61 protein-coding genes (2 of these 61 running past the window's edge) are annotated in these 57,671 nt (G+C 32.9%); 38 read left to right on the top strand and 23 right to left on the bottom strand.

Going from position 1 to position 57,671, the window contains the following annotated elements; translation table 11 throughout:
- The 3 genes from purH to AC2TDS_RS09170 form a co-directional block, all read right to left on the bottom strand.
- On the bottom strand, positions 1-391 hold the 5' portion of the coding sequence (gene purH / locus AC2TDS_RS09180) for a bifunctional phosphoribosylaminoimidazolecarboxamide formyltransferase/IMP cyclohydrolase (protein ID WP_484738791.1). 1,136 nt of this gene lie to the left of the window's left edge; 391 of the gene's 1,527 nt are visible here — the first part of the coding sequence; its start codon is at positions 389-391; its stop codon lies beyond the left edge, outside the window.
- A 150-nt stretch (positions 392-541) separates the two neighbouring features.
- Positions 542-667, bottom strand: coding sequence for a hypothetical protein (locus AC2TDS_RS09175; protein WP_484738790.1), 126 nt, complete (start codon positions 665-667; stop codon positions 542-544).
- A gap of 94 nt (positions 668-761) precedes the next feature.
- Complete coding sequence (locus AC2TDS_RS09170; protein WP_484738789.1) at positions 762-1,217, bottom strand: XrtF-associated fRMsr-like GAF protein; 456 nt, start codon at positions 1,215-1,217, stop codon at positions 762-764.
- 61 nt (positions 1,218-1,278) lie between these two features.
- On the opposite strand from AC2TDS_RS09170, the gene AC2TDS_RS09165 reads away from it, so the two are divergent.
- From AC2TDS_RS09165 to AC2TDS_RS09150, 4 genes are all read left to right on the top strand, one after another.
- The gene (locus AC2TDS_RS09165; protein ID WP_484738788.1) at positions 1,279-1,404 is read left to right on the top strand and encodes a hypothetical protein; all 126 of its coding nucleotides are present in this window, start codon (positions 1,279-1,281) and stop codon (positions 1,402-1,404) included.
- 74 nt (positions 1,405-1,478) lie between these two features.
- The gene (locus tag AC2TDS_RS09160) at positions 1,479-1,895 is read left to right on the top strand and encodes an HYC_CC_PP family protein (protein ID WP_484738787.1); all 417 of its coding nucleotides are present in this window, start codon (positions 1,479-1,481) and stop codon (positions 1,893-1,895) included.
- Between the two features lie 65 nt (positions 1,896-1,960).
- Positions 1,961-4,207 (top strand): TonB-dependent receptor, encoded by a 2,247-nt coding sequence (locus AC2TDS_RS09155; RefSeq protein ID WP_484738786.1) that lies wholly within the window; start codon positions 1,961-1,963, stop codon positions 4,205-4,207.
- A 2-nt stretch (positions 4,208-4,209) separates the two neighbouring features.
- Complete coding sequence (locus AC2TDS_RS09150; RefSeq protein WP_484738785.1) at positions 4,210-4,572, top strand: heavy-metal-associated domain-containing protein; 363 nt, start codon at positions 4,210-4,212, stop codon at positions 4,570-4,572.
- A gap of 32 nt (positions 4,573-4,604) precedes the next feature.
- Here AC2TDS_RS09150 and AC2TDS_RS09145 read toward each other — a convergent pair whose 3' ends face one another.
- From AC2TDS_RS09145 to AC2TDS_RS09115, 7 genes are read right to left on the bottom strand one after another with little or no spacing between them, the layout of a single operon-like run.
- Positions 4,605-5,447 (bottom strand): pseudouridine synthase, encoded by an 843-nt coding sequence (locus AC2TDS_RS09145; RefSeq protein WP_484738784.1) that lies wholly within the window; start codon positions 5,445-5,447, stop codon positions 4,605-4,607.
- 47 nt (positions 5,448-5,494) lie between these two features.
- Entirely contained in the window at positions 5,495-6,412 is a 918-nt protein-coding gene (locus AC2TDS_RS09140) for a geranylgeranylglycerol-phosphate geranylgeranyltransferase (RefSeq protein ID WP_484738783.1), read from the bottom strand.
- A 14-nt stretch (positions 6,413-6,426) separates the two neighbouring features.
- The gene (locus AC2TDS_RS09135; RefSeq protein WP_484738782.1) at positions 6,427-7,353 is read right to left on the bottom strand and encodes a mevalonate kinase family protein; all 927 of its coding nucleotides are present in this window, start codon (positions 7,351-7,353) and stop codon (positions 6,427-6,429) included.
- Positions 7,354-7,394: 41 nt separating this feature from the next.
- Complete coding sequence (locus AC2TDS_RS09130; protein ID WP_484738781.1) at positions 7,395-7,889, bottom strand: toxin-antitoxin system YwqK family antitoxin; 495 nt, start codon at positions 7,887-7,889, stop codon at positions 7,395-7,397.
- Between the two features lie 19 nt (positions 7,890-7,908).
- Complete coding sequence (locus AC2TDS_RS09125) at positions 7,909-8,988, bottom strand: diphosphomevalonate decarboxylase (protein ID WP_484738930.1); 1,080 nt, start codon at positions 8,986-8,988, stop codon at positions 7,909-7,911.
- A 34-nt stretch (positions 8,989-9,022) separates the two neighbouring features.
- Positions 9,023-9,742: a LytR/AlgR family response regulator transcription factor gene (locus AC2TDS_RS09120; RefSeq protein WP_484738780.1), complete on the bottom strand. Its 720-nt coding sequence runs from the start codon at positions 9,740-9,742 to the stop codon at positions 9,023-9,025.
- Positions 9,726-10,763: a sensor histidine kinase gene (locus tag AC2TDS_RS09115; protein WP_484738779.1), complete on the bottom strand. Its 1,038-nt coding sequence runs from the start codon at positions 10,761-10,763 to the stop codon at positions 9,726-9,728. Before AC2TDS_RS09115 ends, AC2TDS_RS09120 begins: the two co-directional genes overlap by 17 nt.
- 241 nt (positions 10,764-11,004) lie before the next feature.
- Here AC2TDS_RS09115 and AC2TDS_RS09110 point away from each other — a divergent pair, with 241 nt between their 5' ends.
- The 3 genes from AC2TDS_RS09110 to AC2TDS_RS09100 all read left to right on the top strand — a co-directional run bounded on the left by AC2TDS_RS09110 (position 11,005) and on the right by AC2TDS_RS09100 (position 12,363).
- The gene (locus AC2TDS_RS09110) at positions 11,005-11,361 is read left to right on the top strand and encodes a hypothetical protein (RefSeq protein WP_484738778.1); all 357 of its coding nucleotides are present in this window, start codon (positions 11,005-11,007) and stop codon (positions 11,359-11,361) included.
- Positions 11,362-11,517: 156 nt separating this feature from the next.
- Positions 11,518-12,120, top strand: coding sequence for a thiamine diphosphokinase (locus AC2TDS_RS09105; protein ID WP_484738777.1), 603 nt, complete (start codon positions 11,518-11,520; stop codon positions 12,118-12,120).
- Between the two features lie 6 nt (positions 12,121-12,126).
- Entirely contained in the window at positions 12,127-12,363 is a 237-nt protein-coding gene (locus AC2TDS_RS09100; protein ID WP_484738776.1) for a hypothetical protein, read from the top strand.
- On the opposite strand, the gene AC2TDS_RS09095 is transcribed toward AC2TDS_RS09100, so the two are convergent.
- The 3 genes from AC2TDS_RS09095 to AC2TDS_RS09085 all read right to left on the bottom strand — a co-directional run bounded on the left by AC2TDS_RS09095 (position 12,360) and on the right by AC2TDS_RS09085 (position 16,463).
- Positions 12,360-13,580 carry a BaiN/RdsA family NAD(P)/FAD-dependent oxidoreductase gene (locus AC2TDS_RS09095; protein WP_484738775.1) on the bottom strand — a complete coding sequence of 407 codons (1,221 nt, stop codon included), beginning with the start codon at positions 13,578-13,580 and terminating at the stop codon, positions 12,360-12,362. The genes AC2TDS_RS09100 and AC2TDS_RS09095 overlap by 4 nt on opposite strands.
- Positions 13,577-14,539, bottom strand: coding sequence for a GYDIA family GHMP kinase (locus AC2TDS_RS09090; protein ID WP_484738774.1), 963 nt, complete (start codon positions 14,537-14,539; stop codon positions 13,577-13,579). The genes AC2TDS_RS09095 and AC2TDS_RS09090 overlap by 4 nt, the downstream gene beginning before the upstream one ends.
- Positions 14,540-14,729: 190 nt before the next feature.
- Entirely contained in the window at positions 14,730-16,463 is a 1,734-nt protein-coding gene (locus tag AC2TDS_RS09085; RefSeq protein WP_484738773.1) for a hydroxymethylglutaryl-CoA reductase, read from the bottom strand.
- A 145-nt stretch (positions 16,464-16,608) separates the two neighbouring features.
- On the opposite strand from AC2TDS_RS09085, the gene AC2TDS_RS09080 reads away from it, so the two are divergent.
- From AC2TDS_RS09080 to AC2TDS_RS09065, 4 genes are all read left to right on the top strand, one after another.
- The gene (locus AC2TDS_RS09080; protein ID WP_484738772.1) at positions 16,609-18,756 is read left to right on the top strand and encodes a S9 family peptidase; all 2,148 of its coding nucleotides are present in this window, start codon (positions 16,609-16,611) and stop codon (positions 18,754-18,756) included.
- A 13-nt stretch (positions 18,757-18,769) separates the two neighbouring features.
- Complete coding sequence (locus tag AC2TDS_RS09075; protein ID WP_484738771.1) at positions 18,770-20,161, top strand: peptide MFS transporter; 1,392 nt, start codon at positions 18,770-18,772, stop codon at positions 20,159-20,161.
- A gap of 75 nt (positions 20,162-20,236) precedes the next feature.
- A complete protein-coding gene (locus AC2TDS_RS09070; RefSeq protein WP_484738770.1) occupies positions 20,237-22,009 on the top strand; it encodes a peptide MFS transporter in 1,773 nt (590 codons plus the stop codon).
- 96 nt (positions 22,010-22,105) lie between these two features.
- Positions 22,106-22,624 carry a thioredoxin family protein gene (locus AC2TDS_RS09065; protein WP_484738769.1) on the top strand — a complete coding sequence of 173 codons (519 nt, stop codon included), beginning with the start codon at positions 22,106-22,108 and terminating at the stop codon, positions 22,622-22,624.
- Between the two features lie 6 nt (positions 22,625-22,630).
- On the opposite strand, the gene AC2TDS_RS09060 is transcribed toward AC2TDS_RS09065, so the two are convergent.
- The 3 genes from AC2TDS_RS09060 to AC2TDS_RS09050 form a co-directional block, all read right to left on the bottom strand.
- Positions 22,631-24,655, bottom strand: a complete 2,025-nt coding sequence (locus tag AC2TDS_RS09060) for a ComEC/Rec2 family competence protein (protein WP_484738768.1) — start codon at positions 24,653-24,655, stop codon at positions 22,631-22,633.
- 259 nt (positions 24,656-24,914) lie between these two features.
- On the bottom strand, positions 24,915-25,607 hold the full coding sequence (locus AC2TDS_RS09055) for a response regulator transcription factor (RefSeq protein WP_484738767.1): 693 nt from the start codon (positions 25,605-25,607) through the stop codon (positions 24,915-24,917).
- 4 nt (positions 25,608-25,611) lie between these two features.
- A complete protein-coding gene (locus AC2TDS_RS09050) occupies positions 25,612-26,868 on the bottom strand; it encodes a sensor histidine kinase (RefSeq protein ID WP_484738766.1) in 1,257 nt (418 codons plus the stop codon).
- 161 nt (positions 26,869-27,029) lie between these two features.
- Here AC2TDS_RS09050 and AC2TDS_RS09045 point away from each other — a divergent pair, with 161 nt between their 5' ends.
- Together AC2TDS_RS09045 and AC2TDS_RS09040 are read left to right on the top strand one after the other, a co-directional pair.
- Positions 27,030-28,163 carry a ligand-binding sensor domain-containing protein gene (locus AC2TDS_RS09045; RefSeq protein WP_484738765.1) on the top strand — a complete coding sequence of 378 codons (1,134 nt, stop codon included), beginning with the start codon at positions 27,030-27,032 and terminating at the stop codon, positions 28,161-28,163.
- Positions 28,164-28,248: 85 nt separating this feature from the next.
- A complete protein-coding gene (locus AC2TDS_RS09040) occupies positions 28,249-29,064 on the top strand; it encodes an energy transducer TonB (RefSeq protein WP_484738764.1) in 816 nt (271 codons plus the stop codon).
- A gap of 351 nt (positions 29,065-29,415) precedes the next feature.
- Here AC2TDS_RS09040 and AC2TDS_RS09035 read toward each other — a convergent pair whose 3' ends face one another.
- Positions 29,416-29,874, bottom strand: coding sequence for an Lrp/AsnC family transcriptional regulator (locus AC2TDS_RS09035; protein WP_484738763.1), 459 nt, complete (start codon positions 29,872-29,874; stop codon positions 29,416-29,418).
- 163 nt (positions 29,875-30,037) lie between these two features.
- Between AC2TDS_RS09035 and AC2TDS_RS09030 the strand changes: the two genes are divergently transcribed.
- Positions 30,038-31,165 carry a histidine decarboxylase gene (locus tag AC2TDS_RS09030; protein WP_484738762.1) on the top strand — a complete coding sequence of 376 codons (1,128 nt, stop codon included), beginning with the start codon at positions 30,038-30,040 and terminating at the stop codon, positions 31,163-31,165.
- A gap of 37 nt (positions 31,166-31,202) precedes the next feature.
- On the opposite strand, the gene AC2TDS_RS09025 is transcribed toward AC2TDS_RS09030, so the two are convergent.
- From AC2TDS_RS09025 to AC2TDS_RS09000, 6 genes are all read right to left on the bottom strand, one after another.
- Complete coding sequence (locus AC2TDS_RS09025) at positions 31,203-31,796, bottom strand: hypothetical protein (RefSeq protein ID WP_484738761.1); 594 nt, start codon at positions 31,794-31,796, stop codon at positions 31,203-31,205.
- An 88-nt stretch (positions 31,797-31,884) separates the two neighbouring features.
- The gene (gene rplT, locus AC2TDS_RS09020) at positions 31,885-32,229 is read right to left on the bottom strand and encodes a 50S ribosomal protein L20 (RefSeq protein WP_484738760.1); all 345 of its coding nucleotides are present in this window, start codon (positions 32,227-32,229) and stop codon (positions 31,885-31,887) included.
- A gap of 94 nt (positions 32,230-32,323) precedes the next feature.
- Positions 32,324-32,521: a 50S ribosomal protein L35 gene (rpmI, locus tag AC2TDS_RS09015; RefSeq protein WP_028891165.1), complete on the bottom strand. Its 198-nt coding sequence runs from the start codon at positions 32,519-32,521 to the stop codon at positions 32,324-32,326.
- A 39-nt stretch (positions 32,522-32,560) separates the two neighbouring features.
- Positions 32,561-33,079 carry a translation initiation factor IF-3 gene (infC, locus tag AC2TDS_RS09010; protein WP_484738929.1) on the bottom strand — a complete coding sequence of 173 codons (519 nt, stop codon included), beginning with the start codon at positions 33,077-33,079 and terminating at the stop codon, positions 32,561-32,563.
- A 67-nt stretch (positions 33,080-33,146) separates the two neighbouring features.
- Complete coding sequence (thrS, locus tag AC2TDS_RS09005) at positions 33,147-35,096, bottom strand: threonine--tRNA ligase (protein WP_484738759.1); 1,950 nt, start codon at positions 35,094-35,096, stop codon at positions 33,147-33,149.
- 417 nt (positions 35,097-35,513) lie between these two features.
- Entirely contained in the window at positions 35,514-36,269 is a 756-nt protein-coding gene (locus AC2TDS_RS09000; protein ID WP_484738758.1) for a LytR/AlgR family response regulator transcription factor, read from the bottom strand.
- 564 nt (positions 36,270-36,833) lie between these two features.
- On the opposite strand from AC2TDS_RS09000, the gene AC2TDS_RS08995 reads away from it, so the two are divergent.
- From AC2TDS_RS08995 to AC2TDS_RS08880, 24 genes are all read left to right on the top strand, one after another.
- Complete coding sequence (locus AC2TDS_RS08995; RefSeq protein WP_484738757.1) at positions 36,834-37,400, top strand: hypothetical protein; 567 nt, start codon at positions 36,834-36,836, stop codon at positions 37,398-37,400.
- 21 nt (positions 37,401-37,421) lie between these two features.
- On the top strand, positions 37,422-37,886 hold the full coding sequence (locus AC2TDS_RS08990; protein WP_484738756.1) for a hypothetical protein: 465 nt from the start codon (positions 37,422-37,424) through the stop codon (positions 37,884-37,886).
- Between the two features lie 94 nt (positions 37,887-37,980).
- On the top strand, positions 37,981-38,217 hold the full coding sequence (locus tag AC2TDS_RS08985) for a hypothetical protein (protein ID WP_484738755.1): 237 nt from the start codon (positions 37,981-37,983) through the stop codon (positions 38,215-38,217).
- A 1-nt stretch (position 38,218) separates the two neighbouring features.
- Complete coding sequence (locus AC2TDS_RS08980) at positions 38,219-38,632, top strand: LytR/AlgR family response regulator transcription factor (RefSeq protein WP_484738754.1); 414 nt, start codon at positions 38,219-38,221, stop codon at positions 38,630-38,632.
- A 165-nt stretch (positions 38,633-38,797) separates the two neighbouring features.
- Positions 38,798-39,109: a hypothetical protein gene (locus tag AC2TDS_RS08975; RefSeq protein ID WP_484738753.1), complete on the top strand. Its 312-nt coding sequence runs from the start codon at positions 38,798-38,800 to the stop codon at positions 39,107-39,109.
- Between the two features lie 63 nt (positions 39,110-39,172).
- The gene (locus AC2TDS_RS08970) at positions 39,173-41,038 is read left to right on the top strand and encodes a hypothetical protein (RefSeq protein WP_484738752.1); all 1,866 of its coding nucleotides are present in this window, start codon (positions 39,173-39,175) and stop codon (positions 41,036-41,038) included.
- 339 nt (positions 41,039-41,377) lie between these two features.
- Positions 41,378-41,944, top strand: a complete 567-nt coding sequence (locus tag AC2TDS_RS08965; protein WP_484738751.1) for a DUF2589 domain-containing protein — start codon at positions 41,378-41,380, stop codon at positions 41,942-41,944.
- 70 nt (positions 41,945-42,014) lie between these two features.
- Complete coding sequence (locus AC2TDS_RS08960; protein WP_484738750.1) at positions 42,015-42,485, top strand: hypothetical protein; 471 nt, start codon at positions 42,015-42,017, stop codon at positions 42,483-42,485.
- A 1-nt stretch (position 42,486) separates the two neighbouring features.
- Positions 42,487-42,966 (top strand): hypothetical protein, encoded by a 480-nt coding sequence (locus AC2TDS_RS08955; protein WP_484738749.1) that lies wholly within the window; start codon positions 42,487-42,489, stop codon positions 42,964-42,966.
- A gap of 15 nt (positions 42,967-42,981) precedes the next feature.
- A complete protein-coding gene (locus AC2TDS_RS08950; protein ID WP_484738748.1) occupies positions 42,982-43,557 on the top strand; it encodes a DUF2589 domain-containing protein in 576 nt (191 codons plus the stop codon).
- A gap of 14 nt (positions 43,558-43,571) precedes the next feature.
- On the top strand, positions 43,572-44,042 hold the full coding sequence (locus AC2TDS_RS08945) for a DUF2589 domain-containing protein (protein ID WP_484738747.1): 471 nt from the start codon (positions 43,572-43,574) through the stop codon (positions 44,040-44,042).
- A gap of 2 nt (positions 44,043-44,044) precedes the next feature.
- Positions 44,045-44,587 carry a DUF2589 domain-containing protein gene (locus tag AC2TDS_RS08940; protein ID WP_484738746.1) on the top strand — a complete coding sequence of 181 codons (543 nt, stop codon included), beginning with the start codon at positions 44,045-44,047 and terminating at the stop codon, positions 44,585-44,587.
- A 10-nt stretch (positions 44,588-44,597) separates the two neighbouring features.
- The gene (locus AC2TDS_RS08935) at positions 44,598-45,014 is read left to right on the top strand and encodes a hypothetical protein (protein ID WP_484738745.1); all 417 of its coding nucleotides are present in this window, start codon (positions 44,598-44,600) and stop codon (positions 45,012-45,014) included.
- A gap of 25 nt (positions 45,015-45,039) precedes the next feature.
- The gene (locus AC2TDS_RS08930; protein ID WP_484738744.1) at positions 45,040-46,299 is read left to right on the top strand and encodes a patatin-like phospholipase family protein; all 1,260 of its coding nucleotides are present in this window, start codon (positions 45,040-45,042) and stop codon (positions 46,297-46,299) included.
- A gap of 10 nt (positions 46,300-46,309) precedes the next feature.
- Entirely contained in the window at positions 46,310-46,840 is a 531-nt protein-coding gene (locus AC2TDS_RS08925; protein ID WP_484738743.1) for a hypothetical protein, read from the top strand.
- 347 nt (positions 46,841-47,187) lie between these two features.
- On the top strand, positions 47,188-47,964 hold the full coding sequence (locus AC2TDS_RS08920; RefSeq protein ID WP_484738742.1) for a hypothetical protein: 777 nt from the start codon (positions 47,188-47,190) through the stop codon (positions 47,962-47,964).
- 118 nt (positions 47,965-48,082) lie between these two features.
- Positions 48,083-49,378 (top strand): glutamate decarboxylase, encoded by a 1,296-nt coding sequence (gene gad, locus AC2TDS_RS08915; protein ID WP_484738741.1) that lies wholly within the window; start codon positions 48,083-48,085, stop codon positions 49,376-49,378.
- Positions 49,375-50,421: a ligand-gated ion channel gene (locus AC2TDS_RS08910; RefSeq protein ID WP_484738740.1), complete on the top strand. Its 1,047-nt coding sequence runs from the start codon at positions 49,375-49,377 to the stop codon at positions 50,419-50,421. The genes gad and AC2TDS_RS08910 overlap by 4 nt, the downstream gene beginning before the upstream one ends.
- A 51-nt stretch (positions 50,422-50,472) precedes the next feature.
- The gene (locus tag AC2TDS_RS08905; protein WP_484738739.1) at positions 50,473-51,882 is read left to right on the top strand and encodes a hypothetical protein; all 1,410 of its coding nucleotides are present in this window, start codon (positions 50,473-50,475) and stop codon (positions 51,880-51,882) included.
- Positions 51,883-52,139: 257 nt separating this feature from the next.
- Entirely contained in the window at positions 52,140-53,273 is a 1,134-nt protein-coding gene (locus tag AC2TDS_RS08900) for an MFS transporter (RefSeq protein WP_484738738.1), read from the top strand.
- Between the two features lie 109 nt (positions 53,274-53,382).
- The gene (locus AC2TDS_RS08895; protein WP_484738737.1) at positions 53,383-54,408 is read left to right on the top strand and encodes a hypothetical protein; all 1,026 of its coding nucleotides are present in this window, start codon (positions 53,383-53,385) and stop codon (positions 54,406-54,408) included.
- A 16-nt stretch (positions 54,409-54,424) separates the two neighbouring features.
- Positions 54,425-54,769 carry a hypothetical protein gene (locus AC2TDS_RS08890; RefSeq protein WP_484738736.1) on the top strand — a complete coding sequence of 115 codons (345 nt, stop codon included), beginning with the start codon at positions 54,425-54,427 and terminating at the stop codon, positions 54,767-54,769.
- Between the two features lie 83 nt (positions 54,770-54,852).
- On the top strand, positions 54,853-56,373 hold the full coding sequence (locus AC2TDS_RS08885; RefSeq protein WP_484738735.1) for a hypothetical protein: 1,521 nt from the start codon (positions 54,853-54,855) through the stop codon (positions 56,371-56,373).
- 10 nt (positions 56,374-56,383) lie between these two features.
- Positions 56,384-57,671: the 5' portion of a hypothetical protein gene (locus tag AC2TDS_RS08880; RefSeq protein WP_484738734.1), read on the top strand. It continues 44 nt past the right edge of the window; only the first 1,288 of its 1,332 coding nucleotides appear in the window; it begins with the start codon at positions 56,384-56,386; the stop codon falls past the right edge of the window.

Here is a 57,671-nt window from a genome sequence, read left to right as displayed (position 1 = left end):
CACCGATATCAATCTTTTCAATAATATCCTGTTCAGAAGCTACTGAAGCTACTGTTTTCTCGAAAGGATACAGATCAACAATAACTAAATCTAACTGAGGAATTTGGTATTCTTCTATTTCGGCAACGTCTCCTTCGTGATCTTGTCTGTTTAAAATACCTCCAAATACTTTTGGATGCAATGTTTTTACTCTGCCCCCTAAGATTGAAGGGTATGAAGTTACCTCTTCAACAGGGGTAACATTGATTCCTAAATTTTTAATAAATTTTTCCGTGCCACCGGTAGAATAGATAGTTACCCCCAAATCATTGAGTTTATTTACAAGAGGTTCCAATCCGTCTTTGTGGAATACGGAAATTAATGCTGATTTAATAGTTTTTGTGTCGTTCATTTTGTTGTGTAGTTAAACCCGCAAAATTACTAAAAGCTAGAGGGTTTTACAATAAACGAAGTTAACTTTTTTAATTAATAAAAACGCTATTTAAAATATATTTTAAATAGCGTTTTGTAACAACATAAATTAAGAGATTGACATCATTCATTATTCTGCATTCTCCAGAAAATTTCTGAACCAATCTGTAAACCTCTCCATAAATGTTTGTTGCGATTTTGTTTGAGTATTACTGTCACTCAAAGCAGTGTAAGAGGGGAAATCTTTACTACTCATAATTCAAGGGGTTAAATTGTTAATAAAGTTGTTAATAAAAGTGTGATCAAATATAATGAAAAAAACTTTAATATCAAATTGTTATGGTGTTTTTCTACAGAAAACCGGCTACTTTTTCGCAAATAAATTCCAGTAGCGCTTCATCGTTCTTTGTAAATGGATTAATCGTGTGTGAGTCGATATCAATCTGACCAATATTTTCTCCGTTGACGAAAATTGGAATTACAATTTCCGATTTAACTTTCCAACCACATGAAATATAATTGTCTTGATTTGTTACGTCTTGAATCACAAGGTTTTGATTGCTTTCGGCAACTTGCCCGCAAATTCCTTTGCCAAATGGTATTATCGTATGCTCTGTTGGTTCTCCGTTAAATTGAGCAAGTTTTAACTCTTGTTTGTCTCCATTTTTAAAATAAAAGCCTACCCAATCATAATAGGATACTTTAGATGCTAAAAAATTACAAATTTGTTGTAATTTCTCTTCTTGCGCTATTTCTTTTTCAGAAATTTCAATTATTTTAGTTTTGAAAGCTTGTAAATCGTACATAATAAACTATATAAAAAAAGTTATACCAATTGTTGTTTGAATTTACTGTAAAAGAAAATGAGTGTTTTATTCTTTATATAAGATAGAAAAATCAATAATAGCAGTAGCTATGATTTCTTTTTATATTGAAATAGAAAGGGAAAAAGGACGTTTTATTACGGTAAATTCAAATGGTAAATGGTGTTAATTGAATAGGTAAAAATAATCTTAAGAATTGTTTTTGGAAAAGTATTTCTAGTTTTTTGTAGATTTGCATTATCAATGAAACCAATTTTTCATAAAATATCATCCTTAATTCTAGCGCTATTGCTGGTGTTTTCAACGACATCCTTTGCAATAGAGAAGCATTTTTGTGGGGACTTTTTGGTAGATGTGTCTTTTCTCGGCGATGCCGATTGCTGTGGAAGTGAAAAAAAAGATGCTTGTGGCGAACAGGTATCACTTGTAAAGGATAAATGTTGCAAAGACGAATTAGCGCACATAGAAGGGCAAGATGACCTAGGGAAAGTCACCAACGAAAAAATCACCTTTGATCAACACAAGAAACTTGTAGGCTGCGGATATTTGTATACATTCTTTTCTAAACAATTTGAAAAACGATCTAGTCCGCATAAATATTATCTACCACCTAAAATTATAACCGACATACTCATCTTATATGAGGTTCTTATCATATGATATAACAACTCTTTTTTTAGAAAGAAAAGTAAAGGGTTGTAAAATATTAAATGATACAGATTAACATGAAAAAACATTTTTTCAACATATATATGATGTTATATGTTGTGTTATCCTTCTCTCAGAATACTTTTGAGGGAATAATTAAAGATAAAAATAAGGTTGGTATTTATGGCGTTTCGGTCCATTGGCTGAATTCTGATGTAGGTACTGTAACAAATCAGAAGGGAAGGTTTAGTATTCCCTCTAAAGAACAATATAAAAAAATAGTTATTAGTTTTGTTGGTTACAAAACAGATACTTTAGTCGTAACTAGTTTACGACCAATTGAACATTTTTTAACCGAGGAAAATGTGTTAGAAGAAGTTGCTATTAAAGCAACCAAGAAAGCAACTCGTAAATCGTTTCTACAAGCACAGAATTTAGTCACCATAAATAGTGAGGAGTTGTTGAAAGCAGCCTGCTGTAATTTATCAGAAAGCTTTGAAACAAATCCATCAATAGATGTGAATTTTTCAGATGCTTTAACAGGAACAAAGCAGATTCAGATGCTAGGCTTAACAAGCCCTTATTTGTTAATAACGGAAGAGAATATACCTTCAATTAGGGGAGCTTCACAAGCTTATGGACTCACATTTATCCCTGGGACATGGGTAGAGAGTATTCAAATTACCAAAGGAGCAGGTAGTGTTGTTAACGGCTTTGAAAGTATTTCGGGTCAGATAAATACCGAGCTTGTAAAACCTTTTTCTGATAATAAATTGTTTGTCAATGCATACGGATCTTTAGGTGGGCGGCTTGAGTTGAATACACATTTTAACCAACAGGTTAGCACTAAATGGCAAACTGGACTCTACATTCACGGCGACTATACAGGGGAACGATTTGATCGAAATGAGGATGGTTTTCTTGATAATCCATTGACAAAACAAGTTAATGTAATGAACCGTTGGCAATATACTGATACAGAAAAGGGGTTGGTTAGTTTTATTAATTTGAGGTATTTAAATGATTCAAAACGCTTAGGTGAAATTGATTTTAATGAGAACGAAGATAAAGGAACAACACAGGCATGGGGAAGCAAGATATCCACTCGTCGTGCAGATATATCTACTAAAGTAGGGTACGTGTTTCCTGATTTACCTTTTCAGAGTTTTGGTTTTCAAATGGCCTATAGTCACCATAATCAAGACTCTTATTTTGGCTTGAGAGATTATGATATACAACATCAGAGTTTTTATAGTAGTTTTTTGTTTAGCTCTATTATAGGTGACACAAGACACAAGTTTAAAACAGGACTTAATTTTATGTATGACGCTTATAATGAATTGGTAGGTGAAGATTTATTTTTGTTAAATAGGTATGGAAGGAATGAAAAAGCGATAGGTGCATTTTTTGAATATGGTTTTGATAATTCTGATGATGTAAGTGTGACGGCAGGACTAAGGATAGATACTCACAATCTGTTTGGTGTGTTTTTAACCCCTAGATTGCATATAAGATATACCTCTTGGGAAAAAGGGGTGTTTAGGATATCGGCAGGACGAGGTAAAAGAAGTGCTAATATTTTTGCTGAAAACCAACAGTTATTCGCGTCATCAAGATCAATAAATATTGATAGTGGTGATGGAGATATTTATGGTTTGAATCCTGAGGTAGCATGGAATTACGGTGTTTCTTTTTTACAAGGATATAAGTTGTTTGGAAGAAAGGGTGATATAACAATGGATTTTTATCAAACAAGATTTAAAAATCAGGTTGTTGTCGATTGGGAAAACCCACGAGAAATTTCATTCTATAATTTATCGGGAAGAAGTATAGCAAGCAGTTTTCAAGTAGAATTGAATCAAAATATAGTGCCTTATTTTAATATTAGGTTAGCCTATAAAAGATACGATGTTACAACCGATTATAAAAAAGGTAACTTCGCAAAGCCGTTGCAGGCACAAAACCGTTTTTTTTCTAATGTGTCGTATGAAACAGTAGCCAATAGTAATGGCGCAAAATGGAAGTTTGATATGACATATAATTGGTTAGGTAAGCAACGCTTACCTAGTACAAGTGATAATCCGATTCAGTACCGATTGCCAGAATACGCTCAAAGTTATAGTTTGTTAAATGCACAGATAACCAAAGTGTTTTCAAATGTGTTTGAAATGTACGCAGGAGCAGAAAATATAACTAATTACAAACAAAAAAATCCTATAGTAGGAAATGATGATCCCTTCGGGGCAAACTTCGATTCAACCATCGTATATGCTCCTATTTTTGGGAGAAATTTTTATTCAGGTTTAAGATTTAAAATAGATTAATTATGAGAAAAAGTATAATAATATTACTAATATTAGTAGTGAGTTCAACAGTATCGGCTCAGAAAACAAAAAGAAATGCAAAAGCTGTTTTTAAAGTAGATGGGGTTTGTATGATGTGTAAAAAACGCATAGAAAAAGCAGCTTTAAGTGTAAAAGGAGTTAAGTATGCTGTGTGGAATGTAAGTACTCACGATTTGAATTTGATTTTTGATGAGCGTAAAGCGAATATAAAATCTATTAAGGAATGTGTGGCGAAAGTAGGACATGATACTAAAGAAATTAAGGCTACGGACGAAGCCTATAGTAATTTACATCCTTGCTGTAAGTATAGAGATGAGGAAATAAGATCTGATCACAAAAATTAAAAAAAAATCCCGAGTGACTACTCGGGATTTTTTTATTGTAACATCTGTAAGTTTGTGATTTCTAATTGGGTTAGTTCACGCCATCTACCACGAGGTAAGTTCTTTTTAGTTAATCCCGCAAAAACAACACGATCAAGCTTCATAACACTGTACCCTAGGTGTTCAAATATTTTACGAACGATACGGTTTCTACCAGAATGAATTTCAATACCAACTTCTGTTTTCTTTTCTCCTTCAACATAAGATACGGCATCAATGAAAACTTTTCTGCCTTCAATAATAACGTCTCCTCTTAATTTTTCTAGGTCAGACATGGTAAGCTTTTTGTCTAAAGACGCATGGTATAATTTACGAACGTTGTGTTTTGGGTGTGTAAGTTTTTTTGCTAATTCACCATCGTTAGTAAAAAGTAATAACCCTGTAGTGTTTCTGTCTAATCTACCTACTGGGTAAATACGCTCTTTGGTAGCATGTTGTACCAATTCCATAACGGTCTTTCTACCACGATCATCTTCCATGGTAGTAATATAGTTTTTCGGTTTGTTAAGTACAACATAACGTTTTTGCTCCATGGAAATAAGTGTCCCGTCAAAACGAACTTCATCGGTCGCTTGTACTTTGTAGCCCATTTCAGTTACTAATTGGCTATTCACAGTAACACTTCCGTGTTCAATATATGTGTCCGCTTCTCTACGTGAGCAAATACCTGAGTTTGAAATGTATTTGTTTAAACGGATACCTCCAGCGTCATCAGCCTTTTTTTGAGTTGGCTTTGCTGGTTTTGAGCTTTTAAAATCTTTTTTGAATGGTGTTTTTTTACGAGGATTGCTGCTATTCCCAGCTTGTCGTCCTCTCGACGAGTTTTTTGAATTCATAAAATAAAATAAAAAAATGTGCGCAAATGTACGTTAATTATTTGGTTTTAATCGAGTACGTGTACTACTTTGTCTAAAATTAAGGTCTTATCAATAAATAGCAGGCTAAATACACCTATTAGCAATAATATCTTTAAAATATTATGGAGTAACCTGTATTCATTTCTGTTCGTGGCTCTAAAGGCGTAAAATCCAACAAAAATTAAAATGAAAGTAGCAAAATAGAAATAGTACTTCATATAGGTAATGGCAGGATAATTGAATAGTATTGTTATAGGTATCAGTGTTAAAACCAATAAGAGCGTAATGGTTCTTTTGGTGTTTTTTTCGCCGTATTTTACCGGAAAAGTATTGTAATTATTAACGATGGCTCCTTTTATGTTTTCTAAATCCTTAATAATTTCACGAACCATAATAACAAAAAACAAAAAACAAGCATGTACAAAAATAACAGTTGAGAAGTTTTTGAAGTGGACGAAAATGACAAAGAAAGGTAATATGGTGAGTGTTGTAGCAGAGATAAGACCAATTAAAGGGTGTTTTTTTAGTTTATGTGAGTAAAACCAAATACTGAAAATATAAATGGCAAAAAAGAATGCGGCTCTCCAAGATACTAGCCAAGCAAAACCAACGCCTATGAAGTTAAGAAAGAAATATAAAGATAGTTTGGTTTCTTGTTTGACATAGGAGTCTAAACCAGCTTTAATAGGGCGGTTAATTCTATCAGCTTTTACATCGTAAAAATTATTAATGATATAACCCGCCGCCACTACGCATATTGAAGCTAGTACTAAATACAGCAGATGCGTATCAAAAATGACAGATTTTAGTGATTTTTTTTCTGAGAAAATAAAAATAGCAGCCAAATACTGCGCTGCTACTAATACAAGTATATTATATCCTCTTACTACTGATAAAAGGCTAAAAAATTTTAAAAAAAGTGTATTTGCTTTTTGGGAATTCATAGCAAAAACATTGTTTAAAAACGATACACTAACTCTAACTTATAATTTTTTAAGCTTTTTTTAGCTTTCTCGAAATCTTCGGCAAAGCCCAAAATATAGCCTCCCCCTCCAGAACCGCAAAGCTTCAGATAATAATCGTTCGTTTGAATTCCCTGTTCCCAAACTTTATGAAAGGCTTGGGGAATCATTGGTTTGAAATTGGTTAAAACAACTTTTGATAGTTTTTTTACATTGCCAAACAATGATTTAATATTTCCCTGCAAGAAATCTTCAATACATGCATCTGTATGGATTGAAAACTCTTCACTTAACATTTTTCTAAACCCTTCGTTTTTCATTTTTTTCATAAAAATGTTAACCATAGGTTCTGTTTCTCCAATTTGTTCAGAGTCTAACAAGAAAACAGCACCTCTTCCTTCTTTTTGTGAGGGGATTCCAGTTGCTTCTATATGTTCTTTCGAGTTGATTAAAATAGGTAAACTTAGATAAGAGTTTAAGGGGTCTAACCCAGAGCTTTTTCCATGAAAAAAAGATTCCATTAAAGAAAAAACTTGTTTTAAAACCAATAGTTTATCTCTTGTTAAGTTTTCTAAAACAGTAATTTTGTTATTAGCATACTTGTCATAAACTGAAGCAACTAGCGCACCAGAACTACCTACGCCATACCCTTGTGGTATTGAAGAATCGAAATACATTCCGTTATCAATATCGATTTTAAAGCTTTCAAAATCAAAAGAAACGATATCGTCGTTCAAATTCACTAAGTAAGTATAAAAATTAACTAAACTTTGATTTGATTTCTTCGCTTCTCCTGTTAAGTTTTTTGCTGATTTTAAAGCTCCTTTGTATGAATTAAAAGGAATAGCAAGCCCTTTGGAATCCTTAATAATTCCATATTCTCCGAAGAGTAAAATCTTTGCGTAAAATAAAGGTCCTTTCATAGATGACTATTTTCGGGGCAAAGATATTAGTTTACAATTTATTAGTGCGTGTTTTTGTAAAAAATTTTCCAAACACCTGCTTTTTGATTGTTTTCATATTTTCCTTTTTCTTTGATCTTCCCGTTTTTATAAAAGACTTTCCAAATACCTTCGCGTTGACCACTTTTATATTTTCCTTGTTCCTTTAGTTCTCCTGTTTCATAAAACACTTTACGAATTCCGTGAAGCTTTCCGTTTTTGTAATTGGCTTTATGCGAGGTCTTTCCGTTTTCGTGATAATAAATTACCAAGCCTTCAAATTCTTCTTCTCCAGGTTTGTTTATAGTACTAAACCCTTCCATTTGCACTTGTCCACTTTCAAAGTAGTCTACGATCCAATAACCATTTTTGATTTTTTTAGGTACTGGACGATAGTATTCGCCTTTTTCCTTCGTTGTTTCTTGCCAGTTGGCGTCAAACCACACGGTATCTTGGGCTGTTACTGATGTAGTAATACATCCAACAAGCATAATAATAAATAATGTTGAGATTTTCATATATATAAGGGAATTAATGTTATAGGGTTCGTGCACCTAAACCCGTATTATCACAAATATAACGATTTTTTTGGCAATACTTTAACATTTTAACTTTAATAAAGTGCTCAACTTCCTGTTTTTCAGATTTTGGATATAAAACATGAACGTTTGCACCGGCATCTAACGTAAAGCAGATATTACTATTTGTGGTGGCTCTGTATTCCCATATTTTATTAATAATTTCTAAGGTGTTTGGTTTCATCAAGATAAAGTAAGGCGAGCTTGCAAGCATCATCGCATGCAATGTAAGAGCTTCGCTTTCTACTAAATGTATAAACTCTTTTATGCTACCTTCTTGAAGTATGGTTGTTAATTTTTGAAGATTTTCGTTGGCTTGTTTAAAGCGTTGCTCAGCATAAGGGTGATCGAACATTAAATTATGACCTACGGTACTTGATACTTGTTTTTCTCCTCTGTCAACAAGTAAGATACAATCTTGATAATCGTGAAAAACTGGATGCACATCGTACGGGAATTTTACACCAAATAAGTCTGAACTTCCTTCGATAGAAGGATGTTCACCCCATACCACCAAGGGACCTTCGATACTTCTACTTGCGCTGCCTGACCCCAAACGTGCTAAGAAGGAAGCCTTGTGAGTGATGTGTTCGGTTGTTATCTCAGGGTTCAACTCTTTTTCCAGATTCATTACACACATGGCAATTGCACTCATACCGCTGGCAGACGATGCAATTCCACTACTGTGAGGAAATGAATTTTGAGAGCGAATCACCATTGCATATTCTAAAAGGTAAGGGCAATATTCTTGGATTCGTTCAAAAAACTTGGCTATTTTGGGTTTAAAATCGTCTTTCTTTTTTCCCTCAAAGTAAAGTTCAAAAGTAGCCTTGGGTACTCTCTCTGTTTTTTTGAACTCAATGGTTGTGATCGTGTGGCAATTATTTAACGTGAAGCTTATAGAGGCGTTTTTAGGAAGTTGCGGTTCACTTTTACCCCAATATTTAACCAATGCGATGTTACTAGGTGTTTGACAAGTGAAAGATGCTTTTTCTATAGTGTTTTGAGTTTCTTGAAAGATAAAATCAGCTGTATTCAATGTTATAGTTTTCGACAAAGATAAATGTTTACGGTTAAATAGAATTCAGTTTGTTTAACACTTCTTCTTTATAGCTTCTGCTTATTGGAATTGCATTTTTGTTTATTTCTATATATTCGTTGGTATACGAATTTATGCAAGGAATAGCAATGATATAAGAACGATGAATCCGTAAAAATTGCTCTTGAGGTAATTTGTTTTCTAGGTTACTTATGGTTTCTCGTGTAACTATAATCTTTTCCTTGGTGTGTATTTTTAGATAATCACTGAGGCTTTCTATGTATAAAATAGAGTCAAGGTCTATTTTGAGCATTTTTCGTTCAGATCTTACAAAAATAAAATCATTTTTTTGAGGATGGGAAAGTTGTTTTGGTTGCTCGTTTTTGACTTGAAAAGTATTGCTGTAAAATTTACTCACAGATTGTAGAAATCTCTCAAATGCAATCGGTTTCAATAAGTAATCAACGGCATGCAAATCAAACCCATCTATAGCATATTCACGATACGCTGTTGTAAAAATCACCTTGGTTCGTTTCGGAATTGACTTGGCGAGTGTTAGTCCAGAGATTTCTGGCATGTTGATATCGAGAAAAAGAAGTTCAATACTGTTATTCGTTACAACTTCAAGTGCTTCCATAGCATTTACACAATTTTTAACTAAGTGTAAATTGGGGATTTTTGCAACATAGCTAGCTAAAATCTCTCTTGCCATCGGTTCGTCATCAACAATGACGCATTTAATTGTTTGCTCCATGGTTAAAAGGTATTTTAAGTGTGGCTTCAAATAAATTACTGGCCAGTTTTGTTTGTAAGTGGAAGTTGTTTTTGTAAAGCATATGAAGCCTTTTTCTAATGTTTTCTAATCCAATTCCGTGATTAGACTGTGTTGTTTTTGTTGTTGTATTGCTAATGGTAAACAATAACATTGACTTTGTTGTTTCTACATGCATGTTAATCTCTAAAACACCGTTTATTTGATTTCCATGTTTAAATGCATTTTCTACAAAAGGCAGCAAAAGCATCGGCGCCATTTGTTGGTCATTTAAATAAATATTCTTGTTAAAAGTAATATTTAGATTCTTTTGAAACCTCATTTTTTCTAAGGAAATATAATTTTCAATATGTTGTATTTCATCAATAAGCAATACTGATGGCTTTTCTACTTGATATAAAATATAATCTAATAAATCCGATAATTTTAAAATCATATCAGGAGCTTCTTCTGCTTTCTTCAATGTAAAACCATATAAGGTATTTAAGGTGTTAAATAAAAAATGTGGGTGAATTTGCATTTTTAAAAATTTCAATTCTTGTTCTTTGAGTTGCAATTGAGTTTCAAGAAACTTGTTTTTTAAGTCTTCGGTTTTAAGTGTTGCTTTGTAATTGTGTAGTACTAGGCCTAACATAATTACAATAAACATAACGAAATAAACACCCAAAGCTATAAAGATGAAGCTTTTAGTTAATGGGGTTGGGCCATCTGGAATTAATCTTAAAGAGAATATTAATCCGTAAAGTATAGAGATTATGATGAAGAAAAAGGAAACAATCAAGGTATAAACGGAATATAGGATAAATTCCCATTGTTTTTTTTCAAGTAAATATTTTGGAATTAAGAAGAAAAAGAAAAAATAGCTCGACGCAATGGTGACAGGCATTAAATACTTTGAAAATGAATTTACATAAGCAATATTATCGCTACCATATCCTAAAAAATAGGTGTAAAAGAAGTAGACCCCAATCCAAAATAGCGTGTGAATTAGAATTCTTGTCAAAATTTTAACGAAGACTAATGGGTTTTTCATAAATATGCAATATTAACTTTTTTATCAATACGTCAAATTTTTTGCGATGAAATCCGGAATAAAACCTTGATATTACATTGATCGGTATTTTTACAGAAGTTTGAATTAAATTTGTCGTATGTCTATGTAATTCATTAAACGACCGCATTTTTTTAATAGTTGATGCAGTTAGGTATAGGTTTGGAGCCTAATAATTAAAAAAACTTAAAATATGAATTTGTTATTTACTAATGTATTATCTGATGGTGGACCAATGTTTATGTATCCAATATTATTACTATTAATTATTTGTTTAGGATTACTAGTTAAAGCATTTGTAAAGGGTGACACCAATGGTACAACTCAGAATGTTGTAGGTCATTTAAGCTTGTTCGCCTTGGTTTGGGGGTTTCTTGGATTTATGATTGGTATGATTGCAGGGTTAGACGCGATTTCAATTGCTAATGGAATTAGTCACAGCGTGCTTGCAGGAGGGTTGAAAATTGCTTTGTTAAGCCCGAGTTTTGGTATGGTGGTGTTTTTAGTTGCTAGATTAGGAATGATTGGGTTAACCTTAAAAAAGAACTGATTTTGATTCTTGAACAAACCAAGTTATGTATTACTGAAAAGCAAAAGGGGGGTCGTGGCCGATATTCTTGAATGCTAACTCGCGATATACTTCTTGTTTTCTGAGATGAAATGTAATATACCCATTCTTGTTATAGAAATGGGTATTTTTGTCATTATGAAAAAAAAGGTTTTTTTACTTTTAAATGGAGAACGTCCTGAGAAAGTTCCAGATACCACAGCATACGATCTTATTTGTGCTACAGATGGTGCTTATGCCTATTTACTTGACAATGAGATTACGCCAGATTTTATCAGTGGAGATTTTGATTCTGTAAAAAATATCCCCAAAAATATACCTGTGATTCACACGCCAGATCAGGATTATACTGATTTTGATAAAATGCTTGCTATTTTATATGAAAAAAACGGTACGGAGGTACATGTTTTTGGCGCAAGTGGTAAAGAACAAGACCATTTTTTAGGGAATTTGCATACCGCTTTGATATGGAAAGATAAGTTGAAGATTACTTTTGTTGACAATCATAGCACTTATTTTTTTGCAGATAAATCTACGAGTCTCGAGAATGTAAAAGACCGTATAATTTCGTTGGTTCCATTTCCAGAAACGAAGGGTATTACGACAAAAGGGTTACAATATCCATTATACCATGAAAGTTTAGGTTTTACAACTAGAATTGGCACGAGAAATAAAGCAATTGAAAATAATGTGTCAATTGATTTTGAATCGGGTGAATTGGTTATTTTTGTAAATCATTAATTCGATATGAGAAAAATAAAACTTATTTGGGATTTTAAAGGTCCAGATGGCTTAGAAACGGCAAAGCATCATTGTATACATTTAAAAGAGTTTGCGCAAATAGAGAACTTATCATACCATGCAGTTGATTATACAGTGTTGAATGATTTTCATACCATTGCGTTTATCACCGTTAATGAAACGGATATGAAAATTTTTAGAGATGCGCTAAAGCCTCATAGAGGTGTGTTGGCTGATGATTAAATGGTGCAAGTTTCGGCAATAGCATTTGCACAAATATAACCACCAGTCCACGCATTCTGAAAGTTGAATCCACCGGTAACAGCATCAATATTCAAAACCTCACCCACAAAAAAGAGGTTTTTGTGAAGCTTACTTTCAAATCGTTTAAAATTAATTTCTTTTAAATCAATACCTCCTGCAGTAACAAACTCTTCTTTGAAAGTGGTTCTGCCATTGGCATTGAATAGCCCTTGCGTTAACTGGTTTGAAAGGTTTTGTAGTTGCTTATTACTTAGGTCAGCCCAGTTTTGTTGGTTTTTGATTTCGGAAGCGATGACTAGCCGCTCCCATAAACGACGTGGAATTTCAGCAAAAGGAGATTTTAAAATCACTTGTTTTCTTGCTTGTTGTTTTTTGTGTTGTTGCAGTTTTTCGAGTGTGTTATCTGTAGCTTCACCTAGCCAATTTACCAGTACGTTATATTGATAGTTTTTGTCAGCCAAAACCCGTGCTCCGTAAGCTGATAATTTAAGAATAGCAGGCCCACTTAACCCCCAATGCGTAATTAATAAAGGACCAGAATCCGCCAATTTAGTTGTAGCGATTTGGACTTCCGCATTCGGAACAGAAACCCCACCTAAATCAACAATTCTCGGATCATTAATATTAAAGGTAAATAAAGAGGGAACTGGTGGAATAATGGTATGACCTAACGTAGTTGTTAACTCCCAGGCTTTTTTACTACTTCCTGCGGCAATTACTAAGAAATCTGCCTCAAATCGATTTTCTTTCGTTTGGATACTCCATAAGCCTCCTAGCTTAGAAACAGCGGTTACACCGTGGTTTTTTAATACTTTTATACCTAAATTTTCAATAGCCTCAGAAAAACAATCGATGATAGCTTGGGAAGTGTTAGCTTCAGGAAAAACTCGGTTGTCTTCTTCAATTTTTAAGGGTACGCCATGATTTTCAAACCATTCGAAAGTGTCACCTGTCATAAATTGATGAAAAGGGCCTAACAGTTCTTTTTCTCCTCTTGGGTAGAATTTTGTTAGTTCTTTAGGTTCAAAACAAGCATGAGTAACATTGCAACGCCCACCACCAGATATTTTTACTTTTTGTAGTACTTCTTTTCCTTTTTCAAGAATGGTGATGTCTAAATCTGGCTGTTGTTCTTTGGCATTAATGGCGGTAAAATACCCCGCGGCTCCGCCGCCTATAATAACTACTTTTTTCATAATACCATATCTGTATAAGACAAAATTGTTTTAAAACCTTTCTCCATAAAATACGTAGGAGTATCATTATTTCCAGTTGCTAAAACGAAGTCGCCCCCCCAGGCACCCAAGCTTTTTACCTCGCCAAAGTAATCTGGAAACAAGCGATTTTTTACCGGTTGTTGGTTTATAATAGCGCTAATAAGTAGTTCGTGCTCCACAATAATTTTATCAAGTTCCTTCTTAGAAGGTGCTTTTAAAAACGCATCTGTTAAATCAGAAATTTCAGCGATATGTGTTTTTGCCTCTTCTCTGTGTTGTTTGTATTGAGCAATGCCATCTCTACTGTTTTGTTTCTGGTTGAGGTGAACAAAATAGAGCTCATCGGCATAGTTAGGTGTAAATGGCACCTCTTTTACTGAAGGCTGATTGTTTTCTAAAGAATAGAGAATAGGAGTATGGTGTTTGGCACATGCGATGTCATAACCACTTCCAGAAAATGCATTCCACAATAATGTAAACGGATTCACTTGTGCCCAAGAAGCAATATTGTTAATGAGCGTAGAAGAACTGCCTAGGCCCCAGTTTTGTGGGAAAGATAAATTGGTTTTTACCACAAAACCATTCTCAGTATCTAAAAAACTAGGATTTAGTTTTTTGGCTTCTAGTAAAATAGTTTGTAAAGTTTCAGCAATAAATTCAGAACTACCTTCTTTGTCAGAATTAAAAGTAGCAGAGGTTAAACGTAGTTTTGGCAGGTCAAAACTAGCCTCAAACCAACACTCACCTGTATGAGTAAAGCTTCCCCAAATAAGCTGTGAATCGTTAATTGACTCGACAATTAAATCTTGTCCAAATTTTGTAGGAACAGCCAAACCTGTCGCTCCGTCAAGAATAACATACTCTCCGGTCAACAATAATTTTCCATTAGAGTAACTTCTGCGGCACTCAGTTGCTTTTTGTTTTTCCTGCTTTTTCATTATTGATGCTAATTCCTTACTTTGTGGATGCTGTGATGCATGTTTTTTTTATCCTATTTAACGTTGAAACTGATAGTATTTCCAGTATAAAACCGCTACCTGTGTATTCTAAAATGTGAGCATGATCTCTAGGCATAAATTTAATTTACAAAGGAAATAAAAATCGATGGATAATTGAGGGTAAACGAAATCATAGTAACCCGAACTGTTTAAAGTGATGTGTAAAATGTTTGACTTGAAATTTTTTCCAGTATTCGTAATCCAACTCACCAAAGAACGGATGTGTAACTATCCTGTTCGTGTCTTCTGAGAATACTTTTTCAAACAAGGTGATTTGAGTAATTAAATCTTCAATAGCTTCCTCAATGGAAGGAAACTTTACAGGAGTAGGTTCATCGGATAAAAAAGGGACTTTAAAGCCTATTTGTAACTCATTCTCTGTGTTTAAAAAAGGTTTTCTTCTGGCTGCTTTTTCATCTGAAACAGTAGTATCTATATTCCAGTTACCATTTGATATTTGAAGAACAGCACTTAAATGTTCAATCATTTGTTGCGAGTTCATTTTTCCAAATAAAGGCTTGGTGTTTACTTGAAGTTTAGATAGTTTGGCTTTTATGTCGTTTACATTTAAAAAATCAACCCAGTGTATGGTAGGTTTTCTTAGTTCGTTAAATGCGTCAACCACTGCGCTATGAGTAACTGTTGCTTTTTCAAACTTTTTAGCAATGATCTCTTTTTCTTTCTCGGTGGCACCTAACTGATTTAAAATATTCATTAAGTGCATTTTCATATGCCCATGCTGAATTCCTTTCGTTGTCAGTGCTCTTAATGCAGCAAAGTTTTGAGCCAGACCAGCGGTAGCCATAATTTCCATCAATTCAGGAGCAGAAGGTCTTTCCATCATGTCTAGTGATAATTTTGCCATTGGATGTAAGGCTGTTAATCCACCTACGGTTCCTACGGCTAATGGGATTTCTATCCAAAATTTAAACACACCATTTTTTACTTCGCAATGTGTTAGGCTTTTGTAGTGTCCGTCTTTTGACGCGTATGCGTGAGCTCCGGCTTCAATCGCTCTAAAATCATTCCCAGTGGCTAATACTACAGCATCAATACCATTCATAATCCCTTTATTATGAGTCACTGCTCTATAAGGTTCTATTTCAGCAATTTTTACCGCTTGTTCAAATCGTTTTGCGAATTTCTCAGGGTTTTCTTCTCCGAGTTCACTTACTTTACATGAAACTTCAGCTCTAACAAGGCATTCAGGAACATAGTTTGATAAAATACTCATGACAATATCAATATCATCACGTTTAAATTGACGTGCCATCGCTTCTAAGCAAGAGTTTATGAAATTAGCACCCATAGAGTCTTTGGTTTCAAAAGTAACGTGTATTTGATAATAATGATCTAATTGCGCTGTTTTGTCTACCAATGCTATTTCCAAAATTCCACCACCACGTTTTTCCATGTTTTTGGTTATGGAGGCAGTAGCTTGTTTTAATTTAGGTTTTTGTTCTTCGAAATAAGCGATAAGATCTTGCTTATCACCCTTATATATAAAATGAATTTGTCCGATTTTGTTGGTAGAAATAACCTTCGCATTGAATCCCCCACGAGTACTCCAGAATTTTGCCACTAGCGAAGCGGCTGCCACCACAGAGCTTTCTTCAACAACCATAGGTATTACATGTTCTTTGCCATTGATGATGAAGTTAGGAGCCACCCCATACGGCATATAAAAATTGGTAATGGTATTTTCTATAAAATCATCATGGAGTTGTTGCAAAGAATCATCTTCATTCCAATATTGTTTTATAGTATCTATAATTTCTTTTTGGCTGTTAAAAAAGTTTTTAGCTAACCAATTGATTTTTTCTTCCTTGGTAAACCTAGAAAATCCTGAAATAACTTTAGACATTATTTTACACTGTTTTTGATGGGGTCAAAGATAATTGAATCCTGTTAAAATCATCTTTTTTACAGATATTTCTAAGCTTTTTAAGTTAAAAATCGACGAATTTTCCGTAAACTTGGCAAACTTTTTATGTAAACAACAACTAAATATGAAAAAACTGTTACTATTTTTTATTGGGTTTTCGACCTTAGTGCAAGCTCAAAAAAAAGAGGTTTCTTTAGAAGATATATGGAGAAAAGGCACGTTTAGAGTAGATTATATGAATTCTCTAAACTCCATGAATGGAGATTACTATTCATTATTAAACAATAGAAATGGAAGCTCAACAGTAGATAAGTATAGCTATAAAACTTTGGAAAAAGTAGCGACCATTGTTGATAGTAAAGATTTAGATGAATTAAAGTACTTTCAATCGTATACGTTTAACAACGACGAAACTAAACTAATTTTAGGGACCAACTTTAAGCCCATATTTCGTCATTCTTTTTTAGGAACATTTTATGTATATGATATCCCAACGAAAACCTTATCGTTAATAGGCAAGGATATTCAAAGACCTACTTTTTCTCCAGACAGTAAAAAGGTGGCCTATGCAAAAGAGAATAATTTATTTGTAAAAGATTTTTCTGATAACAATACCGTGGTTCAAATTACCTCTGATGGGAAGAAAAATGAAGTAATAAACGGTATTACCGATTGGGTGTACGAAGAAGAATTTGCCTTTGTAAAAGCTTTTGAATGGAGTACGGATAGCAAGAATATAGCGTTTTTGCGTTTTGATGAAAGTGCGGTAAAAACATTTTCAATGGATGTATATGGAACAGAAAAGTACCCGAGTCAACACGTGTTTAAATACCCTAAAGCAGGAGAAGCTAATGCCAATGTTTCGTTACATATTTTCTCACTATCAACAAATAAAACTGCGAAAATAACGGTTGGAGAATATGAATATATACCGAGAATTAATTGGACGAAAGATGCTAATTTATTGGCTGTTCGTACTTTGAATCGCCATCAGAATGATTTGAAATTGTATTTTGTCAATGCATCAACTTTTGAAACCTCACTAATTCTGAATGAAACAGACAAGGCGTATGTTGATGTCAATGATGATTTAACTTTTTTAGATGATAATAGTTTTATCTGGACAAGTGAGAAAGATGGATATAATCATATTTACCATTATAACAACAAAGGACAGCTTATAAAACAAGTAACAAAAGGTAATTGGGAAGTGACTTCGTATTACGGATACAATCCTGAAAAGAAAACTATTTATTATCAGTCGGTTGAAAACGGATCTATAAACAGAGGTGTATACCGTATTTCTTTAGATGGAAAAGATAAGAAATTATTAAGTAACTCTTCAGGAACCAGTAATGCCTCATTTAGTAAAAACTTACACTATTTTATAAACACCTATTCAGATGCTGTAACGCCTCAGGTATACACATTAAGAAATGAAGACGGAAAAGTTATAAAAACCATTAAAGACAATGCGTCTTTAAAAGCGACAGTTGCACAATACAAGTTAAGTGAAAAAGAATTCTCTACGATAAAGATTAACGGGAATGATTTAAATATGTACCTGATAAAACCTTCAAACTTTGATGCTACTAAAAAATATCCTGTGCTCATGTATCAATACTCAGGGCCAGGTTCACAAAGTGTAGCAAATCGTTGGAATGGATCAAATGATTACTGGCATCAAATGCTTGCGCAAGAAGGATATATTGTTGTTTGTGTTGATGGCAGGGGAACAGGTTATAAAGGTCGTGATTTTAAAAAGGTTACCTATTTGAATTTAGTGAAGTATGAAACTGAAGATCAAATAGCAGTGGCAAAAGAATTGGCAAAACGCTCTTACGTAGATGGTGATAGAATTGGTATATGGGGATGGTCATTTGGAGGCCATATGAGTACAAACTGCTTGCTAAAAGGAAACGACGTTTTTAAAACGGCAATAGCCGTGGCTCCAGTAACTACATGGCGTTTTTATGATACAATATATACGGAACGTTTTTTACGTACACCAGAAGAAAACCCAGAAGGATATGACGATAATTCACCATTGAATTATCCAGAACTACTGAAAGGGAACTATTTGTTAGTTCATGGCACAGGTGATGATAATGTACATGTACAAAATGCCTACAGAATGGCAGAGGCCTTAATTCAGGCAAACAAACAATTTGATTGGGCCATGTATCCTGATAAAAATCACGGGATATATGGCGGAAACACACGTTTTCATTTATATACTAAAATGACGAACTTCTTAAAAAATAATTTATAAAAAATCATTATTTATGACAAATTCAACTTCAATTAAACAACGGGAATTATTTGGACATCCGGTCGGATTATATGTGTTATTTTTTACAGAAATGTGGGAACGCTTCTCTTATTACGGAATGAGAGCAATACTAGTATTATATTTAGTGGCAAAAACATCTGAAGTAAATGCAGGTTTAGGCTGGACTAATGGAGATGCATTATCTTTATATGGTACTTACACCATGTTAGTATATTTAATGTCGATTCCAGGAGGTTGGATTGCAGACAAGTTTCTAGGACAAAAGAAATCAGTTTTATATGGTGGGGTTCTACTTGTTTTAGGACATAGTATTTTGGCAATTGAAGAAATGTGGGCTTTTTATACTGGATTAGGGTTAATTATAGCCGGTGTAGGGATGCTTAAGCCGAATATATCAACGATGGTCGGAGGCTTGTACAAGCAAGGAGACATTAGAAGAGATAAAGGGTTTACTATTTTTTATATAGGGATCAATGTAGGTGCTTTTTTATCAGCGTTAATTGTTGGATATGTTGGTGAGAAATATGGATGGCATTACGGATTTGGGTTAGCTGGAATTGGTATGGCTCTTGGTTTGTTGCAATATGTTTTGGGCCAAAAACACTTGACAGGTGTGGGCGATTTCTTAGGAAAGTCTGAAAAAGAAGAAGATAAAGAACTGATGAATCAACCACTAACAAAGATAGAGAAGGATAGAGTAGTTGTTCTTTTAGTGTCTTTTTTGTTAGTAATTATATTTTGGGGTGCTTTTGAGCAGGCTGGAGGATTAATGAATATTTACGCAAAAGAAAAAACGAATAGAATGCTTATGGGATGGGAAGTTCCAGCATCTTGGTTTCAATCATTAAACGCTATGTTTATTATCTTTTTAGGAACTGCTGTGGCAATTTATTGGGCTAACCGAAAGTTAAATGGTAAAATTTCTACATCGCTATTTAAAATGATCATTGGCTTGGTGATTATGGGAGCCGGATTCTTTTTTATGACAGGAGCTGCCGCTCAATATAACGTTAATGGATCTTCGGCAATGTATTGGTTAGTACTAGCGTATTTGTTTCATACGATTGGAGAGTTATGTATTTCGCCGGTAGCATTATCATATATCACAAAGTTAGCTCCAGTCAAATATGCATCATTAATGATGGGTGTGTATTTTGCTATGACAGGGATAGGTAATAAAGTTGCTGGATTACTTGGAGAAGCTTCAGAGAGTTTAGGCGAACTTTCAATTTTTACTGGAATCGCTATTTTTTGTGTTTCGTTTGGATTACTAATGTTATTGTTTAGAAAAAAATTAGAAGCTCTAACGCATGGAGCAGAAGATAATGAAAGAGATTTAAAGTATGAAGAAGCAGAAGGCTTTGAATTAGCAGATAATAATTAATCATAAATAACGTAAATACAAACCTCATTACTATTGTGAGGTTTTGTTTTGTTTATCAATTAAATATATATATACATGAGTACAGATATAGAAAATCTATTTAAAGACAAAGTTTTAGGGCATCCAGCGGGTCTGTTTGTGCTATTCTTTACAGAAATGTGGGAGCGTTTTTCGTATTATGGAATGAGAGCCTTGTTGGTTTTATTTTTTACAGCGTCATTATTGGATGATGGCTGGGGTTGGCCAAGAGAATGGGCTTTTGCAATTTTTGGAACCTATACTTCATTAGTATACCTATCAACAATGGTTGGTGGTTATTTTGCCGATAATGTTATTGGAATTAGAAAAGCGGTAGTAATAGGGGCATTATTAATGACGTTAGGTCATGCGTGTATGGCGGTGGAAACTTCGTTTTTTATTTATGCAGGATTAGGATTGTTGGTAATAGGTAGTGGTTTTTTTAAGCCGAATATAACCTCAATTATTTCTGAGATGTACGCAGGAAAAGAGGATAAAAAAGATGGAGCTTATACCATTTTCTATATGGGAGTGAATGCAGGAGCTTTTTTAGGGATTTTGTTGTGTGGTTATTTAGGAGAAAAAATAGGCTGGTCATGGGGCTTTGGCATTGCAGGAATCTTCATGTTATTTGGTTTGTTACAATTTTGGTTGGCTCAGGGAATTTTTGGTAAAATCGGGAAAGAACCTAAAAACAAAAATGTAGATGTGCTAGATGAAATGTTAGATACTACCAATGAAAAAGTTCAAGATGATGAAGCTCGTAATCCATTTACAAACTTGCAAAAAGGATTGATTGTTGTTTCTTCTTTGCTTGGTTTATTATGGATTTTTAATGATCCAATATCAAAAATTTCTGAAGGAAGGTATAATGTTTTTCCTTTTGAATTAGCTGGCCTTGCAGGGTCTACATTTGCAATTTTAGTGGCTTTTTTAATCTTTATATTATTATTGGTTATCCGAATTCCTAGATACACACCAGTGTTAAGAGATAAAATGTTAGCGGTAATGTTTTTTGCTTTTATTACTATATTTTTCTGGGCGATATTTGAACAGTCACCAAGTTCGTTAACGGTATTTGCTAGAGATTATACACAAAGAACATTGGAAGGGAGTGCTGGTTTTATTTTTAAAATTGTAAACTCATTAATGACGGTGGTTCCGTTAGGGATAATTTCGTGGGTTCTTTACTTATTGTTTAAAAAGACTTTTGGAAAATATAAATGGTCTAATATCTTTTTAGCATTCAGTTTTATTATTATTTGGTTTATCGCAATACTAATGTTGTCAGCAGAATTTCAAAAGGATACCACAGAGATTCCTGCTTCATGGTTTTCTGTGTTAAATTCGTTATATATTATCACATTGGCTCCATTATTTAGTAAATGGTGGGAGAGTAAGTATAATCCAAACGCCAATATGAAATGGGCAATAGGTATGGGATTACTAGGTTTAGGAATGGCATGTGTTGCTATTGGTGCAGGTGGAATTGAACCTGGTGCTAAAACTGCCTCAGTGAGTATTATTTGGTTGATTCTTGTATACCTTTTCCATACCATGGGTGAGTTATGTGTTTCGCCAGTTGCCTTGTCATATGTTTCTAAATTAGTACCAGCTCGTATGATCGCTTTTATGTTCGGAATTTGGTATTTAGCTGTAGCGATTGGAATGAAGTTAGCCGGTGTATTTGCAGAATCGTCAGAAGCTATAGCTCAAGAGAATGGGTTAAGTAGTTTCTTTTGGTTGTTAACTGCAGTTTCCGTTGGGTTGGCAGTGCTATCTGCTGTTTTATATCCAGTTATAAAAAAGTTAATGCACGGAGTGAAATAAGATGACTTTTAGCTTATAAAATATTAAAACCTGTCAATTAGAGAAAATTGACAGGTTTTTTTGTAAATTTGGAACGGTAATTGAGACCAATCAGACATGAAGAATTTATTTATACTAATAATAGTACTAGTGGCATCTTTTGGAGTTAATGCGCAAGATAAGATATCTTGGTTAACATTTGAAGAGGCTATTGAAAAGAGTAATGAGGAACCTAAGCCCATTTTAATAGATATTTATACAGATTGGTGTGGTTGGTGTAAAAAGATGGATAATACGACTTATAAAAATAATGTAATTGTAAGTTATATAAATAAGCATTATTATCCGGTGAAATTAAACGGAGAGGAGAAAAGAGATATAACTTATCAAGGAAAAAAATTCACGTTTAAAGCGCAGGGAAGAAGAGGATACCATGAGTTAGCCGCAGTAATAATGAAAGGGAAAATGAGTTACCCTTCTACTGCTTTTTTAAATAAAGACAAACAATTATTACAAAACGTACCAGGTTATTTAACCGAAAAGAGATTCGAAATGATTTTGGCGTTTTTTAGTAATGAAACGTACAAAAAAACAAATTGGAAAGATTTTGAGAAGAGCTTTAAGAGTTCTATTTAGAATTTGCTAATTTATCAGATAAGCGCCATATTGCCCAGTATAGTAAAATGGCGTCTTTTGCTTTTTACAGGTTGATTCCCAGCTGGTAACGGTGTTTCTGTAATTACTCCCATCGGCTATAATTAGTATTGGATGTACTTTTTTGATCATTCTCTCTAGATTTAATTTAGGGGAGTTGCGCAGTAACACAATACAATTGTTAAGATTTCCTATGTCATATACAGCAAATTGATCAACTACGAGTAGTTGATGTTTTCCCATAGTAAAAAACGAAGGAATTCCTTGCTCGTAGGCCATCGTAGTGTATTCTTTAATCCTAAAAGCTTTCAGAATACGTTCATTAGCTACCTTCAAACTATCCAAACTGTGATAGATTTTTGTGGTCTTCCCATTTCTTATGCCAATCACTGAGTGTCTACTTTTATGAAAAATGAGTATCTCGTTTTTGTGATGGTGTTTATAGTTTTCTACCAAGTAAATAGATTGAAGTATGAGGATAGTGATTAAAAGATACGTAAATCGACTCGTAGTGTATTTTAATGCTGTTTGAAATGCTATGATAATAAGTATATACCATAGAATTACTTGTTGAAAAGACATTGAAATTTCGGTTAGCAAAAAACTTTCTTGCTTGGCAATCCACGCTATAAATAGATTCATAGATTCAATAATTGTATTGTATAGATCTACTGCAAAATGGGGAACGCTATGTAACATTGACAATAAAATGATAAGAATCCCACTTAAAATGATGCTTCCTAAAAAAGGAAGAATAATGAGGTTGGAGAAGATGAATAAAATCGGGAATTGATGAAAATAATACAAGCTAAGGGGTAGAATACCCAACTGTGCTGCCATAGAAACTGAAAAAATAGACCAAAATGTGCGGAGTACTATCAATTTAGGCTTGTAAAGAGAATGAACGATTGGATGCACCCATATAATTCCGAAAACGGCTAAATAGCTTAGCTGAAAACCAACATCGAATAAAAACAGCGGTTTGATTAGTAGTAATAATAGCATCGAACTAATTAAAGAGTGTTCTATTATTTTTTTTCTTTTAAACGATTCACCAATAGCCACAAAAGAAAACATAGTAACGGCTCTTACCACAGAAGTCGATAGTCCAGCAATAAAGGCAAAGCTCCAGAGTAATAAGACAATAATAATAGTTTTCAATAATTGCCCATATATAAGATATTGAAGAGGTCTTAGTAAGTTGATAAGCATTAAAAGAATAATACCAACGTGCAACCCTGAGATGGCTAAAATATGGATAGCACCAGCGTTGATATAATTACTTAGGATTTCTTTTGACACCTCTTGTCGCTGGCCAAGTAATAAAGCATTGGTAATTTCCAGCACTTCTTTTGAAAAATGTTGCTTACGAAGTGATGCTTGAATATGACTGCGAAATTTACCAGCGAGACCAAGAAAGGAGTCATGTTGTTCTTCTAAAACTTTAAATTGGTTCGATTCTGTAAATATTTGGTGATAGATGTTTTTTTTTGCTAGGTGGTCTTTATAATCAAATTGATGAGGGTTTAGTGCTGGCTTTATTTCCTTGAAGGTTGAAGATACTATAATTTGATCGTCAACATGTAACTGTGGTAAGTCCTTGTTGTTTTTTATATTTAGTAAAACGTGTCCTTTCACATATGCACTATCTATTTTATAAACTCGGGCGATATACGTATGGTAATATTTTCCTGATTTTAATGCTTTGGTTATTATTAAAGTAGCCGTGGAGTTATCAGTAGTATGATTGGTGAAAAAGGAGTCATAATTTTTAGGGTTGGTAACATACATAGAAGAAATGCCAATACCAATAAATAAAAAGAATGAAGCACTCGTAAAACCTACGTCATGGTTTGATCTTTTGAATAGCAGTAAAATTACAAGTAAGAAAAATGAACCTAAAAATAAAGGAATGAAGCCGTAAGACCACAGTATAAGTTTTGATTGCAAAACAATACCGGAAATTAAGCAAATAAGAAAGTACCCTGGGATATATTCAAATATTTTTTTCATAGCGTTATAAATTTATGAAAAAAGATTTGAAATTCAATTATTTATGTTGTTTTTTGATGTGAATATAGTAGAGCTGTTCTGAAATTAAGAGAACACTAATTCTGATATGATTTGTATCTAAAGAATCTGTACAAAACGATATCATTTTAAAGTTCTATGCATAGTACAGGGTTTAATTTGTACATGGTATTAGATCAAGATCAAAAAGATAAAAGCTTATACCATTTTCTTTTACAGTAAATTCAAACAATAACTGGTATTAGATGCCGTGGATGCTAAACTTATAACCAGTTCCGTGAATGTTTATGATGCTAACAGAAGGGTGTTCTTTAAAATGTTTTCTTAATTTTGAAATAAATACATCCAGGCTTCTTCCCAAGAAGTAACTATCATCCCCCCAAATAGACTTTAAAATAAACTCCCTTCTTAGTAAGGTATTTGGATTCTTAATAAATAAGCTTAAAATGTCGGCTTCTTTTTGTGTTAATTGGATACTTTTTTGGGGAGTTACTAAAATCAAATTGGTAAGATCTAATGAACATGATCCAAAAGTTATTTTTCGGGTATCAAGATTCGTTATTTTTCCTCTTTTTAAAATTGCTTTTATTCTTAACACCAACTCTTCAATGCTAAAAGGTTTGGTTACATAATCATCAGCGCCAATTTTAAACCCTTTTATTCTATCCTCTTTCATTGATTTTGCGGTTAAAAAAATGATAGGAATGTCAATATTCACGGCTCTAATTTTCGAAGCAAGACTAAAACCATCCATTGTTGGCATCATAACATCTAATAAACATAAATCAAAACGTTCTTTTTTGAACACATTCATAGCAGACAAACCATCGGTCAGATGGGTTACGGTATAGTGGTAGTTTTCAAGACTATCTTTTATTAAAAAGCCCATGCTTTCATCATCCTCAACTAGTAATATGTGTTTGTTTGCATTCATACATTTAAAGAGGTAAAAAAACACTAAATGAACTACCGACATTTTTGGTGCTTTTAAAGGAAATATTCCCTAAGTGTTTTTCAATAATAATTTGAACATAACTAAGCCCCAAACCATAACCTTTAGTAGAGTGAATGTTTCCAGACTCTGCCCTAAAAAACTTTTCAAAAATACGTTTTTGAGTTTCTTTGCCCATACCTATTCCCTTATCATGAACCTCCATAATAATTCCGTTTTTATAATTTCTTGTAATTAACCTTATTTCTGGGGCGTTTTTTGAATATTTGATTGCATTATCAATCAAATTATACATCACATTGGTGAGATGAGTTTCATCGGCTTTAACATAATGTTTGGTAGCATTTAATATGGAGTTAATAGTTCCGTTTTTATATTGAATTAGAGGGTGAAAACTTTCAATAACATTGTGAATCAACACATGGATGTCTATTTCTTTGAAAATTAATGACTCTTCCTTTTTTTCAATAGTAGAAATCTGAAGAACTTTGTCAACCAAATGATGCAATCTTACATTTTCTTTATAAATTATTTCAGCGTATTTCTTAAGTTTTTGCGGAGCCATATCATCCCTATTTCGAATCGCGTCGGAAGCTACAGAAATATTTGCAATGGGAGTTTTTAACTCATGCGTCATATTGTTTACAAAATCTTTTCTAATAGATGACAATTTTCTTTCTTTTAGTATGGATAGTAAAATGAATGTAAAAACAAATAGGATCACCAATAAGCTTATGGAAGAATAGATCCATATACCCATCGAGTTTACCAGATGTGAGGTTTTGTTATGAATACGAATTTTAAAATTAAATAGAGCTTTTTCATGATCTCTGTTTTTGCAAGCAATAGCAAAATTCTCAAAATTAAATCCGACAGTATTCCCCAAGATAATTTCATTATTTTGTGAGGTGACCATCGAATAGTCAAAATTGGTAGTTATATTTCGTAATGCGAACTCTTTTCTGAGGTAACTATCTAAAGTAGAAAGGTCAAAATAGGTGTTCGTTTGTACATAAAACTCATTCGAAGCTGTTTTAGAAATAGGAGGGATTTTTGAATGGGGGTCTTTGTTTAATTGTAATAACTGGTGAGCCACATTCCGAAGCGCGATATTTACCTGTTCATCAAATTGCCTTTCTTGCAAGGAAAAAGATTTTTTAAACCAGTAAAACTGAGTAATAGACAGCCCGAAAATGGTAAGTAGCATTACTGTTAAAATGGTTCGTATCGTTTTTGAAGGCATATAACAAAGGTACATTAAATCTTTATTTTTGACTTGCTATTTACATTTCAATAACATTTTTTTACACTTCAATAACAAGTATTTACATTTTGTTTTGAGATTTTAATCTTGTCCATTTTAACTTTGTGATACAGTTAACACAGCAGTAATACAAAACAAAAATGAGTACGATAACAATTCAGTGTTTTAACGTTCAACAACAGCTATTAATGGTTATATCACTGCTTGTTCTTTCTTGCAAAGGACAAGTAACATCAACGCTTTTAGAAAAAAAAGAAACAAGAAAAGAAGTGCTAAAGCTTCAGGATACCCAGCGTTTAGTTTTACAGGTGGCGGATTATATTACAGAAATTTTTGAAGATTCTAAGGGAAATTTGTGGTTTGGAACGATAGCTAAAGGTGTGGCTCGTTATGACGGAAAAGAACTTGTATATCTCACTACAAAAGAAGGGCTACCAGGGAATAAAGTAGTAAGTATTGTTGAAGATGATAAAGGGAACTTGTGGTTTGGAACCGATAAGGGACTTGCTAAATATAATGGAAAAACAGTAACAAATTACACTAGAAAAGAAGGACTCTGTCACGATCATATTTCCAGTATTTTAATTGACAGAGAAGGTCAATTTTGGATAGGAACATGGAATGGCGTTTGTCGATTTGATGGAAACACATTTACTAATTTTAACCTTCCGGTACCTAAAGTTGAACTAAAGAGTTATCAAACGACGATGAATTGGGTCACTGAAATTATAGAAGATCAACAAGGGAATCTTTGGTTTGGTAGAGATGGTTATGGTGTTTGTAAATATGATGGAGCTTCTTTTACGCATTTTACTAAAAAAGAAGGGCTTCCTTCCAATAACATTCAAGCAATTGAAGAAGATAAACATGGAAATATTTGGATGGGATCACGGGTCGCAGAAAAGGACAAGCCCAATGCCAATGAACGCCATGGAAACGGAGGTCTTAGTAGATATGATGGTCAAACGATTATAACATATCCTGGTATAGCTGGTTTAAGCAAAAATGATGTGTATGAAATTTATGAGGATGGATATGGAAGTGTTTGGATCAGTACTATTGAGCAAGGAGTGTACGAGTATGATGGTGATAGGTTTACCAATTATAAGCACTCGTCAGATGTAACACCTTCAGCAAGTACAGTTTTGTTTAAAGGAGTTCAAAGTATTTTTAGAGATCGTAATAATAACCTTTGGTTCGGTTGTTCTGGAGGTTTGTTTCGTAGAGATGAAAAAGGAATAATTAATATTACCCAAAATGGTCCTTGGAAATAGAATAAAATTGAACAGTTTAAAATGATTTCACTGTTTGGAACTGTTTACCGATGTAATATATAATCAACATTAAAATATAAGTATCATGAAAACAAGAATACTAATTATAGGGCTTTTAGTTATGGCTATAGCTGCTACGACTTACGGATTTATAAAAAAGCAGGTAAAACCGATAAAAACAACATTTAATGAACAAGAAAAAAAAGCACTTATAAAGTGCAAAGAAGGAATACCAACGTATGATTTTAAAGAGAAGTCAGAGCCTAGAGGTATGTTAATGTATTATGTAAAAAAGAAAGATGAAAGAACAATAACCAAAGAAAAAATAGAGAAAGCTACACGTTTAGAGGATCTAATTGAGTATTATCCAGAGAATTGGATTGCTAAGTATGATTCTGTGCAAATAAGCATTGTTAAAAATAATCGGGAAATAAAGGCGCTAGGAAGTAGTCATCTGTTAACTGACGAGCAAATTAAACTAATTAAATCAGCCAATGTTTCCGATGATATTATAATAGAAGTTAATTATAAAACTAAAAACCCAGTAACTGATGCGTTGGAAAATAGTAAAATGAGTATAACAATTGCTATTGCGCCTTCAGTAGAAGCAGAGTTTAAGGGTGGGTATTATAAGATGATACAATGTTTAAAAAATAATTTTGGGGTCGTAATTTTAAATTGGGCACTAGAAGAGAGAGGCATGGCAACAATTGTTTTTGGCGTGAATAAAGACGGGAAAGTAATAGAGGCTAGGATCGAAACGACTTCAGGTAGTATTGATGTGGATAATGAATTGGTGAAGCTAGTAGAAGATATGCCAAATTGGAAACCAGCCATAGATGATAAAGGAAATCCAGTAAAGCAGGAGTTTGAGTTTACCATTGGGCGAGATATGTGCTAAAAGCTACATAGTAAAGGGGGGGTATAGATAAAGAAATGAGACGTGCTGTTAAAACTCGAGTTATGATGACACCATATACCGCTTAAAGTAGTAATAAAACTAACTATTTTATTGATTTTAAGTTGTTTCAGATGAGTTTAGATTTTGTATTGCGTAATTCGGCTTACCTTTTGAAGTGATGATAAATGAACTTTAAATACATAATAAAAAGTTTTTAAAGTTTGATAGCGGTACATTCGGTTAGTAAAATTACTCAAACATTCCATAGCACTGATGTTTTAATTGTTTCTGGAAATCCGCATTTAAAATGAACAGTTAGGCGAGGTAAATTAGCTTAATAAGTACTGTTACTTACACCATACTTATAAGTGTGTCGTTCTTTATTTGTTTAATAACAAATGAACTTTGAATATTCGTTATAATTTCAAGTTGAGACATTTCTTTAAGAACAAAATTTTGATATTCATTCATGTCTTTTAATATAATTTTTAGAAGAATGTCAAAGCTACCGGCAATATATGATACTTCCATAATTTTAGGTATAGAGTTTACATAGTCTTCAAACTTTTTAAAAGCATTTTCTTCATGTTGAGTTAAGGTTACTTGGCAATAAACAATTAAATTTTTCCCTAATAATTCAGGATTAACAATTGCGACATATTTTTCAATAATTCCACTAGCTTCTATTTTTTTTATTCGTTCATGAGTAGGGGTTATGGATAAATTTATTTTTTGTGAAAGCTGTTTTATGGATTGCTTTCCGTCTTTTTGAAGTTCTTCTATGATTTTTAAATCTATACTGTCTAACATAACGGTAACTTATAGAATTATTTTTTATGATGTGATAAAAAGAAGAAAATAAACAAGTGTTTTTTCTTTTTTATGGCAAATATAAAGTAAAATTTACTTAACTATTATTGAAGTTATGGTTTTTTATTCTTACTTAATACCTTTGTAGGAGAAATTATTTATAATGAAGGATTTAGAAAATATATATACAAGAATAAAAGAGAGTACCAATAACTTTTTAGGATATCCACTGGCGAAAGATTTTAATTTTAGTGAATTTGCGCCGTTTTTAGACCTCTGTTTGAATAATGTTGGAGATCCAGAGGTAAAATCAACTTTAACAATTGATACAAAATCTATAGAGAAGAAGTGCATCTCGTTTTTCGCAAATATGTTGTCAGCCACCATGGAGGATGTTTGGGGGTATGTAACCAATGGAGGTACAGAAGGAAACCTCTATGGTCTTTATTTGGCAAGAGAGTGCTATCCTGACGCTGTGGTGTATTATAGCGAAGCTACGCACTATAGTGTTAAGAAGAACTTACATTTATTAAATATGCGGAATATTGTCGTAAGAAGTCAAGAAAATGGAGAAATTGACTATGAAGATCTAGAACAAATTCTTACCATACATAGAGACAAGCCCGCGGTGTTTTTCTTGAATATTGGTACAACCATGACTGAAGCAGTTGATGATTTAGCTAAAATAAAGTATATCATAAGAAAATATGCTATAAAAGACTATTATATCCACTGTGATGCAGCCTTTTTAGGAACCATAGCACCTTTCATCGAACCAAAACCTAAGTTTGATTTTGCTGAGGGGGTAGATAGTATCGCTATTTCAGGGCATAAGTTTATCGGTGGGCCGATACCTTGTGGTATTGTTATGTGTAAGAGAGGTCATAGAAATAGAGTAGCGAATTCGATATCTTACGTGGGAACTCTTGATACAACAATTACAGGATCACGTAACGGTTTAACCCCCCTTTTTCTATGGTCGTTCATTGAAAAATACGGAGAAAATGGGTTGCGAAAACGAGTAATAGAATCTCAAGAATTAGCTAGTTATACCGAACAAAAATTAAAAGAACTTGGTGTTATCGCTTGGCGAAATAATGAGGCCCTAACCGTAGTCTTTGAGAAACCATCCAATCTAATTTGTGAGAAATATCAACTAGCTTCAGAAGAAAATATAGCACACATAATTTGTGTTCCAGGTTTAAGAAAAGAGCAAATTGATGAGTTTCTGAATGATATGCAAGAAGAGGCAATAGTACAGGGTAAAAAAGCTATGTTGGTTACTAGCTAAGAATAGTTACTAACCAACATGAAAAATTAAATTGGTATTAATAGTTGTTAACACCGCGTTGTTTGTTTATTTCATCCTGTAACTTTCGGCGCAGCTGTTGCTCTTTTTCAAGTGTTCTTGTTTTGTGTTGTTGGAATTCCTGCTCGATTTCAGTATATAAAAGCTTAGTTTCTTTAGTTACCAAAAGACTATTTTTGAAACTATAGATAAAATAGCATAAGAGTATACACAAGATTGAGATCATCGTCCAAATGGCAATGTTATAGCTTGATTTTGCTAAGGTAAAGCCAACTATGCTGATTTGATGTTCCTTTTTTGAGGATGCATCTAAAGTAGCGTTTAAAGACGTAATCTGGGCTTCTAATGTAGCCAGTTTTTCTTTTTGTTGGTTAATTATATCATGTTTTAAAGAAATACTAGACTCAAGCATTTTAATAGTGTCGAGCACATTCTTTTGAAGAATGGAATACGAAGTTTTTTTTACAACTTTATATTTTTGGTAGGTGCTTGATTTCTTGTATAAACTTTCAAATTGATTCTTTATACTGTTATCGATTGTTTTTTGCGTTGAGTTTTGTGCGATAACAATGTTCGTGCAAATAAGAAAAAAGATGACTTTTAAAAAATTCATAAAAAAACGGACTGGGAGTTTTAAGTTAATAATTTAAAAAAACCCAAACGTTTAGTTTGGGTTTTTAGTATAAGCAAGGTTATGAAACTTATTTTACTTTCTCTACAATGGCCTTAAAAGCTTCTGGGTTGTTCATAGCTAAATCAGCTAAAACCTTACGGTTTAACTCAATATCATTAGCTTTAACTTTACCCATAAACTGCGAGTAAGACATTCCGAACTGACGAGCTCCAGCGTTTATACGCTGAATCCATAATGAACGGAAGTTTCTCTTATTGTTTTTACGGTCTCTATAAGAATATAACATTCCTTTTTCAACCGCATTCTTTGCTACTGTGTAAACGTTTTTTCTACGTCCAAAGTAACCTTTTGCTTGCTTCAAGATTTTTTTTCTTCTATTTCTTGAAGCTACTGAATTTACTGATCTTGGCATAATTCAAATGGTTTTTTGTAGTAGGCGACTTATTTAAAAGTACTTTGTGAGCCCAACTCCATGGTTAATAATTAATTTACTACCTAGCGAACAATTATTTTAAAACTAATTGTTGCTTAATATTTGCTTCATCAGACTTGTGTACTAATGTAGCGTGTGTTAATGCAAGCTTACGTTTTTTCGACTTCTTGGTTAAGATATGACTCTTAAACGCGTGCTTTCTTTTGATTTTTCCAGAACCGGTTAACTTGAAACGTTTCTTGGCACTAGATTTTGTTTTAATTTTAGGCATCTTTTGTTTTGCGTTTTATCTTGCTTATACTTACTTTCTTTATTTCACTTTTTTCGGAGCAATAAACATAATCATACGTTTACCTTCAAGTTTAGGCATTTGTTCAACCTTACCATACTCCTCAAGTTCTTGAGCTAATTTTAATAATAAAATTTGCCCTTGTTCTTTAAATATGATAGAACGTCCTTTAAAAAACACGAATGCTTTAAGCTTTGCTCCATCCTGTAAAAACTTTATTGCATGTTTCTTTTTAAACTCATAATCATGCTCGTCAGTTTGTGGGCCAAAACGTATTTCTTTTACAACTACTTTGGTCGCTTTAGATTTTAATGCTTTTTCACGTTTCTTTTGTTCATACAAAAACTTTTTGTAATCAATAACTTTACAAACAGGAGGAACTGCTTTTGGAGAAATCTCTACCAAATCTAGCCCCTGTTCTCTCGCAAACTCTTTAGCTTTAAGCAAAGAATATACGCCTACTTCAATGTTATCGCCTACAAGACGAACTTCATCAACATACTTGATCTTCTCATTAATTCTATGTTGATCTTCTTTAATTACTCTGGCGGGTCTACGCCCACCTTTTTTTCTAATAGCTATGACTTATAAATTTAAAAATTACTATCTAGTTATTTCCGAAAGGAACTAAGGTTTTGTCTACTTCTTTATTAATTAAAGAGATAAACTCTTCAATTGTAAATGTACCTATGTCACCTTCACCGTGTTTCCTTATGGAAACAGTATTCTCTTCTTGCTCTTTCTCTCCGACAATGATCATGAACGGAATTTTATTCAATTCAGCATCCCGAATTTTTCTTCCTGTCTTCTCATTTCGATGATCTATGAGAGCGCGAATTTCGGAATTTTCTAACAAATGTAAAACTTTTTCTGAATAATTTTGGTATTTCTCACTGATTGGCAGTATAATAACCTGCTCAGGAGTTAGCCACAAAGGGAAATTTCCACCTGTGTGTTCAAGTAAGACAGCTATGAAGCGTTCCATTGAACCAAATGGCGCTCTGTGAATCATTACGGGTCTATGTAGCTTGTTATCAGGGCCTTTGTAGGTTAAATCGAAGCGTTTAGGTAAGTTGTAATCAACCTGAATAGTACCTAATTGCCAGCTTCTTCCCAAGGCATCCTTTACCATAAAGTCTAATTTCGGTCCGTAAAACGCAGCTTCTCCTTCTTCAATAACATAATTTAAACCTTTGTCTTTAGCGGCACTGATAATCGCATTTTCAGCAATTTCCCAAGTTTCAGCATCTCCGATATACTTATCAGGGTTACTCATATCTCTTATGGAAACCTGCGAAGTAAAATCTTTAAACCCTAACGAACCAAAAACATAAAGGACTAGATCAATTACATTTTTGAATTCAGCATCTAATTGTTCAGGTGTACAAAAAATATGAGCGTCATCTTGAGTAAAACCGCGAACACGAGTCAAACCATGGAGTTCTCCACTTTGCTCATATCTATAAACCGTACCAAATTCGGCAAAACGTTTTGGTAAATCTTTATATGAATAAGGTTTATGTGCATAAATTTCACAGTGATGTGGGCAATTCATGGGTTTTAATAAAAACTCTTCATCTTGTTTTGGCGTTTTGATAGGTTGAAAGCTATCTTCTCCATATTTTGCATAGTGTCCAGAAGTTACATAAAGCTCTTTCTGACCTATGTGAGGAGTCATGACCATTTCATATCCAGCTTTTGTTTGTGCCTTTTTTAAAAAGTCTTCTAATCTATTTCGTAAAGCGGCACCTTTTGGGAGCCATAAAGGAAGACCTTGACCAACTCTTTGAGAGAACGTAAATAATTCTAACTCTTTACCCAGTTTTCTATGATCGCGTTTTTTGGCTTCTTCTAATAATTCTAAATATTCTTTTAATTGCTTTTGTTTCGGAAAAGAAATACCGTAAACACGCGTAAGCTGATTGTTTTTTTCGTCACCACGCCAATATGCTCCAGCGACGTTCATTATCTTAATAGCTTTTATTAACCCCGTGTTTGGAATGTGGCCACCACGGCACAAGTCAGTAAAGTTACTGTGATCACAAAATGTAATGTCACCATCTTCTAAACCTTCTATGAGCTCAACTTTATACTGATTTTCTCTTTCTTTGTAATAAGACAACGCATCAGCTTTTGAAATTTCACGCATTTTAAATGACGCCTTCTCACGCGCCAATTCTAAAAACTTCTTTTCTATCGCTGGAAAATCTTTTTCTGAAAGAACGTCAGATCCTAAATCTAGGTCATAATAAAATCCGTTTTCAATAGCCGGACCAATAGTTAACTTAGCGTTTGGATAAAACTCCAAAATTGATTGAGCCAATACGTGGGCAGATGAGTGCCAGAAAGCATTTTTCCCTTTTGCATCATTAAAAGTATATAAAATTAAAGCTCCATCGGTGGTTAAAGGAGTAGTGGTTTCAATAGTTGTTCCATTAAAACTTGCCGAGATAACATTTCTAGCAAATCCTTCACTAATACTTTTAGCAACATCAATAGCCGTGCTATTGATCTCAAACTCTTTAACGGTTCCGTCTGGCAATGTAATTTTGATCATTATGCTTTATATAAATTTAACTATAATTTCCTTACAAGTGGAAATTTTCGAAATGCAAAGATATTGTAAAACCATTTTTTGTACAATATAATACAAGTAATTTATAGCAAGTAATTATTTTCGGTTGTATTTCCGCCAAAATTAATACTTCTTAAATCATAAAAAAGACAAAAAATAAAAATAACATATAAGGTTGATGGGAGAGAAAGGAATAAGAAATACCTAGTAAACTATTGGGTAGTGAAAGAGATGATGATTTTAGATTTTAAATGAATAGTACTTTATTGTAACTTGAATTTAAAAGTAGTAGTTGGTTCAAGTTACAATAAAGTGCTTTTCAAACTTCTGATAATTATACCAGAATGGACTTTATAGAGCTTCTATAGGCTCCTAATTGTTAATATAGTGATACATTTTTCAAACTAAAACCTCGTAAGAGTGTATAAACTTTTGTTTGTACTGCCTGCTAATGACAACTTTCATTCCATTTTTTAATAAAATCAAATTATCTAACAGAAATAACTTTTCTATGGTATCATAGTTCACCACATAGTTTCTATGGGTTTGTATAAAGTTTGGAGAAGAAATCTCTAAAAACTGTTTTAAAGAGACCTGAACGAGATAATTATCATTTGCTGTATATATTTTACTATATCGACCCTCTACAGTAACAAACTGTATATCTTTTTCTAACACTTTTACAAGAGTGTTGTTTTTTTTAACAAAAAAAGATTTTTTGATATAAATAGAAGAAGGTTTCATTTTAGTAGAAAATAGACGGCTTTTCTCTGAAAAACCATGTAAAGTGGATTCAAGAGCATCTGTAAGACTCATTTCTTTTAAAGGGTTTAAAAAATAATGATAAGGTTTAGTCCTAATGGTCGATTCAATGCTATCATGAGAATCTAAATCAGCCATAAAAATAAAAGGTAATGTGACGTCAGGTATTTTTATGATTGTTTTGATAAAGATACTTTCCATATTCTTACCTAATAATAGGTCGAATACAACGGTGTTGATATCAAATTCTTCTGAAAAGAAAATATCTAAAGCATCCTGCAAGTTGGTTGCGGTAGCAACAACTTTAATGCTATTTTTTCTTTCTAACTGGGGCTTTAATTTACTCGCCTTTAACGGTTTTTCCGTCATGATTAAAATTTTAATTTTTTTCATTGTGAATAGGGAGATTAATTGTAGTGAAGTGAGTATCTTAAGGAGCTGGTCCTTGAGATGTATGTAGCAGGAAAATCATTACTTTCAATCGGTTTTAATGTATTTGGTTAAAGATGCTATGATAACTAACTCTTTTGTAATTTCACATATCAAATAGCATTGTTTTTATTGTTCACGATATCTGTCTAAATAAATAGATATGTATATCGTTGTCTACTAGGTGTTTATGTTGTGTAAACGGAGTTTGTGTTTTAAGCATAAATAGCTTTAGATGAGGGAGGTAAATCATCATTTTTGAGAAAATAGCGTAAATATAGTTCGTGCGTTACTAAGATTGTACGCCAAAACTAAACACCATGAAGTTTTTTTGCCCAGTAGACCACCTACTCTAAGAATTCATTTTAGAGAGCAGTCACGATAGCCTTATATCTAGTGTAAAACCGCTCAAAACATTAAAATAACCGTTAATTACGTCCATTTTACCACTGGTGTCATTTCACATAAAATAACTTCAATAGATGTACTAGTTTAGCCTTGTAAAACATTAATAAACAGTGTATTGAAATGAGATTTACATTAGAGGAAATACAAGAAGTTATCACAAAAAAAGGTTATGAGTTTTTTGAGACTATTAATATTATTGGAGTTAGAAGCTCTATTACTGACGCTAATTCATTCGATGATTGGTTATACCTTGTCTATAAGAATGAAGAGGGAGCAACAGCAATTCATGAGTTTGCGATAACTACTGATCCCGGTGCCTATTGGTTGCAAAACCCTTTGAATGTAAAAGGGACATCAATATTAGTACCGGACCAATATATAAACTCACATACAATAGGGTTGCATCAAGGAAAGTATGAAGCTTTAAAGCAACAAAGTCCCGTGAAAGTTTGGCGTGATAATAATGGTGACCTCTCTCTAGATAAAGAGGGAGATATTGATAGTGGGATTTTTGGAATCAATATTCATCGTAGCAATGCTGTTTCAGAATCAGTAGTAGTTGAAAAATGGTCGGCAGGTTGTCAGGTATTTAAGAGAGTGAAGGACTTTAATTTATTTATGGAAGTTTGTAAAAACTCGAATCAAAAAGATTTTACATACACCCTTCTAGAAGAGGAAGATTTTTAAATAAAATATCATACTCTTTTTATGAAACAAGTAGTACTAAACAAGAATATTAGTTGTCAAAAAAGGTCACTTGATGAAGCGTTGAGCGAAATAGTTAAACATGATATTCCGATACTCAAAGAATGGGAATGTAAAAAAGGAAAGCAATTGGCTTTTCCTTCACTAGAAAACAGTGTGGGTATTGTGCAATTGATAAGAGGGGAAATATTAGGTATTCATGTTTGTGCTGTTTTCGAAGAAACGCCTCCTTTTGAAAAAATGAATGACATCAAATTAGCACGACTTATATCTAAAGAAATTGAAAAAGAGGGGTTTGGTAAAGAGTTTCCCATCTACGTATTTGGAGGAGGTCTTGTTAAAGATTTAAAAAACACAATGGTCATTCTAGAAAAAAGTGCGTATACAATAATCACTGTTAAAAAAGAGGAAAAACATAAATATTGTATCTGTGAAGTATATGAAAGTATTTTGCTAAAACCCTTTTAGAGAGTGGTTTAGAAGGCGGGTTTTAGAAATAATTAGGTGAGTTGTTGGGAAGAAATAGGGAGGTAAAATAATTAGGTAGAGAACAAGTAAAAAAATGAAAGATAGTAGGGGATCATGGAAAATGATTGAAACAAATAGTGCTACAATACAAAACCATTCATATGATTTGTTTCAATCAAATTCTGTGAAATATAGAGAGAAGGAAATGAATAGAAAAGGACTGAATAATTATGGCATCAAAGGAGATAAATTGGATAAAACGAAAGATGGAGTGGAAGAGGCGAACGTTTTTAGAATAGACCTGATCACTAATGCTAAAACCGTTGACTAAAATGCGTCATACAAATGATTTAGAGCTTGACCTAAGTGAAGCGAATGAGAAAACTAATTTGTGGTGTGCAAAGCCTATCCCTTCTGTCTTGTCAAACAAATCCTTTTTTATAAAAAAAAGTAATACCCTAGTAAAAGTGTTAGAAAATGACATTCAGTTTGTTACTGTAGAAGGTCGATACAGTAAAATTTTTACGGAAAAAGAGAACTTTCTTGTACAACTTTCTTTAAAGCAGTTTTTAGAAATTTCTTCTCCAAATTTTATACAAACGCATAGAAATTACGTGGTAAACTACGATAAAATAGAGAAATTATTTCTCCTCGATAATTTAGTGTTATTAAAAAACGGAATGCAGGTTATTATTAGTAGGCAATACAAACAAAAATTTATGCATTCTTATGATGTTTTGATGTAAAAATAAAATAAAACAGGTTTCAACCACAGCGAAATTTTCACGAAAACCTTTCTAAAACGAAGCATGTTTTCGGGTAAAGATCCATAAATAAATGCTGTTTCAAGTTGAAAAGAGAAGACGTAGGGTTTATAAAAAAGGAGTATTTAAAAAAAAATATAATACAAAATGGATAAAAGTTTAGAAGAAATTATTAACGGAATCTATGCGGATTCAAGCGTGTCACCATCAGAGTTTATTGAATTAAAGAGATACACAGAAAGAGCTATGGTTGAACTTCTTCATATTGAAGGAGATGAAGGAGTCTCAAATGCCTTGTGTAAATCATTTGAAGTTACAAATCAACTATTACAAATGACCATTTTAAAAATGAGAAAAGATAGAGAAAATACGGTGTTTAGAGAGGCTTTGACAAAATTTATAAGCTCTCAGATAGAACTGTTGAAGGCAAATAGAGCTCTTTTTATGAAAGAAAGTTAGTTATAGTAGGAAATTCTAATTGAATAAAAAACAAAATACGTTCGAACAATATAAAATTAAATAATGTCAAAATTTACAGAAATACAATTTGTAGGATACGGTATTCATACTGGGCTTAAAGAAGAAAATGAAACGACGGTCTCTTTGGGGTTAGACAGTAATAATTTAACTCGTGCTAAAGGGGAAGAGCAAGATTTTACAGCAAGAATAGCTTTGCTAAAAGAGGCTCTGTTGAGAGCGAAAAATAGAAGTGATATTGAAAAGAATGCATTAAAAATATTCACAGTTCCTGATTTTTTCTTTAGTGGTAGTAGAAAAGCTTATTTACAAGAATCTTTCTTAGGAAATGAAGAAGGTAAAGCAGGGGTTTTAGGATGTTTACAAGAACTAATGAAAGGAGAAGAATGGAAAGATTGGTTGTTGATTTTGGGGGCAAATTTAGTCGAAACGATTCCTGTCAAGAAAAAAGAGATTCTTGTAGAAAATATTAAAATTCCTTTCTTTAAACCGAAAAATAGAAAGGTGAAAAAGGTTAGAAAACCAGTAAACCTCAAAAACTTTACAGTAGTTGATGCAATTAATCAGGTACTTCTAGAATCTGAGTTAAAAAAAGCTTTTGAAGCTGATGATAAAATTAAAGAAGAAATTGACAATATTGATGCTTTGGCAAGAGAAGTAGCCCATGGTTTAATTGAGGATCCTACCAAAACGGATTATGAAGATTCATCACTTAAAGTAATCGATACTATCGCAAAGAGAATTAATAAAGAGGTTGATAATGATTTAAAAAAGATTAATACAGAAAAAGAAATTATAGAGTTAGGGGCTCAGTTGAAAAAGTTGAAACAAGATCCACTAGAGTGGGAAAAGGCACTTGATCCTTCTGAAAAAGAAGTAACTTATTCTGTTTCGCTCTTAATAAAAGGAGGCTTTTCTGATGAGGAGTCAAAAGCAGCTACAACAATCATTATGAAACCCTTCTATAATGTAATTGCTAAAGCTAGTAAAGAAGAATCAGTTGGAGATGAAAATAGAGAGCAAGAGGTTTTAAATAAAATGGTAAGTGACTGGGAGGAGACAGAAGTGCATATAGACCCTTGGAAACTTATCGATATACATGGAGAAATTGATAGAGATAAAGTAGCACAAATTAAAAATAACAAAGGGTTTGGTTCTTCACTGTTAGAAGGATGGAATGATGTAAATGTAAAACCGACCCATTTAGACATTAACTCAACAGGTATTGTGGAAATAGGAGGACTTAGTTTCGCTATAGATACTGGTCTAGATCATGTGAACCAAGTCAAAAAGAAGCTTATTGTGGGAATAAAGAAGCTTATTGGGGTAATTAAAAATCCGCCCATCACAGGGTTTTTAAGCAGTAAAGAACGAATTATGTACAAGAAAATACAGAAAGGTGTTGATGTACATGTGGTTACATCATGCGGGTCTAAGATATACGATACTGCTGTAGTTGCTAAGAAAGACGGCTGGGTATTCAATTGTGATGGTTATGGAAATATGGCGGTATGGGAAGAAGGAAAATTAGTACTCGATGAAGATGAAAATATTCAAGAGGTCTTAGGCTATAGAAATGTAACCACAAATGAAAAAACAACACTTGGGAATTCTCATACTGGTTTAATGAGGGTGAAAACTTTAAAAATTAAACCAGATGAAGAGAGCGATCTAATTCCATATGGTAAAAAACCAAAAGTAGAACGATCTAGTGTCACTGAATTAGAACTGCCCTTCTTAACTGTAAATGGGTCAAAAATAAAAACTTCTGATTTGTTTTGGGAAGGAAGTTTAGTAGCAGAAGAAATTATAGCGATAGATGAAAGAAAAGGAGATATCCCTTTAAACATAACAAAGGAAGGTCCTATAGGTGGCGCCGTTATAGTATACAATGAAATAATCCTAGGTTAGATAATTACTTCGCATGCCTTCAGTGCTTTATTGATGTTTTATGACGGTGAATTAGTGTCAAAATCACCCCGAGGTACTAGTGCATCTTTTTAGTCATAAAAGATAAGACAATTTAATTCTTCAACGATGTACTCCAAGTTGTAAGATAGACAATAATTACGCAATTAAGTAGCAGTTTAAATGTGTTTAATTTAAAAGAGAGGAGGTCGTATATGGAATAAGAAGTAACTAAAAATGAAAGCATAAAGTTGTGTGGGGCTATACCCTATGAGCTTTGTCGGTTGTGAGACAACCGGACGCTAAATAAAAATATTAAAAAATTAAAAAAAATTAAAAATTATGAGTGTAGCAAGTTCGTTCTCTTCGTTACCAATGAGAGAACTTATCGCCAATCCATTTAAAGCGGCATGTCAGTCGCAAGTTTTATTAGCAGATGAGTTTATAAATTATGTAGATCTATTAGGATTTAACAATGACGGATCTACAAGAGTTTTAGAATTCAAATTAGATCAATCTGTAACAGACGGAACAACAGGTGCTGTAAGTACCATGCCAATTAATGTAAAGGCTCCGTTATTAGGGTTAGTACCAATTCCATCTTTATTGATTGATGAGGTAACTGTTGATTTTACGATGGAAGTAAAAACTTCAGATACCACAACCACTAATAACTCAAGAGAAGCTTCTTTAGGTGTTTCTGGATCTATTTGGGGAGCAAGTGTAGCGTTTAAGGCCTCTGTAAAGAGTTCTGAAGAACGTACACGTTCATCAGATCAATCAGCAACTTACACCGTGAATGTAAAAGCTACTCAACAACCTCCTGCTGAAGGAATGAGTAAGTTAATGGATATTATTGCAAGTTGTATTACACCAATTCAAGGTGGAGCGCAAACAGCATCAGTATAAAATAGTTTATAGTTAGAAAGCTGGGGAGTATTATTATAAAGATACTCCTCAGTTATCAAAAAAGTATACAATGGAGATTAAAAAACATCAAGAAGTCCGATTAGAAAATTTATTGTGCTGTAGAAAGAACATTAAAGAAGAGGAAATTAATAAAGAGTTTGCAGCAATGGGAGATTTTATAAAAACATATAAATTAAACCAGATAGGAGGCGTAATTACCACAGTGCACAAAATAGATAGAGAGACTAATTTGCTAGATATGGAAATTATGATTCCAATAGAACATACAGCTAATAATACCCTAAAAAATTACAACGTAAAGCCAGTTTTTCATTTAATGAATGCGCTTCATCTTGAGTATAAAGGAAGTCCTGAAAAATTGAATATGGCACATCAAGAGATTTTTAAATATGTAACAGGGAATAAATTACAACCAATTACACCATTGTATAATTTTTATAGTAATAAACTAGATGAAAAACAGTCCCTTGAAGCCTTAAAAGTTGACTTGTTAATAGGTATCAACCCTTCAATTATATAGTATGAGGCTACAATTACTTAAAGAGCACATTAGTAGTAAAGAAGAATTAAAAGGCGTTGTACACGAGAATCAATCCATTTTTCAAGTACTGAAAGAAACGGGGGAGCTTTACACAGAAAATTTGATAGACCGATATTTTAAAAGGGAGATTGATAGAACGTGTATGGACAGCATTGTTGTAAATGCGTATGATTTATCGGAACTTTCTGTTTCACTGATGTTAAAGAGATATATTCTGAAAAAAAGCACCTCGCAGAAAGAGATAAATTTTAGAAAGAATAAAGACGTTAAATTTTCAATTCGAGCAACTTTTTTGAACAAACGAAGTGTACTTGTTAGCCTGAAACATTACGAAGGAGATGAGCTAGATGATGTTATGGCGTATGCTGATGAATATATGGAGTTCTTTTTAGAGAAAAGATTGACCATATGGGAGAAGGTCATTGCTTTTTTTAGAAGATATATAAGAACAAGTAACTAATTAAAGAGAAATAGTATGGCAAAAAAAAACCAACCTGTACAAGGGATAATGAAACCCATGTCAATAGAAAAAATGGTTGCAGCTCCTATTGTTGCAGCGGTAAAAGCACAATCATTAATGAATGAAGAAATGATTGACTTTTTAGACAATATGGCTTTAGATAAGAATGGAGAGGTGCGTATGATTCCTTTTACATATGACTCTAACGTATTAGACGACAAGGGAACACCAACAGGAAAAACAAGTAAAGTGTCTGTAAATGTTCCGTACATCGCATTAGTTGATGCGCCTTCGTTGGCTATTGAAACAGTAGATGTATCGTTTGATTTAAGAGTTCATACTTCTAGCAATTACAAAGAGATTCAATACATCAAAGATTCGAGAGGCAGAAAAGTAGAAATTGAAAAGGATAGAATTGAGATTGAAACTAGTTTATCAAATGCTACTGCAGGAGAACGAAAATCAGATACAAGTGCTAGGTACAAATTTAACTTAAAGGCTAAAAAACAAGAACGACCGGAAGCATTATCTCGCATTATGGATATCCTTACCGAGTCGAGTATCATTCCTAAACCTAAATCAGAATTATAAACAACGAAAATAAGATGAGTAATACAGAACGTAATGGGCAAACATTAACAGACATTGCCAAAGGGATTCAATATACAGTAAATGCAGCGCAAGATGTAGTAGAAAAATTTTATATAGGCTTATTAGATAGGTATTTCGATGAAGATAATAATCCGATTAATATGGCGGTGAACATTTCTGAAGATACCACAGTTGATGTGCCTCTTATAACGCTGGTAACACCGTCGGGATTAGAACTAGATGAATTGGAAGTAGATTTAAGCCTTCGTGTAGATGGAGTGAAAACTAAAAAAGAAATGACAAAAGCAGGAGACGAAGTTGAAAGAGCCAGTTTTGATATTTCTTTTTCAGGAGGAGCAAAACCTCAAGGTAAAAACCCAAACTTTATTGAAATGAAAATGAAGTTTAAAAAAGCAGATGCTCCAGAAGGAATTCAACGTATCATTGAAAGTTTTGCAAATAATGTAATACCAAAAGATAAGTAAAGATGAGTAATATAGAAAATCAAATCAATCAATTACCTTTTAAGGATCTTATTACGGCTCCCTTTAGAGCTGTGATGGAATCGCAGGTGGCATTGGCACTTAACACACATGAATTTATAGAATTAATTGGTTTCGATGCAGAGGGAAACCTAAAGACTATGGATTTTAGTGTTCCTATTGCTGATACACTTGAGAATGGAGCAGTAAGTTATAAAAATGAAATTGTTAAAGCACCTATTCTTTCTATGGTTCCAATTCCTTCTTTGATGATTGATAAGGTAACGGTTGATTTTCAGATTGAAATTAAAACGAGTGTAGAAAACTATGATAAATATAATAGTACTGATGAAGATACCTCTAAAAAGTTAAAGTTATTTTCAATGTCGAAGACCGAAATGATAGGGAAAGTGTCGGAGTCAAGGGAAAACACTAGGAGAACAAGTCAATCACCTAAATACAATTTTCATGTTGAAGCTAAAATGCAGGATAGACCTGAAGGATTGCAAAAGATGTTAGATTTAATCATTGCAAGAATGACACCTTAAAGCATACTACATGGAAGGAGAAGTTTGTAAATATAAAGGTTCTAGCTCTATTAAAAAACAGGATGAAAAGAAAAAGTCAATTAATAGAGGGTTTAGAAATTTTAATATTTGGATGGTGGTTCTATGCGTTTATGTGATGATTTTCACCTATATAGGATATATTGCCTTTTGGCCTATGTCTTTTAACGATCCAACGGAAACGGTTGAGAAATATTATAAAATATTAGAGGAGCACGCTCATAAACTCGAACATCTAGAGGATAAGAAATATTTTAGAACTACCATAACAGAGTTGATAAAAGAATCAGAAAGCGAGGCAGATGATATGCAACAACTCGCATCCCAATCTTTTAATATTGTTTTAGGAGCCTTTCTAGCTTTTCTCTCGGCAACAGTAACCACTATTTTTCAGAGTGATAGAGAATAAAATAATTAATTAAAACCAACTGAATATGGGAAAAAAAGAAATAGTAAAAATATTTAATCATATAGTCTTAGGAGGTGGAGGAGCCAAAGGGGTAGGGCACTTGGGTGCCATTGAGGCTTTACATAGAAATAAAAGATTACCATGGGTGAAATCTTATGGAGGAACAAGTGCTGGATCTATGGTTGCATTTAATATGGCAATAGGAATGCCGTATAGCTTTTTGGGATATTTTATGGGAGTACCCATAGAAGATAAAGAAGTAGTTCGGTATCTTAAAGGGGTAAAAGTTACTAATTTACATTCAATTGTAAAGAGGTCTAAAACACCAACCTATTTTCCAACAGGGATGCCTGATTTGGCCCTTACCATGACTACTTATGGAATGTTTGGAGGTGACCCGTTGCATACTAAAGGTGCGTTAGGTTTCGATCATCCTATTGTTCTGGAACAATTAAGATTGTTAGAAGAATATAAAAAGTATGTGGAAGATACAAGTAAAATATGGGGGCGAGGTCTTGATAAAAGTGAAATAAATAGACTTTTAGAAGTGCTAGCAACCATTGAGAGAATCACGTTAGGTGATTGGGGGCAGTTTATTGAAGATCTAGATGTTTCATTTCGAGAAAAAATTGGGCTTACACACTTTAGTTGCTCAGCCACAAAGGTAAATGACACACAGATGTCTCCCGTTACATTTACTTCGTTGCCGGATACCGAATTTACGGAACATTCGATGGGAGTGCCTATGATCTTAGCAATGGCTTCTTCAGCATCATTTCCGTGGGCATTACCTCCCGTTTATATAGAGGCCTTGGATATGACTTGCATAGATGGAGGAATTTTTCAGAATTTACCCTATATCAAAAAATTATATAAAAACGAAAAGACTTTAGCAATCAATTTAGGTCATAAACCTGTACAAAACGCATGGGATAATGGATGTTTTTACAATTTTGGGAAATTAAAAAAAATAGGAATGAGAGCATTGTTTAAAAGAGAATTGGTGGTTCCTGATTTGTATTCTGATTGTGTAAATGGGTTTCCAATAGACGAAGATATCTGTCTTATAGGGCTGAATGAGTATGCAATTTCTTCTAAAGAAGAAGCTCTGAAAACACTCACTCCAGAACCCTCTCTTGAACAACAATACGCTTTTTATACAGGAGCATCTTCTCAATTAAAAAGAGCAATTGAAGAAGAGGAACTTTTGGGTGGAAAAGTAGTGGTCGATTGGGCAGGAACAAACTATGGAAGATTTATGGAAAAATTATCAATTGAACAATAAACAAATACTTATGAATGTTAAAGGAAAACAACTAGTAATCCTTATTCCCTATAAAGATAAAAGCACCAGGAAATGGGGGGAAGATTGTGTTGCTAATGGAACACAATTATTTAATGCAATAAAAAAATCTTTTCAAAATAAAAAAGAAGTTTGGTTTGGTGAAAGTCTGATTAACAGTGTCGTTCTTTTATTTAGTAATGATACGGAAGCGATACGTCTTAAAGAAGATTGTATTGTCCTTTTCCATGCATTTGGAGGTGAGCTCAATGCGAGATTAAGGGATGATAATCAGGGTGATCTACCAGCGAAAAAAGGAGTAGAGTTGGTTGAAAGTCTGGTAAAGAATGCCGAGGTGTCTGAGTTTCATTTCGCAGTTTGTTACGCAGCCTTGTATGGGCATATTGCCACCTTATGGAAGGAAAAGAACCCCAAAGCTAAAGTGTACGGAACCGAAATTGAATACGATGAAAACACCTCCTTATATCTTGAAGAAGAAGATCGACTCAATATAATTACAAACACAAGCATAAAAGTATCGTAGTTGAAGTAGTATTCCTTTATAAAAAGAAAGCTTCGGACGTATACAAAATTATAAGAGAACTTAAACTTAGTTCTCATCACAATAGAATAAAATTCCTTTAGGTTACTTTTCAAAGAAGAGCTCAGGGTGCTTTAACCCTTAGACGTTTTTTGTTCAAAATAATCCTACCTAAGATGATAGCAGGCTTTTCTCAAACTTACAGATGTTAAGAGCAACTTGAGAAGAGAATCATAACCAGATTCTTCACCATTGGTTTGCCTTGGCTAAAAATGACATAACCTTAATTCTAAAGAAAGGCTAAAGGGATTTTTTTTCAATTCTAAAACAATCACATAAATATTTTTACAATGAAAAAACAATTAAATATAATTTTTATCTTAACACTTGGTGTATTCTCTTTTGAAATGCTAGGACAGGACATAGAAAATGAAGAGATTCAAACTAATATACCAGAATTGACAATAACCAATCCTTTTAAGGAGGTGCAAGAACAGGATCTCGAAAAAAAAGAGACTCAAAATAACTTGAGCTTATCGGCATTATACACCTCTAATTATATTTGGAGGGATGCTATTTCTGAGTATGTAGCAATGCAACCAAGTGCAAGTTACGCATTTGGTAAAAGTGGTTTTATGGTGAATTTTTGGAGTAGCTTTGGACTGAATAAGAAAACCAATGACCTCGAGATATCGACTACTTTATCATACAACTTTTTAATTACTGAAAAATTAAATGCCAATTTCGGTTGGGTTTATTACGTGGCTCCGGTCATAGGGAATAATTTTGACACGAATTTTTCTGAATATTTTTTTGGAATAAATACTTCGGGTTTTTTGCAAACTAGTTTTACGGTGTTTGTGTCAAATACGAATGCCGTATACACAAATATTTCTTTTTTGAAAAACATACCTATTGGTCCAAAATTTACAACCACTTTAAATGCGTCACTTGGTTATCGAATGAACGATACATACCAAACCAATGATTTTAGAGATTTAAACTTTATGATTTCCACACCTCTTAAGTTTAAATATATCAATTTGGTGTTATTCTCATCTCTTACACATGTTATTAGACCTAACAAAACGGCATATCAATTAGGGGTAAACTTCGTGTTTAAATAGCAACAAATATTGAAAATTAGTTTTCAAGAAAACGGGTAGTTACTTGTTTTAGAAAGGGTTTATAGAGAAATTAAAGAAGTTTTATAGAGTCAAAATTAATATACTATTATAACTATAGATGACAAATAAAATAAAGAAGAAATATTTAACAGAGAAATATGATAATTTACTCAAATTAAAAGGAGTTCCGTCTTATGAAGTATTATCCATCATTGGAAAAAAATTAGAGGGAGATGGTTTAAAAGAGTGTGATTTAGGTAGTTATACAACGATAGAGATGTTGTCTGAAGCAGATTTTATAATCCATAAATTATTAGGAAAAAACGTAGTAAATCAAAATGAATATGGTGAAACTACAAAGATTCATGAGAATTTGGTAAAAACAATTGGTGATTTATTACACGCTCCAGATGTCAATAGAGTGTTCGGAAGTTCTACAACTGGGTCTTCTGAAGCCATTTTTTTAGGAATGTTAGCAGCAAAATGGTTTTGGAAGAAAAGAGGATTACACGGGAAACCAAATATAGTGCTTTGCAATAATGCCCATTTGTGTTGGTATAAGTTTGCTAAGTATTTGGATATAGAAGTAAGAGAAATTGAGATAGAGAATATATCAGAGTATCCTTTAGAAAAAGTACTTGAAAAAGTTAATGAAAATACCATCAGTGTGGTGGCGATTTTAGGATGTACCTATTTGGGTCTATGTGACCCAATTTCTTTACTTAACACGTCTCTAGAAAAATTGAATAAAGAAAATAATTGGGACGTTGGTATTCATGTTGATGCTGCGGTTGGAGGGTTCATTATGCCATTTTTGAAAGATAAACATAAACAGGTATGGGATTTTGAACTACCATTAGTAAGATCTATTAACTTGTCAGGGCATAAATACGGATTGGTATATCCTGGATTGGGATGGATTTTGTTTAGAGATGAGAGTTATTTTCATACTGAATTAAGTTTAAATTCTCATTATTTGAGTGGCAGTTCAAAATCATTTACAGTTAGTTTCTCAAGATCTTCATCGTTAATCACTGCACAATATTTTAACTTTCTTCATTATGGGTTTGAAGGATATCAAAAGATAATGGAACTATGCTTGGATCATGCTAGCCTACTTACTCGGTTACTTACAGAAACAGCGTTGTTTCAAGTAGTATCAGAGAATACGTTCCCCATTGTGATTTTCAAATTCAAAGAACAACCACAGTTTTGCGAAAAGAGATTTACACAATTGTTAAGAGAAAAAAGATGGATGTTACCTTCATATACATTACCTCAAAAAATTAAAACAACAGTGATGCGAGTGGTTGTTCGAAAGGATATGACAATAGCTGCGATAAAATTACTTGTGAATGATTTAGTCGAATGCTATCAAGAATTAGATAGTTCTCATAAAACTATAGTAGAATGACACGGATATATACCTATATACTCTTAGTATTCAATCTGTGCGTTTACCCAAATGCGTTGGATACATTAAATCAGCAGAATGCTCATTTAGATAACAGTTATAAAGATGTGCTTGAAGTCCTGATAAAACTCCAAATAAATAAAATATATGGCGTTAATACAGCTGATCAAACCTATATAATAGATGGTTATTTAGTGGCTAGTTGGACGGACCCTAAAGAGAGGTCAGGAAAATATTTAGGAAATGTTATTTTTGAAAATACACTTGCTGATGAAAAGATAGGTGAAGAAATTTGGGTGCCTGCGTTTGAGTTCATTAATGTAGTGGGGAATAGAGAAATTGCTAACAAGCAAATTATTCTTGGAGAGAATGGTAAAACCACCTATAACGAACGGTTTAATGCTGTGTTTACCACTTCTATGAATTTTAAATCATTTCCTTTTGATACACAGGTTTTCAATATCCGTTTAGAAGCATTTTCTTATGATGAAGAAAGATTGATTTTTCTAGATAAGAAAAATAATGATAATTCTTTTGTTGAAGGGATGTCACTTGAGTGGGATATTTTAGATAGAAAAACCTTTATAAATTCAAAAGATTATTCTCATTTAAGTGAAAATGGAGAGTCAATAGTTTTCTCAAGATACAATCAGGAAATAGTAGCAAAAAGAAAAATCAGGTATTATTTCTGGCAATTAATGGTGCCATTATTTTTGATTATTTCTCTTTCTTGGATGGTGTTTTGGATACCGAGTTTATCAGATCAGTTAGCAACTAATTTTACCTTAATGCTAACCGTAGTTGCTTTTAATTTTAGTACATCAAGTGTTCTTCCAAACTTACCCTATAATACCTTTATAGAATCGTTGATTACTTTAGGATACCTGAGTATTTTTGTAAGTCTTGTTATTATCATACTTGGAAATTATTTGAAGAAGAGTAAAGGAAAACTTTTTTATAAGAAACTGATGAATCATTGCAAGTATATCTTTCCTCTGTCTTTTTTAGCATTAGTAATTGCACAATTGTGCATCTTCTTCTAACAGACGCAATTTTAATGCGAATATTTAAACTAAAAAGTAAAACCCTTGATAGTGAAAAAAGCAAACAAAACTAAAATGAATGTAAAAAAGAGCTCATTTTATAAAAAAGTTCGCCCAAGAACGGAAGCCATTCTAACAGCCTTTGTGTCGATTGCACTGATTTTCTTTTCCATTTATTTGGTACATATCAAATCAATGCACTCTTTAGAAGAAGAAATAAAAATTGGGTTGAAGTCTAGTGTAATGTCTGCTGCAACCACGATCGACGGAAATATTCATACGAAGTTTAATGAACATACTCAAAGAGATGATTCTTTATATATTTCTCAAATTACTCCTTTAGAAAATATTCGACAAAAAGCTAGAGATATTCGGTATATCTACACAAATATATTGATAGACGATAAAGTGTATTTTGTTCTAAATCCAAGTCCTCAAAATGATAATGACGGAGATGGTATTCCGGATTTAGCTCCAGCATTAATGGAGATATATGAAGACCCGTCACCAGCATTGGTAAAAGCATTAAAAGAAAAAACAAATACCGTTTCGGATGTCTATAAAGATAAATGGGGTGTTTTTGTTAGTGCATACGCTCCTTTTTACAACGACAAAGGAGAGTTTATTGGAACCCTAGGAATGGATTTGGAGCTGAATAATTTTTATAAACGTTTAGAACCCATTAAAATAGCTTTCGAAAAAACAGTTGTCATTGTTATTTTTATAGGCTCTGTTATTGGATTGCTTATATGGTATATCCGCAGACACGCGAAAGTACTTTTAATAAACAAAAAAAGGGATGAGAATAAAATTCTTGAAACTTCGATAATTCTTGAAGAATCCTACCACGAAAACGTAGCCATGTTAAGTAAAATAAAAAAAGTTGTTAAGCATGCTGAGGGCCATAAATTAAAACTACTTGAAAGTTTTGATTCTTGGCTAGCACATCTTATACAGTATGAGAGAAGTAAGATGGCTACTGAAGTGGTTGATTTTGTTGATTTTGAATTTTGTGATTTGATTAAAGGAATTGAAAACATCGTCCAAAATAAAACTGAAAGATTAAAAATTACTAGCAAGGTAAATAGTTCCCTAAAAGTGTTTGGGGTACCTCCATTTTTATACATCGAATCAATAGCAACCATAATTTCATTTATAAAAGAGATAGGAGACGGTGGTTTAATAAAAGTTGATATAGATTACATCAATGAGGGTGTTAATGACATGATATTGGAACTCGAAATTAGCAGTAAAATCAAGAATAACCTAGAAGATAAAATTTCCGGTTTATTACATCCAAAATTCGATGTTCATGCTGTTGGGTTTGATAATGAGCAGTTTAAGGTATTTATCGCAATGCAATTACTTAAGCAGTACCAATGTAAGGTAACGAGTTTTTCAAATGCAACGGATATCAATTTCAATATCAAGATGCATTTGTTAAAACCAAAGGAAGGCTAAACCCGAGTTATTCAATAGAAAATTTATTACAAAATGAAACCACTGAAAAAATGAACCACTTCGTTGTACTTTTAAATTTAATCATGGTGCTATGTTAAAATTGAGAAAGCACTAGCTTTTATTGCGCTTACCCCTCTAATGACCAAGTTTATTGCATAATTCGGGTTAAACGATGTTACAATTTGTGTTTTTCAGAACTAGAACTCTCCCATTTGGAAGCTTTTGCCTTAATAACAAACAAGAAGAAAATTAAATAAATGAAAAAACTAATTCCCTTTTTAATCATTATTACCACTTTATGTATTCAGCTAAGTTCAGGGATAAATTATATTATTTTTCCTCTGAAACTACAAGAACAAGACCATAGTAATACCTTGATTGGTTTGGCAATGTCTTTTGAAATTCTAGCGACTATTTTACTGTTTAAAAACATTTCAATTGTTGTAAAACGTCTTGGGGTTATTCAAACCATTATAGGAGCGTCAATCGTGAGAAGTTTAGTAATATATTTTTTAGGGTTTAATGATAGTTATGTAATCTGGCTATTCGGTATTTTTGTTTATGGACTGTCAACAAGCATGCTCTTAGTGGTGATTCAAACTTGGTTAAATTTGACGGATACGGGAAAATTTAAAGGACTTTTTATCGGGTTATATTCATCATCACTCTCTTTAGGTATCGCCTTAGGACCCGTACTGTTACAATTCGTGTCAAATAGTAAAATGCAATTTCTTATTAATGCGATCATACCGCTTTTTTCTATACTGATTTTAATGAATATTTTTAAATATAAACCTAAGATGGGAGAAAATGAATCCATTCGAATAGGGTTTATTTTTAAGCATTCTAAAATCGTTATGTTATCGGCATTAGTTGGTGGTGTATGTTTTTTTGGATTACCTTCATTTTTAACTATTTACGGAGTAAACAATGGGTTGACTTCAAAAGAAGCTTCGTTGCTACTTACGATGTTTATGATTGGAAGTGTGTGTATTGGGGTGGTGATTAGTTCTTTATCAGTATTTGTGGATAGGATAGTTATACTTTTTGTGTGCATTTGCCTATCAGTAATCTGTGCAGTTTTTTTGGCGTTGGCGGTGTTTTCTGATATCCGAATCGCCTTGACTCTTCTTTTAATTTGGGGAGGATGTATGGGAGGTATTTATGCAACAGGTTTGGGGTTTATGGGACAAACATTTCGTAAAGAAGACCAAATTTCAGCCAATACCTCATTTGTTTTAATGGATTCATTGGGAGGGTTTATCGGACTCTCCGTTATTGGTATAAATATGGATATAATGGGGAATGAAGGGCTCACATATACTATTGTGGTCACTTTTACATGTTACCTATTCTTTATAACCAAACAATTAGCAGCTAAACTTAATTAAATACATCTGCAAAAACACCAAAAATAGCTTTCTCAAATTGCGGTACTTCTATTAATAATAGCAATATGGAGGTCGGTTTAGGCGTGCTACAAAACCTAAAATTTTACTTATGACAATACATCAAAACAATAATAGTCTTCGGTTAATAGAAGTTTATAGAACGTTTCTAGCCAAGCTAAAAATCTTATTAAATACGTTAAAAACATTACGAAAAATGCTTTTTAACGTAGAAAAATCGTTATTAATTTCTAAGAAACTTTCCGATAAACTTGATCAACTATACATATTACTACTTTCAGTGGACACTGCATTATTGGCAATGTCACCGATACCATATGTTGGGCCAGTAGCTAGTGCGGTTCAAAAAGTAGTTGGTAAAATAAAAGGGTTTATTAAGCAGGCAAAAACAAAAGTAAATCAGTTAGAAAGTAAGATAAAACCTCATAGAGTAAAGATCGCAAAATATAGAGGGTATTTAGATAAGATGTTAAAACATTTACTAAAAATAGAAACCTTTATATCTAAAGAAAAGACATTATTGAGTACTACCTATGATTCAACTAATGGCTTACCAGATAGTAGGTATAAACATGTTTCCTTAGCGAGGTTACATGATGCTTCCAAAACACTGAATACGATCTTAGTATCTCCTTTAGAAATTATCAGCAAAGTAACGCGATTACTAACCGAAACTCAGAGAGTCATTAAAGAAATCGATAAGCTGTGTAGTATTATTTCTAAAGTAATAAATCCAATTGTTAAAATGATGGATGAATTAGATCGAGTGACAGGTGTTTTAAAAAGACTTTCCAAAGTGTTGACTAAAAAGATAACCATTAACCTTGGGCTGTTCAGGTTTTCCTTGAGTATAGAGAAAATACTAAATGCTACTGGAAGTATTCCAGGAATAAGTCTTCTTACTAAAATAGCAACAAGAATTTTAAAACCAATTATCGGGGCTATGGGGTTAAAAGTAGTTAAAGTCCCAGGATTGAATGAAGGGATAGGGAATTTAAACAAGGTTTTAGGTATGTTAGATCTCATTGAAAGGCTAAAAGAAAAGATGATGAAGCAACTTGAAACCCTAATTTCTAAAGAAAACCCACAAGTAACTTTTGAAAAGGTCAATATTTAATATCAACAATAATTTTATGATTTGGAAAATAGAAACGATAACCGATATAGGGCAACCAGTAGCCAAAAAGATACTGGATAATTGCAGAGCAATGATTGCTTCTATAAAACCAAGTAGAGATATTTCTCAAAAACAAATTTATAGAGCTGTAAAATTGGTAGACGAAACAGAAAGGTTACAAAGGCAAGGACAAAATAGAGAAGCAAGAAATAGACTCAGAAAAGCATATCAAATTTTAAAGGAAATGAACTATGTTCAGAAATCAGATACTTCCTGTTTTCAGACATTTTCAGAAAGTAAAAAGAGTTGGAAAGAGAATTACCTAAGAAAATCATTGAAAGAAATCTTACGAAAATTTTAATAAAAATAAGTAAAAAGCACTTGGTTACTTGTAAAAGTAATATCTATCGTGTTAGAAAATATCATCTAAGTTAACATAAGAAAATGGGAAAAAACATTCAGTTTATAGGATTGGAAATTCCGACGTATTCCAAACCCGATCAGGAGAGATTTAATAGCTTACCAAAGGAAACAGAAGATTATAAAGCGAGACTTATATTTCTAAAAGAAGCATTAGAAACGTTATACAATCATTCAGCGATAGAAAAAAAAGCGATTAAACTGGTGACTTTACCACATTTGTTTTTTCGTGGAGAAAATGGAGGGTATTCATTTGAAACGATTCTTGGAAACGGAAAGTCAAAAACAGGAGACGGATCTACGTTATTAGAAGAGTTACAAGAATTTTTGATGGACAAAAAATGGAAAGATTGGATTATCAATTTTGGTGGGATGATTGGTTATTCTAAAGATGATGCAACTTCGATTGAAGATGATCAGAAAGAAGAAGAGAATAAAGTAGAAGAAGAAAAAGCCGGAGTTGATGATAGTTTAGAAGAATTATTGCTTAAAGCACAAAGCAATGAATCATTAAGAAACCCAAAAAAACAGCATGAAGACTTTCAACAAGTTGATATAAACGATAGTATAGAAGCGCTTTTAGAAAAAGCAACCAATAATAGAAAAATCGAAGAAAAAACATATAATGAAAAAGAAAATAATGAAGAAGATGATGATGATAGCGTTGAGGAAGTTAAAATAAAGGATATATTTCAAGTTTCAATTATTATTAATGGTGGCTTTAGAACCTTAAAAAAGGCAAAAGAAGCAACTATTTTAATGACGACTCCATATAAGTCCGCAATTAAGTTTTCTGAAGACACAGAAGAAGAACTAACAACGGTAATAGATATTTGCAAAGATGATGATGAATACTTGCTAGGAGAAGAAGGTGCTTTAGATTACTGGAAATTGATAAACGGAACAGGAGAGGTTGATAACATAAATCTGAAAGAATTTAAAAAGGAGTCGAAGAAAGAGCATTTGTTAGAATTGCAAAAAAAACTCAGAAATAGTGAAGAAGAGGAAGTTTTTGAAATTCCGGCTATAATTACACCCATACCCTTTTTTGAAATTAGTGGAATATCCGTTGTTCTCGATACCTGTTTTGATCATATGTATCAGGTAGCTAAGAAAACAATGTTAGGGTTAACAAATAAAGAGTACAAATTAAGCTTGAATAAAATGCTATTGAAAGACACCATATCTACCGTAAAAGATGTTGCTAAAAAAGGAGCCGATATCCATATTGTTTCTTCTTATGGAACTAAAATTCATGAAAAAGCGATTATTGCGAGAACGAGAGGTTGGTTAATCAATGCTAGACCTTTGACAAATATTATAAACACCTCTTATGAGCTTTATAATATTAAAAGTTCTTTCTTTGAAAGTAAGGAGGAAGTTATCTTAGATAAACTTGAAGAAACAAATAATTTACAAAAAATGCAGGTAGAAAGTAAATCGATATCATTAAATGGAAAAGAAATACACATTAATGACCTATTTACCATTACTGAAAAAGAGGATGCATGCACATTCTATATGTATAATACGGTTAAGTTATAGCAGGCGTCATATGATTGTTGAGAATATAGAAAATTATGAGGATTTGTTTGAGTTGTTCAATGAGTCTACTAAAAAAAGCAAAGTAGTTTCAAATATTGAAATGATACGAAAAGCACATGCTGGTGGTGATTATTCCTTGGAAGAAATTATAGGTAATCAAAAGTTATATCAAGATTGGTTATATCAAGAATGTAATGGAGATACAGAACTCATTATGAAATATCATAGAACCGTAGGGTTTGAGTTTGAATTTGCTACATACCAATCGAGCATGAAACTTTCATCTCATACAATAGTAGGGACTTCAATGCCGTTTAGTAAATTGTTTAAAATACCTTTCGCAATAGAAACGGATATACAAAATGAAATAGAGATTGGACTTCCTCCTTTTTTAATACTGAATAAAGAAAAGGAAATAAGAAAGCAAAGCATTTATAAAATATGGATACTATTCAAAGAGAAGTTAAGTCAGATTAATACAAAATCTCAAGGAGGTGATTTGACTGGTTTAATAGCATTACTTGAAAAGCAAGGAATAGGTAATGGTTGGAAAACAAATTGCACGAGCGATCAAATCAAGATAATGAAACGTCAAAAACATTGGGAGAAAGAAAATCAAGTATATACTCAGATGAATATTTCGTTAAAAGCACATGAAATTGCGTTCTTTATAAGAAATGATGGTATCTCAACATATAAATCAGAACGGTACGAGTTTTTTAAAGAAACCTATGTGAAACTGTATGGTTTAATCTTTCCATCTTTAAAAGAAGATCAAGAAGTTATTGCTACTATACATATATGTAAAGGACTGTCGCATCTCTTAGCGATTCCTAGTTTATTATTGTTGAAAGAAGAACCAGAGAACATTCAAAATAATAGAGGGGTATATTCATCGGTGAAAGAAGTATTTGGAGTTTGGGTAAAAGATAGCGTTATAAATTTGGTAGATGCAAGTCTTACTGATGTTGCTTCAAGAGAAAATATGTATCATAACCTGTTGCGACTTAAAAAAGGAATTGATGCTGTTATGAAAGAAAAAATGGCTAAAGCATCTCAAATTTTAAAAGCAACAACAACTCCCATTGAAGTTTACCAACAATTAGCATTAGAGGAATATAATATTGCAATGCAAAAGATACTAGAAAGACTCAAGTTTTCAAAGCCAATTCAAAAAGAGAATACCCATACAGAAGAATACAAAAGTGAAAGCTTTCCGTCGAACGGAAAAGGGGTAAGAAAAGAAACTTTTGTAAATACCTATTCCTCTTACGAAGATTTCTTCCATGTAACGGAAT

It is taken from the genome of Tenacibaculum profundicola (assembly GCF_057220795.1).
This window is presented reverse-complemented; position numbering and strand designations above follow the sequence as displayed.

Excerpts from the sequence above, each read along its gene's own strand:
- AC2TDS_RS08935 (WP_484738745.1), top strand. The coding sequence starts at position 44,598 with ATGGAAGGAGAAGTTTGTAAATATAAAGGTTCTAGCTCTATTAAAAAA.
- AC2TDS_RS09105 (WP_484738777.1), top strand. The coding sequence starts at position 11,518 with ATGAAAAAAAAGGTTTTTTTACTTTTAAATGGAGAACGTCCTGAGAAA.
- AC2TDS_RS09075 (WP_484738771.1), top strand. The coding sequence starts at position 18,770 with ATGACAAATTCAACTTCAATTAAACAACGGGAATTATTTGGACATCCG.
- AC2TDS_RS08910 (WP_484738740.1), top strand. The coding sequence starts at position 49,375 with ATGACACGGATATATACCTATATACTCTTAGTATTCAATCTGTGCGTT.
- rplT (WP_484738760.1), bottom strand. The coding sequence starts at position 32,229 with ATGCCAAGATCAGTAAATTCAGTAGCTTCAAGAAATAGAAGAAAAAAA.
- AC2TDS_RS09110 (WP_484738778.1), top strand. The coding sequence starts at position 11,005 with ATGAATTTGTTATTTACTAATGTATTATCTGATGGTGGACCAATGTTT.
- AC2TDS_RS09090 (WP_484738774.1), bottom strand. The coding sequence starts at position 14,539 with ATGAAAAAGCAGGAAAAACAAAAAGCAACTGAGTGCCGCAGAAGTTAC.
- AC2TDS_RS09095 (WP_484738775.1), bottom strand. The coding sequence starts at position 13,580 with ATGAAAAAAGTAGTTATTATAGGCGGCGGAGCCGCGGGGTATTTTACC.
- AC2TDS_RS08950 (WP_484738748.1), top strand. The coding sequence starts at position 42,982 with ATGGCAAAAAAAAACCAACCTGTACAAGGGATAATGAAACCCATGTCA.
- AC2TDS_RS09120 (WP_484738780.1), bottom strand. The coding sequence starts at position 9,742 with ATGGAGCAAACAATTAAATGCGTCATTGTTGATGACGAACCGATGGCA.
- AC2TDS_RS09055 (WP_484738767.1), bottom strand. The coding sequence starts at position 25,607 with ATGAATGCAAACAAACACATATTACTAGTTGAGGATGATGAAAGCATG.
- AC2TDS_RS08920 (WP_484738742.1), top strand. The coding sequence starts at position 47,188 with ATGAAAAAACAATTAAATATAATTTTTATCTTAACACTTGGTGTATTC.
- AC2TDS_RS09085 (WP_484738773.1), bottom strand. The coding sequence starts at position 16,463 with ATGTCTAAAGTTATTTCAGGATTTTCTAGGTTTACCAAGGAAGAAAAA.
- AC2TDS_RS09080 (WP_484738772.1), top strand. The coding sequence starts at position 16,609 with ATGAAAAAACTGTTACTATTTTTTATTGGGTTTTCGACCTTAGTGCAA.
- gad (WP_484738741.1), top strand. The coding sequence starts at position 48,083 with ATGACAAATAAAATAAAGAAGAAATATTTAACAGAGAAATATGATAAT.
- AC2TDS_RS09145 (WP_484738784.1), bottom strand. The coding sequence starts at position 5,447 with ATGAATTCAAAAAACTCGTCGAGAGGACGACAAGCTGGGAATAGCAGC.
- AC2TDS_RS08895 (WP_484738737.1), top strand. The coding sequence starts at position 53,383 with ATGACAATACATCAAAACAATAATAGTCTTCGGTTAATAGAAGTTTAT.
- AC2TDS_RS08990 (WP_484738756.1), top strand. The coding sequence starts at position 37,422 with ATGAAACAAGTAGTACTAAACAAGAATATTAGTTGTCAAAAAAGGTCA.
- AC2TDS_RS08955 (WP_484738749.1), top strand. The coding sequence starts at position 42,487 with ATGAGGCTACAATTACTTAAAGAGCACATTAGTAGTAAAGAAGAATTA.
- AC2TDS_RS09040 (WP_484738764.1), top strand. The coding sequence starts at position 28,249 with ATGAAAACAAGAATACTAATTATAGGGCTTTTAGTTATGGCTATAGCT.
- AC2TDS_RS09000 (WP_484738758.1), bottom strand. The coding sequence starts at position 36,269 with ATGAAAAAAATTAAAATTTTAATCATGACGGAAAAACCGTTAAAGGCG.
- AC2TDS_RS09060 (WP_484738768.1), bottom strand. The coding sequence starts at position 24,655 with ATGAAAAAAATATTTGAATATATCCCAGGGTACTTTCTTATTTGCTTA.
- AC2TDS_RS08945 (WP_484738747.1), top strand. The coding sequence starts at position 43,572 with ATGAGTAATACAGAACGTAATGGGCAAACATTAACAGACATTGCCAAA.
- AC2TDS_RS09160 (WP_484738787.1), top strand. The coding sequence starts at position 1,479 with ATGAAACCAATTTTTCATAAAATATCATCCTTAATTCTAGCGCTATTG.
- AC2TDS_RS08965 (WP_484738751.1), top strand. The coding sequence starts at position 41,378 with ATGAGTGTAGCAAGTTCGTTCTCTTCGTTACCAATGAGAGAACTTATC.
- AC2TDS_RS09025 (WP_484738761.1), bottom strand. The coding sequence starts at position 31,796 with ATGAATTTTTTAAAAGTCATCTTTTTTCTTATTTGCACGAACATTGTT.
- AC2TDS_RS09050 (WP_484738766.1), bottom strand. The coding sequence starts at position 26,868 with ATGCCTTCAAAAACGATACGAACCATTTTAACAGTAATGCTACTTACC.
- AC2TDS_RS08925 (WP_484738743.1), top strand. The coding sequence starts at position 46,310 with ATGAATGTTAAAGGAAAACAACTAGTAATCCTTATTCCCTATAAAGAT.
- AC2TDS_RS08985 (WP_484738755.1), top strand. The coding sequence starts at position 37,981 with ATGAAAGATAGTAGGGGATCATGGAAAATGATTGAAACAAATAGTGCT.
- AC2TDS_RS09045 (WP_484738765.1), top strand. The coding sequence starts at position 27,030 with ATGAGTACGATAACAATTCAGTGTTTTAACGTTCAACAACAGCTATTA.
- AC2TDS_RS09170 (WP_484738789.1), bottom strand. The coding sequence starts at position 1,217 with ATGTACGATTTACAAGCTTTCAAAACTAAAATAATTGAAATTTCTGAA.
- AC2TDS_RS08980 (WP_484738754.1), top strand. The coding sequence starts at position 38,219 with ATGCGTCATACAAATGATTTAGAGCTTGACCTAAGTGAAGCGAATGAG.
- rpmI (WP_028891165.1), bottom strand. The coding sequence starts at position 32,521 with ATGCCTAAAATTAAAACAAAATCTAGTGCCAAGAAACGTTTCAAGTTA.
- AC2TDS_RS09035 (WP_484738763.1), bottom strand. The coding sequence starts at position 29,874 with ATGTTAGACAGTATAGATTTAAAAATCATAGAAGAACTTCAAAAAGAC.
- AC2TDS_RS09130 (WP_484738781.1), bottom strand. The coding sequence starts at position 7,889 with ATGAAAATCTCAACATTATTTATTATTATGCTTGTTGGATGTATTACT.
- AC2TDS_RS09030 (WP_484738762.1), top strand. The coding sequence starts at position 30,038 with ATGAAGGATTTAGAAAATATATATACAAGAATAAAAGAGAGTACCAAT.
- thrS (WP_484738759.1), bottom strand. The coding sequence starts at position 35,096 with ATGATCAAAATTACATTGCCAGACGGAACCGTTAAAGAGTTTGAGATC.
- AC2TDS_RS08900 (WP_484738738.1), top strand. The coding sequence starts at position 52,140 with ATGAAAAAACTAATTCCCTTTTTAATCATTATTACCACTTTATGTATT.
- AC2TDS_RS09175 (WP_484738790.1), bottom strand. The coding sequence starts at position 667 with ATGAGTAGTAAAGATTTCCCCTCTTACACTGCTTTGAGTGACAGTAAT.
- AC2TDS_RS08890 (WP_484738736.1), top strand. The coding sequence starts at position 54,425 with ATGATTTGGAAAATAGAAACGATAACCGATATAGGGCAACCAGTAGCC.
- AC2TDS_RS08930 (WP_484738744.1), top strand. The coding sequence starts at position 45,040 with ATGGGAAAAAAAGAAATAGTAAAAATATTTAATCATATAGTCTTAGGA.
- AC2TDS_RS08940 (WP_484738746.1), top strand. The coding sequence starts at position 44,045 with ATGAGTAATATAGAAAATCAAATCAATCAATTACCTTTTAAGGATCTT.
- AC2TDS_RS09100 (WP_484738776.1), top strand. The coding sequence starts at position 12,127 with ATGAGAAAAATAAAACTTATTTGGGATTTTAAAGGTCCAGATGGCTTA.
- AC2TDS_RS09140 (WP_484738783.1), bottom strand. The coding sequence starts at position 6,412 with ATGAATTCCCAAAAAGCAAATACACTTTTTTTAAAATTTTTTAGCCTT.
- AC2TDS_RS08995 (WP_484738757.1), top strand. The coding sequence starts at position 36,834 with ATGAGATTTACATTAGAGGAAATACAAGAAGTTATCACAAAAAAAGGT.
- AC2TDS_RS08970 (WP_484738752.1), top strand. The coding sequence starts at position 39,173 with ATGTCAAAATTTACAGAAATACAATTTGTAGGATACGGTATTCATACT.
- AC2TDS_RS09070 (WP_484738770.1), top strand. The coding sequence starts at position 20,237 with ATGAGTACAGATATAGAAAATCTATTTAAAGACAAAGTTTTAGGGCAT.
- AC2TDS_RS08975 (WP_484738753.1), top strand. The coding sequence starts at position 38,798 with ATGGATAAAAGTTTAGAAGAAATTATTAACGGAATCTATGCGGATTCA.
- AC2TDS_RS09155 (WP_484738786.1), top strand. The coding sequence starts at position 1,961 with ATGAAAAAACATTTTTTCAACATATATATGATGTTATATGTTGTGTTA.
- AC2TDS_RS08960 (WP_484738750.1), top strand. The coding sequence starts at position 42,015 with ATGGAGATTAAAAAACATCAAGAAGTCCGATTAGAAAATTTATTGTGC.
- AC2TDS_RS08885 (WP_484738735.1), top strand. The coding sequence starts at position 54,853 with ATGGGAAAAAACATTCAGTTTATAGGATTGGAAATTCCGACGTATTCC.
- AC2TDS_RS09065 (WP_484738769.1), top strand. The coding sequence starts at position 22,106 with ATGAAGAATTTATTTATACTAATAATAGTACTAGTGGCATCTTTTGGA.
- AC2TDS_RS09135 (WP_484738782.1), bottom strand. The coding sequence starts at position 7,353 with ATGAAAGGACCTTTATTTTACGCAAAGATTTTACTCTTCGGAGAATAT.
- AC2TDS_RS09150 (WP_484738785.1), top strand. The coding sequence starts at position 4,210 with ATGAGAAAAAGTATAATAATATTACTAATATTAGTAGTGAGTTCAACA.